We start from the raw sequence: 55,543 nt of genomic DNA, 5'->3' as shown, positions 1-55,543 counted from the left end.
CTCATGCACGGCGACGTCAGCGCCGCCCAGATCAAGGCCGCGTACCAGAAGGCTCTCGCCGCGCGCACGAACGAGAAGGATCGGGCGGAGCTCGAAGCGGCGACGCGACGCATCCTGGGCGCGTACGGAGACTCGTGGGAGCGGCTTGCCGAGGCGTGGACGATCCAGAACTGGCGGCGCGAGTACGCGCGCGAACTCCACCGGAAAACGTGGCTCAACCGTCTGTCTCCAGAGGAGCAGGAGGCGGAGTTGCGCGCCCTGATCGCTGAACATCCACTCCTGGCGCGGGAGATCCTGGGCGAGCGTGACGCCGGGAGGCCGCCGCGATAGTCGGCCCGCCCTCTGCTGGGTCATAGCGTGCGGGGGGCGGGCGTTCAACCCCGGCCTCCACACGTCACTCGCCCGGCGGCCGGGATCGCCTCACACCGCACAGGCTGGAGGGCTGAAGCGGGTTGTGAGGCACGTGGCCCCGTCTCCCCTCCCCTCAGGAGGGCCACAGGAGACGGGGCCGCTTCATGCTCAGCGCGGGCCGCCGAACCGGGCGCGGATCTCGCCCGCTCGTCCGCAGCTCGGGCACGGCCGGTACCGCCACGGCAACAACACCGAGCGCAGGACGCCGCGACCGTGGCAGCGGCGGCACTTGGTGAGCGGGTGGCGTGCGCTGCTCACGGACAGGACGAAGAACGCCGCGGCGATGAGCGCGAGGATCATCAAGATCTGTTCCACGGTGGTGCTCCTTTCGAGGTAGCGGCATGACGGCGAGGTAGCGGCACCGCTACCGGCCGCGCTACCTGGTTGACGTGCGGAAACAGTCGAAGGTCGCGGGTAGCGGCGGCATGCCGGAACCCGCCTGGAGGCCCTGTGCGAGGGCGTCGAGGGTGAGCGGACGCCGCTACCCACGGGTGATCTCCCGTCTGTCCAGTAGCGCCTCGATCTCGGCGAGCTTGCAGCCCTTCAGCACCTTGCCGTCGACCTTGATGTCCTCGGACGGAACGTCGAGGCCGCGCAGCAGCGCCGAGATCGACTCTGCGGTGACGCCCTCGTACAGCTCGGGGAGCTGCTCGGCGAGGAGTTCGGCCAGGCGCTGCCACTGCACTCCGGGACGCCCTGCCGGCCATACGCGGGTGACGTCCACGAGCACGTCCAGGCGCGGTGTTTCGGCCCCGTCCGAGCCGATGACCTTTCCGCCTCGTAGGTAGGCGGCGCGGGCGAGGATTTTCGCGGCTTCCTGCTGGGTGGGGAACTGGGAGCGCACGGCGGTGGGGGCGGCGAGGCCGGTCACCATGGCCCACCCGGCGTCCAGGCCCGGCCGGTAGGAGGTGGCGGAGATGCCCGCCCGGTAGGCGCCGGTGCCGAGGATCATGTCGTTGGCGATGTGGTCCTGTACGGCCAGGCAGGCGCGCATGGTGACGCACCGGGTGATGTTCGGCGGGACGCTCTTCTTGTCGGGGATCTGGGTGGCCAGGATGACGATCAGGCCGAGGGCCCGGCCTCGTTTGATGAGCCGCTCGGCCGCCGCGGCGACCTCGGGGTTGACGAGCAGCTCGTGCGCCTCGTCGATGAGGATCACGACGGGGTGGAGGCCGACGCCGGCGGCGGCAAGCTCCGGGGTGACCTTGCCCTCGGGCGCGCGGCCTTCGGCCCGGAACTTCCTGATCCTCTTGCCGCGCCGCTCGGCCTCGGCCAGCCCCCACGCGATGATCCGGGCGCCGCCGTCGAGCGCTTCGTCGTCGACCCCGCAGTAGTACTCCGAGCAGAGTCCGTGCTCGTCGAAGTCGCCGAAGTCCGCGGTGCCCTTGAACTCGGCGATCTTGAACTCGACCGTGGGATCGAGCGCGGCGACCAGAGCGAGCGCCCGCGCGAAGTACGACTTGCCCGAGCCGGGTACGCCGCCGATCAGCCAGTTGCGGGCGAACAGCTCGGTGGCGACCGGCCGCTGCCGTTGGTCGGACCCGAAGTCCGCGGCCTCGAACACCGACGTGCGCGCGTTGTCGGCGGTCAGCGACCACTTCGGCTGACGCATCTTCGAGGCGGGCAGGTATCCCACCCACAGGTCCAGTTGCCCCTCGTGGTCCGGGCCGACGCTGGGCCACACCTGGTCCTGAGGCAGCCGCAGCGCGCTGGACAGCGCCCTCCGGGCCTCGCACACCTTCACCGCCTCGACGCCGGGCGGCAGGTTAACCCGGGCGAGCTGGCCGGGACCGTCGCGGTGGATGGAGAACGGGAACGTGATCTTGGCCGGGTCCTTGATCCCCGAGATGCCGATCGAGCACAGCGCCTCACGCACCATCTCCGCGGTCAGCTTCCGGAACCGAGTGATCACCACCGCGGGGCCGACGATCGGCCGGTCCGCGGGCGTGCCCGCCTGACCGAGCGCGAGCGTCACCCCGCCGCCTACCACCTGTAGCCACGGCGACGGCAGCGCGAGCAGCGCCCCAGCGGCCAGGCCGAGCGTGGCCGCGCTCCCGGCCAAGAACACCGGCAGCCGCCTGCGGACGTGCTCGTCGCGCATCTTGGCCAGGGTGACGTAGGCGTCCACGTCGCCCTTGACGGCCTGCTGCTTGCGCAGCGGCTTCTGCTCGGCGTCCGACATCCACCGCCACGACCCGCGCACGAGGATCCACAGCCCGCGCGGCGCCCACCACAGCGTCTTGGCGGCGTACTTCGGGCCGCGGACGGCGTGGTAGGTGCTGGTGTAGGCGATGTGGCCTGCCCACCAGCGGGCGGCGGCCTCGAAGTCGCGGCGGCTTCGCAGCCAGGCGGGCAGGATCGGGCGGCGCTTGTCCTGGCCGCGCCCGGTGATGGTGGCATAGACGGTGGCGGGCTCGTCCTCGTCGTCGGGGAGGTCTACCGGCTGGTCGGTGACGATCTCGGTGGGCTCGGTGACCACCTCCGCGTCGTACTCGCGGAGGTCGACCTCGTCGCTCGGGTTCTCCTCAGTCACGGTGCCGCCCCCTACTTGGAGGAGGCCAGCAGACGGCCGAGGTACGCCTGAACGGTGCGCGCCCGGTCCGTACCTATGGCCATCTCGTTCTTGATCGTCCGGACGCTCGGGACGTCGCCCCCGACGAGCGCGGGCAGGAACCTCGACAGCGCTACAGGGCCGAGCGGGTCGTCCCGGTCGGGGTCCGGACCGGGCTGTACCTGGCCGCTGAACGCGGGCTGGGTCACAAGTTGACCTACCGTCAGGTCACCGGCGGCGTCGATGTCGCTGACCTGTGCAGGTACGTCATCGAAGGGGTCAGGTACAGCAGGCTCGGGCAAGCCTTCCGAGTCCATCACTTCGGGAGATGCCGAAGTGATCGCGGGGGTCTCGGTGACCCTCTCGGCCTCAACCGTGGCAGTCTCGGCCACAGTTGCAGGTACAGCCGGAGCCGTAGCCAGCGCGGCGGTCGCGAACGCCGGGGACTCGCGCAGCAGCTCGTGCAGAGCGGCCAGCGCCATCACGTCCATGACGATGCTGAAGAACACCGCGGGCTCGTGGATAGGTACGGCCGGGATCGGGTCAGGTACGGCATGCAACAGCAGGTCGTAGATCCCCAGAAACGACAGGCCGAGCCCGCCGAGCACCAGGGCGAAAGTGAGCACGCGGCGGAATGGTCCCACCTTCTCCTGGCGGAGCGCCCGGAGCGCGACCGCGTGGGACTGCATCGCGGCCAGCGCGACCGGGGCGACGCCGTACAGGACCGCGAGCGGCTTGGGCAGGCTGGTGACCGTCCAGGCGTGCCAGGTGTTCATGCTCATCGACACCAGCGCCGACAGCACCAGCACGCCGATGGCCCAGATACGGCCCGGAGGGCTCGGAACGTCCCCATCCACAACGACGGGCGGGACGGGCTGGTGTTCACGACCGGAACGGCGTGAGAACCTCTTGAACACAGTCGATCTCCTCTGTGCAGGGGATTCGGTTGGAGGTCCCCGGCCGGCGGTGAGGTCGCCAGGCCGGGGACCGGCTTACGGGGTGCGGGGGCCGTACAGGAACCCGTAGACGGCCTGGCGGAGGTCCACGAGGTCGTGGCCGCCCAGCTTCGGGTAACCCGCCTGCTCGAGCACCGCGACCAGATCAGCCAGCAGCCCGATGGTGAACCGAGAGTCGTCCTCGGCCTTGGGCAACGGGTAGATGCGGGCGGTCACCGGCTGGCGCCCAAGCTGACGCCCGCCCGGTACAGCTCCATCGCGATAGCGGACGTCTCGCGCACGTCGATCGCGGCGAGGAACTCCGACCAGTCGGCGGCAGCCTGCGGGCTGATGTCGTGCTCGCGGATCCGCCCGTTGACCGGGTAGATCATGCGCAGCCACGCCTGGGCGGGCTCGTCGCCGGGCTGCTCGTTGAGGTAGGCGACGAGCGACAGACCGGTGAACTGGGCGACCACGCCGCGGTGGCTGCCCTCCCGGCAGGAGGCGGTGTGGTCGGCGGTGCACCATGCGATCCAGCAGTTCACAGCTCCGTCACCCCGCTCACCCTTCCGGCGCCCTCGGCGAGCAACTTCGCGAACTCGCGCAGACCGCGCCGGTCGTTGAGGCCGGGCCCCTCGAACAGGCCGATGACGGTCGAGATGCCGCCCGCGACGTCGTTGGACACGTCGATGTAGGCGGTGACGCCGTCGCCGGGGAACAACACCCGGATGACGGGCGGCGTGGTGTCGTCGGGGGCGTACAGGTTGACCTCGACCACGAGGTTCGGGTCGTCGAGGACCTCGATGAGGTTGATGTTCGCGAGGTGGGTGCCGCCGGGCTGCTCGTGGGTGTAAGAGCACCAGTCGTAGACGGTGCACCTCGGCGTGGTCGGCTGTAGGTTGCTGGACACGATCTCTCCCTGGTGTTGTCAGGTGATGAGGTCCCAGGCCCTCGGCCGGTGTTGGAGCACCGGTCGAGGGCCGTTCCGCTATTTCGTGCCGCCCTCGCGAGCGGTGTGGATGATGTCGAGAATGTGCCGGGCGACCTGCTCGGCCTCGGCGAGGGTCATCTGTAGCGACCATTTGTCGTTGGCGTTGTCGGAGAGGCTGACGCGCGGTTCAGCCTCTCGGTAGTGCTGGACCAACACCAGCGATGCCGAGTGCGCCATGTGGCCGGGCTCGTTGGGAGAGCCGCAGTCCTCGTACTGCATGGTGTGCGCAGGCGTACTGCGGTAGGCGCTCCAGTGGACTCGGTCGTCTGGGTGGTCGGCACCGTGATGGTCCTCGATGCACCAGGCCGGGCAGGCCGTCAGCCAGGCGGGCGAGTCGGCGGCCCGCTCGCGCTGGAATGCGTGCATGTCGCACTCGACGACGGGGGTGTTTCCGATCTTCCCTACCGGCTTCAGCGGGTAGTCGCTGCCGCCGCACACGATGCAGGCGCGGCTGTTGCGCTGTGCCATGGTGAGGCTGCGCAGGAGAGCGGGCAGATCGATGGATGGCTGCGCCGTCTCGGCGTCGGCGCAGTCGTTGGTGCTGTTGGCCTCGTCGTTGAGGGTCGTAGGGTGGGTCACTGGATCTCTTTCCTTGCAGGTTCGGGATTCCAGGGCCCGTCCCGGTGCTGCGAACACCGGGCGGGCCTTCTTGCGTAGTGGACCGTTGTTCAAATGGAGAACTTGCTTGGCTAAGTATGTTCACACTAGCGGGGTGGACACAAGAGTCTTTGAGAACTTTCTTGGCCAACGAGTTTGTGCAACCATGAGTGCATGACGACCGACGAGGAGCGCCTCCGGCGCATCCGCGCCCTGCGGACCGAGCTCGACGCCAAGCGTGCCGAGCTCTTCGCCGAGATCCATGACGCCTTCCACGAGAACCGCGGACTGCCGCAAGTGCGCGGCTGGCTCGCCAAGGTCGCCAAGGCGTCCGACTACACGCGCGAGTACGTGGCCCAGATCCGCGACGGCAAGGTGAAAGCCGACATCCCGAAGTCCTGAGCGCCAGTGAGTTAGTTAGTAAGTCGCGTGAGCCGGCCAACTCCCCCGCGGACTCATCGATGCGAGGGGCGAGCGCACAGACGGGCTCAAGAGATCCTGAACTCGCCGACCGAGCGTCCGGCCCAGAGGGCACGCCCTGGGCCGTCTGTGGGCCGTTTGAGAGCCGTCTAAGGCCAATCTCAACCAACGCCAGCAAACGTCATACTCCCAGGTAGGCGTAGGTGGCAGGCCGATAGCGCCAGGTCGGAAAGCCCCAGGATGGTGAACAGCAACTACCCGTGGCCGGACGCCCGCATCACGGTCAGCCTGTTCCCCGCGAGCCTGCCCAAACGAGGCAGCCAGTTCGATCTGGCGATCGCGGTGGCGATCCTGGGAGCGGCGGGCGTGGTGCCCGCCGAGCGCCTGGCGTCGTTCTCCTTCCTCGGCGAACTGGGCCTCGACGGCAGGCTGCGCCCGGTCCGCGGCATCCTGCCGTCCGTCCTGAGCACGGCGAAGGAGGGCGACGTCACGGTCGTGGTCGTCCCCACCGCCAACGCCGCCGAGGCAGCCCTCGTCCCCGACGTGAAGGTGGTCCCGGTCCGCGACCTCCGCCAGCTCGCCGAGTGGCTACGCAGAGGCGACGACCCCCCGGAGCCTCCCACCCCAGAACCCCCACCCCCCACCACAACCTCCGAGGTACGCCCCAGCGTCGACCTGGCCGATGTCGTGGGCCAGCCGCTGGGCAGGCGGGCCCTGGAGGTGTGCGCGGCAGGCGGCCACAACCTCTGGCTGCTGGGCCCGCCGGGCACCGGCAAGACCCTGCTGGCCGAACGCCTGCCCACTCTGCTGCCCGACCTGCCCCTGGACCACGCCCTGGAGGTGACCGCCATCCACTCGGTGGCCGGAGTCCTGCCACCCGACAGCCCCATGATGAGCAGGCCGCCGTTCGTGGCCCCGCACCACACGGCCACACCCGCGGCCATAGTCGGCGGCGGCAGCACGATCATCCGCCCAGGCGCCGCCTCCCTGGCCCACAGAGGCGTCCTGTTCCTCGACGAGGCCCCCGAGTTCCAGCGCTACGTCCTGGACTCCCTCCGCCAGCCCCTGGAGTCCGGCTACGTCACGGTCTCCAGAGCCGCAGGCTCGGTGACCTTCCCCGCCCGCTTCATGCTTGTCCTGGCCGCCAACCCCTGCCCCTGCGCACAACCGCAGGAAGGCGACCAGACATGCCGCTGCACCCCCGTGGTGAAACGCCGCTACCTGGGCAAACTGTCCGGCCCGCTGCTCGACCGCATCGACATGAAGGTCACGGTTGCCCGCTCCTCACGCAGAGAACTGATGGCCGACCGCCACTTCGTCGAGACAAGCGAGGTAGTGGCCGCCCGGGTGAAGGCGGCCAGGGCCAGAACCGCAAGTCGCCTGTCCGGCACCCCGTGGCGCACGAACGCCGAAGTCCCCTCCCCCGCCCTCCACACCGACTACCGCCCCGCCGCCGACGCCATGAAGCCCCTGACGGTCAGCCTCGACACCGGCACCCTGAGCACCCGGGGCCTGGACCGCATCATCCGAGTCGCCTGGACCCTGACGGACCTGGCTGGAAAGGAACGCCCCGAGGTGGAAGAGGTCTCGACAGCGCTCGCCCTGTGGCTGGGGGTGGGCTGATGCCAAGAAACGACGACCTGCTGGCGACGGCAGCCCTCATGCGAGCCGCGGACGCCGGCGACAAGCTCATGGGCCGCCTGGTAGCCCACTTCGGCCCCGTGGAAACCCTCCGCCTGATCCAAACCCACGCCACCTCCACCCCCACCCCAACCAACACCCCACCCACCACCCCCACCCCATCCACCTCACCAACGCACACCCCGCCCATCACCCCCACCCCATCCACCCGTCTCACCACACCCACCTGTCCCATCCACACCCCCTCCGCCTCACCCACCCACACCCCGCCCGTTCCACCCACCCACACGCCGCCCGTCTCCCCCTCTCACACGCCGCCCGTCTCCTCCACCCACACTCCGTCCACCACTCCCGCCCTGCCCGCCACTCCCTCGCTTTCCCCACTACTCCCGTCCCCGTCCGCATCCCCGACGGCGTCCTCCATGGCCACTTCCCGGGCGGCCTCCCCGCGCCCCGCCACCTCTGCCGCCAACGCTTGGACGGCAGCACTCCAACAAGTGACGCTGCCCTCGACCGCGCTCCACCGGGCCACGCGGCTCCCGACCACGCTCCGCCAGACGCCGTCGCCCCCAGCCACGCTCGACGAGGCCACGCCACCCCCATCCGCGCCTCACCATGCGACGCCGTCCCCATCCGCACTCCACGAGGCGACGCTGCCCCTGGCCTCGCTGCCCCCTGCCGCGCTCCAGCACGGTGCGTTGCCCCCGGCCGCACCGCTCCAACTCGCGGCTTCCGATACCGGGTCTTGCGCCGTGCCGTCACAGGCCGCTTCCGACGAGCCAGCCAGTCACCACCCGGGGTCTTGCTTCCGGGGCTTGCCTGAGGTGGCAGGCCCCCAGGATGTCCTGACCGGACGCATCCTCCAGGCCGGAGAGCAGGCCACCGCCTATCCCGGCGAGTGGGTACAACTCGCGAACGAGCAGCCAAACCACCCAGACGACCCCCAGTGCTGCTGCCCAGCCGGGAACGGCCAGCGAGACCAGCACCCCGGAGCCAGCGCCTCAGCCAGAGACGGCGCCGTGGCCGGAGGCGGTGCCACGACCAGGGCCAGTGCCACAGCCGGAGACGGCGCCGCAGACTGGGGAAGCGCTGCGACCGAAGACGGTCCCACAGCCTGGGGCAGCACCGCAGCCGGAGACAGTGCCACAGACTGGGGCAGCACCGCAGCCGGAGACAGTCCCGCAGACTGGGGCAGCGCCGCAGCCGGAGACAGTCCCGCAGACTGGGGCAGCGCCGTGGCCGGAGACGGTCTCGCGGCCGGAGACCTGACGGCGGCGGATGCTCAGGAGGCCAGGCTCAGGCGGCGGTTGCGGGCGTGGCAGGCGCGGCTGGAGGCCGCCGACCCGGAGGCGGACCTGGCGGCAGGAGAGCGGGCCGGCGCCCGACTGATCATTCCCGGCACCCCGGAATGGCCCACCCAGCTCGACCAACTCGGCACGAGCCGCCCCCTCGGCCTCTGGGTGAGCGGCACCGCCGACCTCCGCTACTCCTGCCTGCGTTCGGTGTCCATCGTGGGCGCCCGGGCAGCCACGCCGTACGGGATGCACGTGGCGGCTGAGTTCGCCGCGGGCATGGCCGAGTCCGGCTGGACGGTCATCTCCGGCGGCGCACTGGGCATCGACGGCGCGGCGCACCGAGGAGCCCTCGCCGCCGGAGGCACCACGATCGCCATCCTGGCCTGCGGAGTGGACATCTCCTACCCGAGCAGCCATCACGACCTGTTCACGCAGATCCGCGCGGACGGGGCGATCATCAGCGAATGCCCACCCGGAGTACACCCCACCCGAGCCCGCTTCCTGATCAGAAACCGCCTCATCGCCGCCCTTTCCCGCGGAACCCTGGTGGTGGAGGCGGCCCTGCGCAGCGGCGCGGCGAACACCGCGACCCACGCCCTGAACCTCTCCCGCCACCTGGCCGTGGTCCCAGGCCCGGTAACGTCGGAAATGTCCGCAGGCTGCCACCGCCTGCTCCGCGACCGCAAGGCCGTCTGCGTGACCACGCCCGCCGAACTCATCGACCTGGTCGGCATGATCGGCGACGACCTGGCCCCAACCCCCCGTGGCCCCGTGGTGCCTCACGACGCGCTCTCAGAGACAGCCAGAAGCGTGCTGGACGCGGTACCCGGCAGAGGTGGTGCGGGAACCGCCACCATCGCGGTAGCCGCGGGCACAGACCTCTCCACGACCCTGAGCGCGCTGGGCAGCCTGGCCGCAGCCGGCTACGTCCTCCGCACCCCAAAGGGCTGGCGCCTGAAACCGGGCGCCTTCACCCACCCCTAACCCACCCAACCCCCACCCCCCACGCCCTGCCCCCACCCAACCTCGCCGCGCCTTGGGCCACCAAGCCCATCCGCCCCGCCACCTCGGCCAAGCCCAAAACCCTGGGTCGCGGAGAGCCCCCGACTCCCGCCGACCGGGATACCTCAGCACACCCGGTCGGGCGGGCAAGCTCGCTGCCCCCTGACCGGACAAGGACCACCCGCCCCGTCAGGGAGCAGAGATCGGAACCTCCCATCCGGGTGCCCAAGGCGCGCGGGCACGCGGTCAGGGGCACAAGGGCGGGGGCATGCGAGTGTGGGCATGCGTGTGGGCACAACATGCGCATAGCGCCCTGGTAAGCGCAGACCCTGAAGGCGCGGCAGCCTGGGAAGGCGCGTGGCTACGGCGGCGGGCCCGGGAGCGTAAACGGGCCCGGGAGCGTAAACAGACGCGGGGGCGTAAACAGACGCGGGGGCGTAAACAGGCCTGGGAAGCGTAGCGGTGCGGGTTGGGGCGGTGGGGGGGAGGGTGGGCACGGTGGGTGGGGCCTCCGGGTTGTGTGGGCTCCAGAGGCCAACCGGAAAACGCGGCACCCCTACTTGGAGAAGCCCTCCTTGGGCATCTCGAGGTCGGCCTTGGCCAGTTCTTCGACGTTCACGTCCTTGAACGTCACCACCCGTACGTTCTTGACGAACCGTGCAGGCCGATACATGTCCCAAACCCACGCATCCTGCATCTTCACATCGAAGAACACATCGCCGTTCCCCGCCGTCTTCACGTCGAGATCCACCGAGTTCGTGAGGTAGAAGCGCCGCTCCGTCTCCACGACGTAGGTGAACAGGCCCACGACATCCCGGTACTCGCGGTAAAGCTGCAGCTCCATCTCGGTTTCGTACTTTTCGAGATCTTCTGCGCTCATCGCGTCCCTCCTGTAGTTCCGAGGTCAGGCAACCCCGGCCCCCATTTCATTGTCACCCATCTCCCTTGCCACATTGACGAAGGAGAACCGGTGATGCGAGCACGGACCGTGAGCTTCCAGTGCCCGCCGGTGCCGAGCGGTCGTGTACCCCTTGTGCTCGGCGAAGCCGTAGGCGGGAAACTCCGTGTCCAGCGAGACCATCATCCGGTCTCGCGTCACTTTCGCCACGATGGAGGCCGCCGCCACGCATGCGGCGACCTGGTCCCCCTTCCATACCGCCAGGGACGGCGCCGGCAGGCCCGGCACGGGAAAGCCGTCGGTCAGGATGTACTCCGGGTCTGTCGTCAACTGCGCCACCGCCCGCCGCATTCCCGCCACGTTGCACCGGTGCAGCCCGCGCGCGTCGATCTCCTGCGGCGGGATGACGACCACTCCCACGTCGGCGCTCTTGGTCACCAGGGTGTAGAGGCGCTCGCGGGTGGCGGCCGTCAGGAGTTTCGAGTCCCCCAGACCCGGAATCTCCTTGCGCAGGATCACCGCCGCGACCACCAGCGGTCCGGCACAGGCGCCGCGGCCGGCCTCGTCCACCCCTGCGATCGGGGTGAGCCCGCGGCGGGCGAGCGCTCTCTCGTAGGCGTAAAGCCCGGAATCGCGCCGGACAACGCTCGGTCGGGGGCGGAACGCAACTGTCATGACAGACGCAGCGTACGCCCCAATAGCCGCAAACGGCGACCGGAAAGAGCGGTTACTTCACCTTGTCGAAGGTCTCCGGTTTCTGGAAGATCTCGCCTCTGCCGAGCGGCCAGTAGCGCAGGAACGCCGTGCCGACCACGTCCTCCTCGGAGATCCACCCCGCGGCCCCCGCCTGCTTGACGTGGTCACGCGAGTCCTGCGACATGGAACGGTGGTCGCCCATGAGGAACAGCTTGCCCGCCGGAACCGTGTACTTGAAGTCGTCGCCCGACGGCTCGTCGTCCGGGAACAGGTAGGACTTCTCCTCCAGCGCGACGCCGTTCACCGTGACCCTGCGCTTGGAGTCGCAGCAGGCCACCTTGTCGCCGCCGACGCCGATGACGCGCTTGATGGTGTCCTGTCCGTCCCAGCCCTTGAAGACCACGATGTCGCCCCGCTCCGGCTTGCCGGCGAGCTTGTTGACGAAGACCCGGTCGTTGATCTGGAGGGTGTTCTCCATCGACTCGGAGGGGATGTAGAAGGACCCGACCACGAACGCCTGCAGCAGCAGCGCGATGCCGACGCCCAGGACCAGCAGGAGCACCGTCTCGCGGAAGCCGCCCTTTTTCTTCTGCCCGGCGGGTTCCGCCTTCTTGGTGACGGCCATCAACGCTTCCTCCTCAGCACCCACCGCCGGCGCACCAGCACCAGCGGCACCGCGAACGCGAACCCCGCGACCAGCGGTATCCCCCCGGCCATGGCCTGCAGCGCCGGCTGCGCGAACGTCTCGGGGATCGGCAGCGTCGCCGCCCGCGAGAATGGCCAGACGATGACGAACGCCCGCCCGATGACCTGGCTCTCCGGGATCGAACCGCCGCCCGGATCGCCCTGGTGGGCACGCGAGTCGAGCGAGACCACGCGGTGGTCGCCCATCACCCACAGCCGCCCCTCGGGCACGGTGATCTCGAACGGCTCCCGCGAAGGCACATTGCCCGGATACAGGTAGCCTTCCTCGTCGATCGCCACCCCGTTGACCGTGATCCGGCCCTTGGCGTCGCAGCACTTCACCTTGTCGCCGCCGACGCCGATGACCCGCTTGATGTAGTCCTTCTCACCGGGCACGACGCCGAAGGCGGTGCCGACCCAGCGGAAGAAGGCCGCGATCGGGTTCGACGGCTCCTCCATCACGAACTCGCCGTCCCAGGAGTCGACCCCCGAGAAGACCACGACGTCACCGCGCTCGATGTCGCGCGTGTGGTAGACCAGCTTGTTGACCAGGACCCTGTCGTTCTTGAGCAGGGTGTTCTCCATCGACTCAGACGGAATGTAGAACGCCTGGATCACGAACGTCTTGATGATCAAGGCCAGTACGAGGGCCACGACGACCAGGACGGGAAGTTCTTTCCAGAACGACCCTTTCTTGTCCTTCTTTTTGGGGTCCTTGGCCTTCTGAGTCTCTTCGGCGACCACGTCCACCTCGTCCTTGACAGGGCGGCGCGCTGCGCCGTTCTCCTGGCTCTCGCTAGTCATCGCTGACGAGCCTAGATGATGCATCGGCTCGACAAGCCCCGACCGACGGTACACCCGCCCGCGAGTCGCTCCATATAAAGAAAAGCCCGGTACGGCCAAGCGGTACCGGGCTTTTGGGTCGCGCCTTACTTGGCGGGCGCGCTCTCGCGCTTCTCGCGGATGCGGGCGGCCTTGCCGCGCAGGTCACGCATGTAGTAGAGCTTGGCGCGGCGGACGTCACCGCGGGTGACCAGCACGACCTTCTCGATGACCGGGCTGTGCACCGGGAAGGTGCGCTCGACGCCGACGCCGTAGCTCACCTTGCGGACGGTGAAGGTCTCGCGGGCGCCGGCGCCCTGGCGGCGCAGCACGAAGCCCTTGAAGACCTGGATACGCGACCGGTTGCCTTCGACGACTCGCACGTGAACCTCGAGCGTGTCACCGGGACGGAAGTCCGGCACGTCGCTGCGCAGGGTCGCTTTCTCGAGCTCCTGGATCTTCGTGTGCATGAGAGCTGTTTCCTCAAAGTCTTCGCGAGCACGCGGAGGTCCACCCGGCCGCGGCTCGCGGTGGACACGCCTGCTTCCATGGTGAGCCCGGGCGTCCCCCGGGCACGGCGAACCAACCACGTGACGGGTTGGCAGCGCTTCAGTTTGCCACATGTTCGCGGATGAAGCGAAACGACCCCGGCAACAGCTCAGGGGAACGGCAGGGCCACAAGGATGCCCGAAGGGACCAAGGGCAAAGCCCACGTTCAGAGGCCGGGGGCGCGCCCGAGGGGGCACAGGTGCGAAGGCGTGAGCCGGGGCCTGGGGGTGATCGGGGACCAGGAAGGGGGCAGGGCGGGAGCGGGAGAAGGCGGCAGGGCGGACGAGGAGGAGGCAGGACAAGAAGGGCGCAGGGCGGGGAGGACGCGCGCGGGGAGACGTGAGCGGGGGCCGGGAGGAGGGGGTGGGTGGGGTTGAGGTTAGGGGGTGGGTGGGGGGTGGAGGTGGTCGAGGAGGGCGCGGTCGTGCTTGTCCAGGGTTTCGGGGTCGAGGTTGGCCACCAGTTCGGGGCGGTTCGCGAGGGTACGGCGCAGCGCCTCGTCCCGGCGCCACCTGGCCACCTTCCCGTGATGCCCGCTGAGCAGCACAGGCGGGACCTCGTGCCCCCGCCACACAGGCGGCTTGGTGTAGACCGGCCCCTCCAGCAGGTTCCGCATGGAACCGGGAGCGAAGGAGTCGTCCGCCACCGAGCAGGCGTTGCCCAGCACCCCGGGCAGCAACCGGCCGATCGCCTCCACCATCACCAGTACGGCGACCTCGCCACCGGCCAGCACATAGTCGCCGATGCTCACCTCGTCCACCCGCAGGCGCGAGCCGTACTCGGTCATGACGCGGGAGTCGATGCCCTCGTAGCGCCCGCAGCAGAACAGCAGCCACTCCTCGCGCGCCAGTTCCTGCGCGAGCTCCTGCGTGAACGGCCGCCCGCTCGGCGTCGGCACGATCATGCGGGGCGCGCCGTCGCCGATCACGGTGTCGATCGCCTCGCCCCACACCTCGGGCTTCATCACCATGCCGGGGCCGCCGCCGTAGGGGGTGTCGTCGACGGTCTTGTGCACGTCGTGGGCCCAGTCGCGGAGCTGGTGGAGGCGGACGTCAAGGGTGCCGCGCTCGCGGGCCTTGCCGATCAGGGAGACGTCGAGCGGGGCGAAGTACTCGGGGAAGATCGAGAGGATGTCGAGGCGCGGCATGTCAGAGCAACCCCTCGGGCGGGTCGACGACGAGCCTGCCGCCGGCCACGTCGACCTCGGGCACCAGCGCCTTCACGAACGGGATCAGGGCGTCGTCCTGGCCGCCGCCGCGGCGTACGACGAGGAGGTCCTGGCCGTGGTGGAGCACGTCGGTCACCTCGCCCACGGCCTCGCCCGCGACGGTCACGACGGCGAGCCCGATGAGCTGGTGGTCGTGGAACTCGTCGGGGTCCTCGGAGGGCGCCACGTCGGCGGAGTCGATGACGAGCATGGTGCCGCGCAGTTCCTCGGCCGCGTCGCGCCCGGCGACGCCCTCGAAGCGCAGCAGCAGCACGTCCTTGTTCCAGCGGCGGCTCTCGACCACCAGCGGGCCGCGCGCGGCCGGGTCGGTGACCAGCGCGGTGCCGGGGGCGAAGCGCAGCTCGGGATCGTCGGTGCGCACCTCCACGGTGACGTCGCCGCGGACGCCGTGCGGACGCCCGATCCGCCCCACAACCAGCTGCACGATCTTTCCTTCTCTCCCTGTACGGCGAAGCGCCCCCACCGGAGAACCGATGAGGGCGCGGTTGAACCAGCGGGCTAACGGACCGCTTCGTTCAGGTCGAGCAGATCGACCCGGACGTACTTTCCGTCAGCCAGTGCGTTCACGACGGTGCGCAGCGCCTTGGCTGTGCGTCCGCCGCGGCCGATGACCTTGCCGAGGTCGTCGGGGTGCACCCGGACCTCGAGAACGCGCCCGCTGCGAATGCGGCGTGCGCGGACCCGGACGTCGTCAGGATGTTCGACGATGCCCTTAACGAGGTGCTCGAGAGCCTCCTCGAGCACGTCAGCCCTCGCCCTCGGTGGGGGTCTCGGCCGGCGTCTCGGCGGGGGCCTCGGCGGCCGGAGCCTCGTCCTTCTTCTTCGCCTTCTTCGGCGTGGTGCCGGAGCTGCCGGTGTCGCCACCGGACAGGGCCTCCTTGGCGGCGGCCTCGTAGACCGCGTGGCGGTCGGCGGGGGCCTCGGCCACCTTCAGCGGGGCCGGCGCGGCCTCGCCCTTGAACTTCTGCCAGTCACCGGTGAGCTTGAGCAGCTTGAGCACGGGCTCGGTCGGCTGCGCGCCCACACCCAGCCAGTAGGCGGCGCGCTCGGCGTCGATCTGGATGAGCGAAGGGTCTTCCTTCGGGTGGTACAGGCCGATCTCTTCGATCGCCCGGCCGTCACGCTTGGTGCGGCTGTCGGCGACGACGACGCGGTACTGCGGGTTGCGGATCATGCCGAGCCGCTTGAGCTTGATCTTGACTGCCACGGGTGTGGTCTCTCCTGCAATCGAGCGTGGGTGAACGGTTTGCCATCGAGTGGGGCACGATGGCGGGCCGCTCGAGGGACAGGCGTGTCCGGCGGGAGGTGAGAGGGCACCCGCCTGGTCACGGTGTTCCAACATGCCATTGTGCCAGACCGCGGGTACTGACAGCGACATGGCACGGGGGTGCGGCCGCGTGCCGTACCCCCGCGGAGAGCTACTTCTTGTCGTCGCCCGGGAGCTGGAACTTCGACGGGTCGAAGCCGGGCGGGAGCTGCAGGCCGGGCGGGAGCTTGGGAGCTCCGCCGCCGCCGAGGTTGCCGAGCAGGCCGCCCTTCTTGGGGGGCGCCGCGCCGTCCTCGGGCGAGGGGGCGGGCTTGCCCAGCGCCGCCTTGCGCGGGTCGCCGCTGACCCTGCGGCCCTTCTTGTTCTTCTTCTGCTGCTTGGCCGCCTTGTTCCTGCCGCCTGGCATGCCGGGGATGCCCATGCCGCCGGCCATCCGCTTCATCATCTTCTGGGCCTCGTAGAAGCGGGTGACGAGGTTGCTGACCGCGGTGACCGTCACGCCGGAGCCGGCGGCGATGCGGGCGCGGCGCGAGCCGTTGATGATCTTCGGGTCGCTGCGCTCGCCCGGGGTCATCGAGCGGATGATCGCGGCGATGCGGTCGAGGTCGCGGTCGTCGATCGAGTCGAGCTGGTCACGCATCTGCCCCATGCCGGGCATCATGCCGAGCAGGTTCTTGATGGGGCCCATCTTCTGGACCATCATCATCTGCTCGAGGAAGTCCTCCAGCGTGAAGTTCTCGCCCGAGGTGAGCTTGCCCGCCATCTTGGCGGCCTGCTCCTCGTCGAACGTCTTCTGCGCCTGCTCGATCAGGGTGAGGATGTCACCCATGTCGAGGATGCGGGAGGCCATCCGGTCGGGGTGGAAGGCGTCGAAGTCTTCCAGCTTCTCGCCCGTGGAGGCGAACATGATCGGCCGGCCGGTGATGTGCCGCACCGACAGGGCGGCGCCGCCGCGGGCGTCGCCGTCGAGCTTGGTCAGGACCACGCCGTCGAAGCCGACGCCCTCCATGAACGCCTGCGCGGTGGTCACCGCGTCCTGGCCGATCATGGCGTCGACCACGAAGAGGACCTCGTCGGGCGAGACCGCGTCGCGGATGTCGGCGGCCTGCTTCATCATCTCCTGGTCGATGCCCAGGCGGCCGGCGGTGTCGATGAGGACCACGTCGTGCTGCCGCTGGCGGGCCACCTCGATCGACTGCCTGGCGACCTCGATCGGGTCGCCGACGCCGTTGCCCGGCTCGGGAGCGTAGGTGACGACGCCCGCGCGCTCGCCCATGACCTGGAGCTGGTTGACCGCGTTGGGACGCTGAAGGTCCGCGGCGACCAGCATCGGCGCGTGGCCCTGCTCGCGCAGCCAGCGGGCCAGCTTGCCGGCCAGCGTCGTCTTGCCCGCGCCCTGGAGGCCGGCCAGCATGATGACCGTCGGCGGCGTCTTGGCGAGGCGGAGCCTGCGGGTCTCGCCGCCGAGGATGGCGATGAGCTCCTCGTTGACGATCTTGACGACCTGCTGGGCGGGGTTGAGCGCCTGGGAGACCTCCGCGCCGCGGGCACGCTCCTTGACCTGGGCGACGAACGCCTTGACCACCGGCAGCGCGACATCGGCCTCGAGCAGCGCGATGCGGATCTCGCGGGTGGTCGCGTCGATGTCGGCGTCGGACAGCCGACCCTTGGAACGGAGGGAGGAGAAGACCGATGTCAGCCGGTCGGAAAGCGTCTCGAACACGTGGTTGGCCAGTCCTCGATGCGGTTATGCGTGGTCTGGACCCAGCCTAGTCGCTCCTTCAGCCATTCCAGCCGGGCACGGCCATGCGTACCGTCAGGGCGTGCTCGACCAGGTGGATGAGCGCGCTCTTGACCGAGTCCTTGGACCGCGCGTCCAGGCGCACCAGCGGGATGTGCGGCGCCAGCGTGAGGGCGTCGCGCACCTCGCTGTCGCTGTGGGGGTACTGGCCGTCCCAGCCGTTGACGCCCACGACGAACGGCAGTTGCGCCTCTTCGAAGTAGTCGATCGCCGGGAAACTGTCGGCCAGGCGCCGCGTGTCGACCAGGACGACCGCGCCGATGGCGCCGCGTACCAGGTCGTCCCACATGAACCAGAACCGGTGCTGGCCCGGCGTGCCGAACAGGTAGAGGATGAGGTCCCGGTCCAGCGACACGCGGCCGAAGTCCATGGCCACGGTCGTGGTGGACTTCAGTGGTGTCATCCCGAGGTCGTCGATCCCCGCCGAGGCGTCTGTCATGACCGCCTCCGTGGTCAGCGGCATGATCTCCGACACCGCGCCGACGAACGTCGTCTTACCGACACCGAAGCCTCCGGCCACCACGATCTTCGTCGAGGTGAGGCCGGGGCTAGAGCCTGCGAAGTCCACTGAGCACCCTTTCGAGCAAAGACACGTCCGGCCTTCCTGCTTCCAGCGCTGGCTGGTGCACGCGGACCAGACCTTCTGCCGCCATGTCGGCGATCAGCACCCGCACCACGCCGAGCGGTATCCGCAGGAGCGCGGAGACCTCGGCGACCGAGCGCACCTGGCGGCACAACTGGGAGATCGCCTGGTACTCGGGGGTGATGTGCGAGAACTCCCGGTGTTCCGCCGTGGCGGAGGACACCAGCGCCTCCATGGCGAGCTTGACCCGCGGCGCCGTACGCCCGCCCGTCACCGCGTACGGGCGCACCGGCGAGGCGGGGTCGTTGTGGGGCGGCGGCGGGGGTTCCCAGCCACCGCCGCTGTTCCAACCAGGATGACTGTTCACGAGGCGTACACCTCGCAGCTATGGTCACTCACGGTGATCACCGGGTCTGGCTGGCGCGCAGTTCGGCGCGTACCGCTGGGGTCAGCACCTGCCCGGCACGGTCCACCATCAGGGTCATCTGGTAGGCGACCAGCCCCATGTCGCAGTCGGGGGCGGCCAGGACCGCGAGGCACGAGCCATCGCTGATCGACATGATCAGCATGAGACCGCGTTCCATCTCCACGATGGTCTGGTTGACCACCCCGCCCTCGAAGACCCGGGCGGCGCCCTGGGTCAGGCTGATCAGCCCGGAGGCGATCGCGGCCAGTTGGTCGGCCCTGTCCGTCGGGAAGCCGGCGGAGGCCGCGAGCGGTAACCCATCGGAAGAGACCACAACAGCATGGGCGACCCCGGGAACGGTGCTGACGAAATCGGTGATCAGCCAGTCGACCCCGCGCGCCGCGTGGCTCAGGTCGTTCATTCGCCCTCCTCCCTGCTATCAACGTGCTTCGAGCCAGGGGGATACGCCCTGCCTTCGCTGATGTCATCACGTGCTGCTCGGAAGCCCTGCTGGAAACTGCTCAGCCGGCTGCGCACCCGGTCGGGCGAGACGTGGCGTACCGGCGCCACGCCCTTGGGCGCGCTGGCGGTGTCGGCCGAGCCCGGCACCAGGTTGGCCTTGGGGACGCGCTTCGGCAGCCCGGCCGCCGTTGGCGCGTCTCGCACCGGCTCGCGTACGGCTTCCGCCGCGCTCCAGCCCGCGTCGGCCTTGGTGGAGCCCCAGTTGCCGCCGCCGTTGTCGTTGTGCTCGAACCAGGCGGACTCGACCGAGGCGAAGATCGGCAGGAACTCGTCGCCCTGGTTGACCGCCGGGATGGGTCCCGTGGCGGCCGACTCGGTCTCGGGGAAGTCGTAGCGGTTCGGCGGACGCTGCGACTGCTGCTGCTCGCGGTTGAACGACCAGGTGGACACCTCCTCGGAGGGAGGCGCGGGCTGGCGCTTGGGCAGCGGGGGCTCGTTGCCCCAGCCGCCGTTGTTGCGGGAGGGCACCCACACGTCCGAGGTGTCGGGTCCGCCGCCGCGCGGGTCGGAGGGCCAGCCGCCGTTGCCGGCTCCGCTGGGCACGCCGCCGCCGCTGGGCACGCCGCCACCGTGCACTCCACCACCGTGTACGCCACCGCCGCCGGCGGGGACGCCGCCCTCGGAGGGCCACTGGGGCATCGACGGCCACGAGCCGCCGGACGGGTTCGACGGGAAGGACGGGTGGCCGGAGGGCATCTGCTGCCCCCACTGCATGGGCTGGCCGTTGAACGGCTCCACCACGGGCGCGTGCGGGGGCGGCGCGCCGATCGGGCCCGGACCTCCGCTGCCGGCGCCGGCCATGGCGGCGGCCTGGGCGCCGAGCAGCGCCTCCGGCAGCAGGACCATGGCGGTCAGCCCGCCGGAGCCGTGGGGACGCAGTTGCACGCGGATGCCGTGGCGGTGGGCCAGGCGGGCGACCACGAACAGGCCCATGCGGCGCGAGACGGAGACGTCGACCGTGGGCGCGTCAGTGAGGCGGTCGTTGGCCTGGGCCAGTTCGTCGCCGGTCATGCCGATGCCGGAGTCGGTGATCGACAGCATGACGCCACCGCCGTCGATGCGGCTGCCCGAGACGGTGACGCGGGTCTCGCGGGGCGAGAACGACAGGGCGTTCTCGACCAGCTCGGCCAGCAGGTGGATGACGTCGTTGACGGCCTGTCCGGCGACGGAGACGCCGTCGGGCACCTGGAGGACGACGCGCTCGTAGTTCTCGACCTCCGACAGGGAGGCGCGGGCGACGTCGACCAGCTTGACCGGCTGGCTCCAGCGGCGCGGCGGGTCCTGCCCGGCGAGGACCAGGAGGTTCTCGCTGTTGCGGCGCATGCGGGTGGCGAGGTGGTCGAGCTTGAACAGGTTGGCCAGCCGGCTCTCGTCCTGCTCGCCCTGCTCCAGGCCGTCGATGAGGGTGATCTGGCGCTCGACGAGGGTCTGGGAGCGGCGCGAGAGGTTGACGAACATGGCGTTGACGTTGCTCCGGAGCCTGGACTCCTCGCCGGCCAGCCGTACCGCCTCGCGGTGGACCTCGTCGAAGGCGCGGGCGACCTCACCGATCTCGTCCTCGGACACGACGCCGATGGGCGGCACGTCCGGCGTGCTGGCGTCGACGGTCTCGCGCATGGTGCGCACGGTGTCGGGCAGGCGCTGGCCGGCGATCTGCAGGGCCTCGCTGCGCAGCCTGCGCAGCGGGCTGACCAGCGAGCGCGCCATCAGGGTGGTGACGATCAGGACCAGGATCAGCAGGAGGCCGGAGCCGACGGCGGCGAACAGCGCGGAGGTCTGGGCGGAGTCCTTGAGCCCGCGGCTCTGCACGTTGATCGACTGCGACAGCCGCTTCTCCACGGTGCGCATGCCGTCGATGGCGCCGGTGATCGACTCGAACCAGCGGTCGGCGTCGGCGCGGGTCCTGGACTCGAGGTCGATGGGGCTGCCTTCCGCGGCCTGCGACAGCGCGCGCAGGCGGAACAGCGCCGCGCGGTCGACGTCGGCGCCGGTGACGGTGTCCTCGTAGAACTGCAGCTCGTCGATGGAGGCGATCGAGCGGAAGGCCGAGGTCTCGCTCTCCTGCTGGGCGCGGGCGCCGGTGAAGGCTTCCTGCTCGCCGGTCTGGAACCTGGTGGTCGTGGCGGCGGCGGCCAGCAGTCCGCGCTGCTGGGAGGCGGCGTCCTTGGCGCGGGTCAGGGCGCTGAAGGCCCGGACGCTGTTGCTCAGGGTCTCGTCGACGTCGCCCTGGCCGATCTCGTCGTGGAACTTCTGGAGCACGTCGATGATCTGGGAGTACTTGCGCATCGTGGGCAGCGCGGGCAGTTGCGACTTGATGACCGTGTCGCGGGCGAAGGCGATCTCTTCAAGGCGGCCCTGCATCTGCTGGACCATGAGGCGCACGCTCTCGCCGTGCGCGTCGGAGATGACCGACGCTCTCTGCCGGAACTTGCCCACGGCCACGTCAACGGGGCTGAACGTGCTGCGTAAGTCCGCTTCGGCCGGCTTGCGGCGACCGGCGGCGACGTACAGGACGGCGCGGTCACGTTCCAGTGCGAGCTCGTGGGCGAGCTCGGTGATGGAATCCCCCAATTCCGCCTTTTCCAGGACACGCTGATATGCGTTGGCCCGGCCGATGGAGTCCACGATCTGCAGGCCGCCGATCCACACACCGACGGCGGTCGGGACGGCGATGAGCGCGATGAGACGCCATCGCACTCGCCAGTTGCGGAGTCGGAACCTACCGCCACCGGCTTTGGAGTGTGCCTGCGTGGGCACCGGACTCTGCGTGCCACGCTGGTTCGCGCCGGATCGTTTCCTCACGTGACTGGCACTTCCTCGCGGGATCCACGGGGTGGTGAGGGATAGACGGGACAACCCTCGGAACAAGGAGCTATTTGAGCACATCCTCCTAACTCAGGCCAACACTCCGGTCTCACCGAACTCATCAAGCATTGCAAATCACCCACTCCCTGCCATATCACATCTTCATTATCACCTCAAAGATCATTATTTCGGACATACGGCCCAGCCTTCGATATTTCGGACAACACAAATCGGATGATTTCATGGCAATTGCGACCGAGGCTCCGGTACGATCTCCGCCTGTTCGCACGGCTCCCACCTGTCGCTCGGGACGCGCGCGGAACCCTTGCACCACCCCGTCAAGGAGACTCATGACTTTCGGGCCTACCCTCCGCGTGTCCGTAATAGGGCTCGTCGTGGCCGTTTCCCTTGCCGCCTGCAGCAGCGGGTCAGGCTCATCCTCAGGTTCCGCCGCTGGTGGGGGCCTTGAGAAGACGACGATCACGATCGGGGTCTCCCCGGTTCCGTCGTCAGCGCCGGTTTACATCGCCGACACCCGGGGCTTCTTCAAGGAAGAGGGCCTCACCGTCAAGATGGAGGTCATCCAGGCGCCACAGGCGGTCATGCCCAAGATCGCCAACGGCAGCATGGACATCTTCAAGGGCAGTTACGTATCGTTCCTAAACCTTCAGGACAGTGGTCAGAAGATCAAGATCCTGTCCGATACCCTCCAGGGCGCGCCCGGCATCGCCGCGGTGGTCGTCCCGAAGGAGTCCAAGCTGCAGAGCGCCAAGGATCTCAAGGGCAAGACCATCGGCGTCAACTCCCTCAAGAACCTCGGCGAGCTCTCCGTCAGCGCACACCTGCAGATCAACGAGCTGAGCCCGCAGGACGTCAAGTTCACCCCGATCGACTTCCAGGCGCAGATCGCCGCGCTGAAGACCGGCACCGTGGACGCCGCCTGGCTGGTGGAGCCGTTCCTGTCGGCCGCGCAGCAGGGTGGCGCGCGCGTGCTGCTCGACACCAACACCGGCCCCACCGAGTCGCTGCCGATCGACGGCTGGGGCAGCACCGACGCGTGGGTGGCCAAGCACCCCAAGACCGCCGCCGCCTTCCAGCGCGCCGTCTCCAAGGCGCAGCGCCTGGCCGCGACCGACCGTTCCGCCCTGGCCGAGGTGGTCCCGAAGTACACGCAGATCCCCAAGGAAGCGGTCATGACCATGGCCATGGGGACCTTCCCGACCTCGCTCAACGCGACGCGCATCCAGCGCGTGGCCGACCTCATGCACGAGTTCGGCTATCTGAAGAGCAAGATTGATGTCCCCACCATGGTCTTCAACGGACCCGAGCAGTAGCAGGAGCCGAAACATGAGATTAACGCGGGTCGTCACCGTCGCCTGCGCGACCGTTCTCGCCCTGGCCGCGTGCGGCGGCGGGCAGGAGGCGCCGAAGGCGCAGGGCTCGGCCCCGGCCGGCGGGCTGGAGAAGAGCACGATCACCGTCGGTGTGGTGCCCGTGCCCTCCTCCTCCCCGCTGTACATCGCCGAGAAGCGCGGCTTCTTCAAGGCGGAGGGCCTGACCGTCAAGACGGAGATCATCCAGGCTCCGCAGGCGGTCATGCCGAAGATCCTCAACGGCAGCATGGACGCCTTCCTCACCAGCTACGTCTCGCTGATGGCGATCCAGGACTCCGGCGCGGCCAAGCTCAAGCTGTTCCAGCACGTCCAGACCGGCGCCCCCGGCATCGCGGGCGTCGTGGTGCCCAAGGACTCGCCGATCAAGTCGGCGGGCGACCTCAAGGGCAAGACCGTCGCGGTCAACGTGCTGAAGGCGCTGGGCCAGACCGCCACCAACGCCCACCTCCAGGCGGCCGGACTGAAGCCGGAAGAGGTGAAGTTCGTCGCGATCCAGTTCGCCGACCAGCTCGCCGCCCTGGCCTCCAAGAAGGTCGACGCCGCCTGGCTGGTCGAGCCGTTCCTGTCGGCCGCGATCAAGGAGGGCGCGACCCAGATCATCGACACCACCAGCGGCCCGACCGCGGGCATCCCGATCGACGGCTGGGGCGTGTCGGAGAAGTGGCTGACCGACAACCCGAAGACGGCCGCGGCCTTCCACCGCGCGCTGGCCAAGGCGCAGAAGATCGCCGGTGAGGACCGCAACGCCATCAACGAGGTGGTCCCGACCTACACGCAGATCCCCGCGCCGGCGGTCGCCGCGATGAAGCTCGGCAGCTTCGGCATGGAGCCGGACATGGCGGCGTTCCAGAAGCTCGCCGACCTGCTCCACGGTTACGGCTATCTCAAGGCGAAGATGGACGTCTCGACACTCATCCCCGCCAAGGTCGAATGAGCACTCTCCGCGACAGACGAGGAATCCTGGGCGCAGCCGGCGTCCTGGGGTTCCTCGTTCTCGTAGAGGCCCTGGGACGTCTCGGGGTCATCGACCCCGAGATCATCCCGCTCGTCTCGACCGTGCTGGTCACCACCGTCGAGGTCGCCTTCGACGGCGCGTTCCTGGCCGACGTCGGCAACACGCTGCTGGCCTGCCTCATCGGACTGGTGATCGCGGTCGCCACCGCGGTGCCCGCCGGGCTGCTGCTCGGCACCGTGCCCGTCGTGGAGCGCTCCGTGCGCCCCCTGGTGGAGTTTCTGCGGCCCATCCCCTCGGTCTCGCTGATCCCGCTGGCGATGTTCCTGTTCCCCCAGAGCCAGGACGCCAAGATCGCGCTGATCGTCTACACCTGCGCGTGGCCGCTGCTCATCAACACGATGTACGGCCTCAGCGACGTGGACCCCCAGGCCAAGCAGACCCTGCGCAGCTTCGGGTTCGGCGGCATGTCGGTCGTGCTGCGGGTCAGCCTGCCCAGCGCGGCGCCGTTCATCTTCACCGGCATCCGCATCGCCCTGTCGGTCACGCTGATCGTCGGGGTGAGCGTGGAGCTCATCGCCGGTGGCGGCGGCGGGATCGGCAACTTCCTCTCGCTGGCCAGCGGCGCCAACCGCATCGACAGGATGCTGGCGGGCACGATCTGGGCGGGCCTGATCGGGCTGACCGCCAACGCGCTGTTCATGGCCGGTGAGCGACGGCTGTTCCACTGGCACCAGGGATCGACGTCATGATCATTCGCAGGCTCGCGTGGTACTGGCTGCTCCCCGTCGCCGTCCTCGCCTGGGAGCTGTTCACCCGCCAGGCCGAGGCCACCTACTTCCCGCCGCCGAGCGTCATCGTGGTCCGGCTGCACGAGATGTGGTTCTCCGGACCGCTGTCGCGGGTCTTCCTCACCGACGAGGCGATCGCCGACCTCGTCCCGAGCCTGTCGCGGCTGCTGCTCGGGTGGGCGATGGCCGCGGCGGCGGGCGTGGCGCTCGGCGTCCTGCTGGGCCGCTCGCGCTGGCTGTCCGCGCTGGCCGACCCGCTGATCCACTTCGGCCGTTCCGTGCCGCCCTCGACGCTCCTGCCGATCTTCCTGATCCTCTTCAAGATCGGTACGCCGATGCAGCTCGCCTCGATCGTCTACGGCGTCGTCTGGCCGGTGCTGATCAACGCCGCGGACGGGGCGCGTTTCGTGGACAAGCAGTACGTGGAGACCGGGGAGGTCTTCCGGCTGAGCAGGACGCAGCGGGTGTTCCGCATCATCCTGCCCGCTGCGGCGCCGAAGATCTTCGCCGGGCTGCGGCTGAGCGTCTCGCTGGCGCTCATCATGATGGTCGTCTCCGAACTGGTCGGCAGCAGCGAGGGCATCGGGCACCGCATGCTGGAGGCGCAGAGCGAGTTCGACATCCCGGCCATGTGGGCGGGCATCGTGCTGCTGGGCGTGCTCGGGATCCTGCTCAACGCCGTGTTCATCGGGGTGGAGCGGCTGGTGCTGGGCTGGCATCGGGCCAGCCGCGTCGGGACGCGCTGAGGCCGTAGCAGAAGTCGCCCCCTCCCCGTCCGGCACGGGCAGGGGGCGACCGCGCGTCAGCCGTACATGCGCTCGATGATCTCTTTCTGACGGGCCACGAACCAGGCGCGGCCTGGCTCGGCGCCGGTCAGGCCGTCGGGGCGCTCCACGTCGTGGCGGGCGTACTCCTCGGCCCACAGGGCCGGCTTCACCCGCGAGAGCAGGTTGGTCATGCCGGGCCGGGTGCGGAAGCGGCGCAGGCCGTCGAGGTCGAGCTCGGCGGTGGCGATCATCGACTCCCCCGGACCGGCGACGGCCAGCACGCGGCCCTCGAAGTCGAGCACCTCCGAGCCGCCGTTGGTGGAGTCGCCTGGGATGGAGATGCCGCTCAGGCCGCCGCTGTTGGCCGAGACCAGGTAGGCCATGTTCTCGATGGCGCGGGCCCGGCGGCCGATCGCCTTGGGCGTCAGCGCCGGAGCGGAGGCCTCGGAGGTCGGATGACAGAAGACCTCGGCGCCGCGCAGCGCCAGCGACCTGGCCAGCTCCGGGTAGAGGATCTCCTCCGAGGCCAGCGCGGCCAGGTTGCCGATCTCGGTCCTGGCCACCGGCAGCACCGCGTCCATGCCGTAGACGTCGAGATAGCGCTCCCACACGTCGTAGGGGCTGGGCGAGTACATGGAGTGGAGCCTGCGGTAGCGCAGCACGGTCTCGCCCTGCGGGGAGAGGATCACGCACGCCTGGAAGAACAGCTCGGGGAAGTGCTCGTCGCTCTCGTAGGCGTTGACGCACAGGTAGACGCCGTGGCGGCCGGCGATCTCGGCCAGCTCCTTGTACTCCTCGCCGTCGGGGGCCAGCGCCGCCTTGTCCCGCCAGGCGGCGACGCTCTCGCCGATGGGGAAGCCGGTCAGCACGTACTCGGGCAGCACGACCAGCCGCAGGTCGGGACCGATCCAGGCCTTGGAGCCGCCGAGGCCGGAGTCCACGCGGGCGATCGCCGCCCTGATCTCCGAACGCGGGTCGGCGAGGCCGGTGACCGCCCGCGTCTCCAGCTGCAGGGCGAGCGCCCGGTAGGCGGTCACCGGTGCCACCACGGCTGGGCCGCGGCCGAGCGGCCGACCAGGTGGGCGCGGCGGCGGACGAAGCGGTTGATCGAGCCCTTGCCCATGCGCGAGCCGCCGAGGCCGGAGAGCTTGAAGGAGTTCTTCTCCCCCTCGTGGACCAGCGCCGTCAGCGAGGCGTCGTTGACGCTGACCGCGCCCGCCTCCAGCCGCCGCGCCAGCGCGCGCGCCTCCTCCTCGGTCGCGGCGAACACCGCGGCCGACAGCCCGTACGCGCTGTCGTTGGCCAGCCGGACCGCCTCGTCGGGCCCGTCCACGGCCATCACCGGCAGGACCGGCCCGAACGTCTCCTCGGTCATGAGCGCCATCGAGTGGTCGACGCCCGACACCACGGTCGGCCGGCACCACAGCCCGCCGCCGTGGTGCTCGATCTCGCCGCCGGTGTGCACGACGGCGCCGCGCTCGACCGCGTCGGCGAGGTGGCGCGCGACCACGTCCGCCTGGCCGGCCGCGATGATCGGTCCGATCGGGCCGCCCTCGCAGGTCAGCGCCACCTTGGCCGCCTTGTCGGCGAGCAGCGCGAGGAACTCGTCGTGTACGGCCCGCTCCACGTAGACCCGCTCGATCGACTGGCAGGCCTGCCCGGCGTTGGCGGTGCCGCCCCACAGGACGGCGGCGGCGGCCCGGTCGAGGTCGCTGCCGGCCAGCACGATGGCCGGGTCCTTCCCGCCGAGCTCCAGGAAGGCGGGGATGAACGCCTTGGCCGCGGCCTCGGCCACCTTGCGCCCGGTGGGCACGCTGCCGGTGAACACGACCGCGTCGACCAGGCCGATCAGCTCGGCCCCGGTCTCCCCCGCACCTTCGACGAGCCGCAGCGGCAGCTCCTCGGGCACGAGCTTCATGAGCGGCTCGATGAACCTGGGCGTGACCTCGCTGGGCTTGACCAGCACCGCGCAGCCCGCGGCCAGCGCCGGGATCGCGTCGATGAGGCCGAGCAGCAGCGGGAAGTTCCACGGGCTGATCACCCCGACCAGCTCGTACGGCACCGCCTCGCCCCCGACCACGATGCCGGGCAGGCCGGCGGGCTCGTCCTCCGGCGGGGCGAGGAGGGCGGGGGCCTGCCGTACCCACCGCTCGATCATGCCCGCCACGATCTGCCGCTCCAGCACGGACTCGCCGGTGCGGCCGGTGTCGGCCACGAGCGCGGCGAGCAGTTCCTCGTCGGCGGCCAGCGCGGCCCCGAAGCGGGTGAGCACGGCCCCTCGGTCCGCCTCGCGCCAGGCGGTCGCCGCCGCGCGCAGCTCACCGGCCGTGGCCGAGAGCCGCGCGGGCGACGGTGGTGCGAGCAGGCGGTCGGTTTCCCCGGTGAGCGGGTTCCTGACCTGCGTCATGGTTACCTTCCGTTGGTGGTGCACCACTGGGCCCAGGTGGTGGCACCCCGGCCCAGTTGCTTGTTGTAGAACGACGTCCAGGAGTTCTCGCTGGCGCCGGGGTCGGTGGGAGCGGCCTGGTAGAGCGGGTACTGCAGGTCGATCCTGGCACGGAGCCACGGCTCGACCTCGGCGTAGGAGTTGAGCGCCCAGCTTCGGGCGTGGTAGGTGAGCTGGCCCTGGACGCTCTCCTCCGGCAGGCACATGAACGGCGCCCACGGGCTGGTGCGACTCCAGCTGATCTTGGTCTTCATGGCGCCCGTCGGGACGGTGCCGTCCACGGTGCGCGCGGCACGCTCACGGTCGTCGACGTAGAAGTCGAACAGCTCCATCGCGCTGTAGTGGCCGTTCTTGAGGCCGAAGCGCTCGCCGAGCGTGGTGCCGAAGTTGGTGTTGACCGGGATGTCGCTGTTCCACACCGTCTCCTCGTGCCGCTGCTGCAGCGGCGGGCCGACGTAGGAGGGGGTGACGTTGAACGGGCCGAAGGCCACCCGGTCGTTGTTGATCGGGACGACCGGGTAGATCTTGCCGTCGACGGGGTTGGTCCACTCGGTGAGGATCTGCGTCGGGTTGGCGGGGCTGGTGTAGAAGACGATCTCGCGGGAGAGCTGGTGGATCTGCGTGGTGCCGGGCACGCGGTAGAGCCGCCGGATGTTGTAGCCCTCGATGTTGAACAGCTTCTGGCCGTGACGGATCTTGGGGTCGAGGGCGTTGCCCTCCACGTTGGCGTAGACGGAGCCGGAGATGCGGAAGACCATGTCCTGCCCGTCGGGGCGGCCCATCGACTGCAGTTGGAGCTGTCCCGCGTCGTCGGTGACGGTCCGGTAGATGGGTCCGGGCGCCCACGGGTCGTCGATGTCGGCGGCGCCGGAGGAGGCGGCCGCGCCCGGCGCGAGACCGGTCAGCAAGAGGGCGGATAAGGCGGTGGCGAAGGACAGACCACGGCGCTTCAACATCGTGTCTCCGAAGGTCGGGCGGCTGTAGCGGGGGAAATACGATCATCAACGGAGAGACTCTGTCAACGCGGGTGTCGACTCGGTCAAAACCCCTGGCCGCCCGCCGATCGGGGCGGCCCGGGGCGTGGGGTCAGGCGACCCTTCGCTCGTCGATCAGCGTGCGCTTGACGCAGACGCCGCCCTTGACCCACTGCCACACGCGGCTCTTGCTCTTGCCGTCGTCGCTGAGCACGATCAGCTCGAACAGCCGCAGGTCCTCCTCGGCGGCCTTGTAGATCCAGCTCAGGTAGATCGTGGACTCGTCCAGCTCCCAGAACTCGCCCTTGATCCGCTCGGTGTCGAAGCCGCAGCGCCCGTTGCCCAGGTAGGTGCCGGGGAACTGCAGCTCCTCGGTCCTGCCGTCGTCCCAGGTGTAGCGGTTGACCTGGTGGTAGGTCACGTCGTCCACGATGGTGCAGGTCAGGTGGGAGCGGTGGCGGTCGATCAGGTTGCCGTCCGCGTCAAGGTGCGTATACGTGCCCTCCCACTCGCCCTCGTGGCGGGCGAGCAGCGGCATGTCATCACGAAGCCCCATAGGAACACCTCTTGCAGGATTGGTCATGGTTTGCGGCCGACGCCGGCGACCGCCAGTTTCAGCACCGGATGGCTCTCCTGGAAGGTCTGGTCCGGGTCGGGACGCCAGTCAGGCACGCCTACCAGCCCCGGATCGACCATTTCAAGGCCCGCGAAGAAGCGGGCGATCTCATCCATGGTGCGGTATCGGGTGTTCCTCGCCTCCAGCAGCGAGCGGCTCTGCTCGTCGCCCCTGTTCAGGAGGTGGTGGATGAAGACGTAGCTGCCCGAGGGAAGGGCGGCGACGAGCTCCTTCGTGAGGTGCCAGGGGTCCTCCTCGTCCTGGACGTGGTGGAGGATCCCACAGAGGATCAGGCCGACCGGGCGCTTGAGGTCGATGTGCGCGGTCAGCTCGCGATCGCCCAGCAACGCGGCGGGCTCACGCAGGTCCGCGTGTACGGCAAGCGTATTGACATTCCTGGCCAGGAGTGCTCGCGCATGCACCAGGACGTGGGGATCGTTGTCCACGTAGGCCACGCGCACCGAGGGATCCACCGAGTGCGCCACCTGATGCACGTTTTCGGCTGTCGGTAACCCCGTGCCGATGTCGATCAGTTGACGGAGCCCGATCTCTCCGACCAGAAACCTGACGACCCTGCCCAGCACCGCGCGCTGCGCGCGGACCCCGATCTCGACACCGGGCATGAGCGCGCGGATGCGCTCACCCTCGGCCCGGTCGACACCGAAGTTGTCCTTGCCCCCGAGCAGGTAGTCGTACACACGAGCAGGGCTGGCCTCCGACAGATTCAGTCCGTAGGGAGCCTCACCATCGACGTCTGCCACGACACCCCTTACACCCAAACCTATGATCGCCCTCTGAGCCTATCCGGAAAGCCACCCAGCCATCCACACGACAAATCCACATAAATGCACATAAAACCGGACAAAGCACGCGGTATTATTTAAATCCGACGGTCAAAAGGCTAAAACTGACATATCCACTATATCTCCTTTAAATCTCTTCTCGTGCGTTACAGTGCGTGTCATCGTCGCTCACACCCCCTGGTACATAAGGAGACACGGCATGCGGTTACGTGCCCTGGGGCGCACCGCCCTGATCGGCCTGGCGACAACCCTGGTGATTGCGGGGTGTTCTGGATCTGGGACGGAAAACAAACCGGGGGGTACGACCAACGCCGCGGGTCTCGAGAAGACCTCGTTGCTCATCGGCCAGTACCCCGGAGCGGACTCCGCGCCCCTGTTCATCGCCATGGAACGCGGCTTCTTCGAGCAGGAGGGACTCCAGGTCAAGCAGGAGCCCATCCAGGCCCCGCAGGCCGTCTTGCCCAAGCTCAGCAACGGCCAGATGGACGTCGTCCTTGGCAGCTACGCCACCATCCTGACCATTCAGGAAGGCGGCCTGGAGAAGTTCAAGTACATCGCCGACTCCTATCAGGGAGCGACGGGCGCGTTCGGTGTGATGGTCGCGAAGAATTCACCGGTCAAGAAAATCTCCGATCTCAAGGGTAAGAAGATCGGCGTCAACGCCCTCAAGGGACTCGGCGTCCTCACCATGAACCCGCACCTGAAGATCAACGGCGTGGACCCGCAGAAGGACGTCCAATACGTCGAGATCCCGACCACCAACTGGCTGTCGGCGCTGGAGAAGGGCGACGCGGACGCGGTCTGGATGACCGACCCGTACGTCAGCGAGGCGGAGAGCAAGCTCGGCGCCACGATGCTGATCGACACGATGTCCGGACCCACCGAGAGCCTGCCCATCACCGGCTGGGCCGCCACCGAGAAGTGGATCAGCCAGAACCCCAAGACCATGGCCGCCTTCCAGCGCGCCATGGCCAAGGCGCAGAACGTCGCCGCCACCGACCGCGACGCGGTGACCGCGATCCTGCCCACGTTCACCAAGATTCCCAAGGAGACGGCCGCGACGATCAACCTTGGAAACTACCCGACCACGCTGAACGCCCAGCGCATCCAACGCGTCGCCGACCTGATGGCCGAGTACGGCTTCCTGAAGGCGAAGATGGACGTGAGCACGATGATCGTCAATCCCCAAGGATGACCGCAGCGATCGACGGAACGCGGCGCGAGCGCACCCCGCTCGCCCGCGTCTCCTTAGCGAAGATCACCCGCCACGTCGTCGGCGTGGCGGCTTTTCTGCTTCTGTGGGAGATCGTCGGCCGCTCGGGGCTCTTCGCCTGGCTGCCGAACGCCTCCGACTCGCTGCTCAGGTTCGGAACGCTGGCCGCCGACCCCGTCTTCCTCGGCGACCTGGCCGCCACGCTGACCGCCGCGGTCGTCGGGCTCGGGCTCGCGGTGCTGCTGGCCGTACCCGTGGGGCTGCTGCTCGGAACGGTGCCGATCGTGGAGGAGACCACGCGCGCCATCGTGGAGTTCCTGCGGCCGATCCCGTCGGTCGCGCTGATCCCGCTGGCCCTGTTCTTCTTCACGCCGGAGATCAACGCCAAGATCGCCCTGATCGTCTACGCGGCGTCCTGGCCCATCCTCATCAACACCCTGTACGGCGTGCGCGACGTCGACCCGGTCGCCGCCGAGACCCTGCGCTCCTTCGGTTTCGGCGCGGGCGCGGTGGTGTGGCGGGTGGCGCTGCCGAGCGCGGCGCCGTTCATCTTCACCGGTGTACGGCTCGGCGCCTCCGTCACCCTCATCCTCGCCATCAGCGTGGAGTACTTCGTCGGCGGCGCCAGCGGCGTGGGCAGGTTCCTCATCGAGGCCAGCACCGGCATCGGCGAGTCGGCCATGATCGACGTGATCGCGACGCTGATCTGGGCCGGGCTGGTCGGCCTGGTCGTCAACGCGGTGCTGCTGCGCGCCGAGCGGCGCCTGTTCAGGTGGCGGGACGCATGATCAAGACTCTCGTCAAACGGCTCTGGCTGGTCCCCGTCGTACTCGCCGCTCTGGAAGTCGCCGCGCTCTCGGTCGCCAGCCCGTACTTCCCCTCGCCGTCGCGTGTCCTGACGCGGCTGTATGAGATGTTCGCCGTCGAGGAGGCGATCGGGCACGTCTGGCCGAGCCTGGCCAGGGTGGTCGGCGCCTGGGCCGTGGCGGTGCTGGTCGGGGTCATGCTCGGCGTGGCGCTCGGCCGGGCCCAGTGGCTGGCCGACTACATCGACCCGCTCGTGGAGTTCGGCAGGGCGGTACCGCCGCCCGCGATGCTCCCGGTCTTCCTGGTGCTGTTCAGCATGGGCACCGAGGTACAGGTGGCCACGATCGTCTTCGGCATCATCTGGCCGATCCTGCTCAACTCCATCGACGGCGCCCGCCACGTGGAACGCATGCAGATCGAGACCGCCACCGTCTTCGGCATCCCCGCCCACCTGCGGGTCTTCCGCATCATCCTGCCCGCCGCGTCCCCCAAGATCTTCGCCGGGCTGCGGCTGAGCGTCTCGCTGGCGCTCATCCTCATGGTCGTCTCCGAGCTCAAAGGCAGCACGGAGGGCATCGGCTACCTGCTCAGCCTCGCCTCGAACAATGCCGACATGCCCGCCCTGTGGGCCGGCGTCGTGCTCCTCGGCGTACTGGGCTTCCTTCTCAACTCCCTGTTCCTCATGGGCGAGCGCCGCGCCCTCGCCTGGCACCACAACCGGAGGCGGTCATGACTGACCTGCTGATCAAGAATGTGCTGGTCGTCACCCATGAACGTGACGAGCCGGTCGAGGCGGACATCGCGATAACCGACGGCCGCATCACCGAGGTCGCCCGCGGTCTGCCGCCGGGCGACGACGTCATCGACGGGTGCGGCAAGCTGGCCTTCCCCGGCGTCGTCGACGCCCACCAGCACTGGGGCATCTACAACCCGCTCCAGGAGGACGCCTCGACCGAGAGCCGGGCCGCCGCCCAGGGCGGCGTCACCACCGCGCTCACCTACATGCGCACCGGCCAGTACTACCTCAACCGTGGCGGCCCCTACGCCGACTTCTTCCCCGAGGTGCTCTCCCGCGCGGAGGGCCGCGCCTACATCGACTACGGCTTCCACCTGGCGCCCATGTCGAGCACCCACATCGCCGAACTGCCCGAGCTGATCGAGAAGCACGGCGTGCCCAGCTTCAAGATCTTCATGTTCTACGGCGGGCACGGCCTGCACGGCCGATCCAACGACCAGAGCCGCTTCCTCATGCTGCCCGACGGCGAGCGCTACGACTACGCCCACTTCGAGTTCGTCATGCGCGGCGTCCAGGCGGCCCGCGAGCGCTTCCCCGACCTGGCCGACGAGATCTCGCTGTCGCTGCACTGCGAGACCGCCGAGATCATGACCGCCTACACCAAGCTCGTCGAGGAGGCCGGCGAGCTGAGCGGCCTGGCCGCCTACAGCGCCTCGCGCCCGCCGCACTCCGAGGGCCTGGCCGTCTTCATCGCCTCCTACCTGGCCCACGAGACCGGTCTCGCCAACATCAACCTGCTGCACCTGTCCTCGCGCAAGGCGCTGGACGCCGCGGTGCGGATGGCCGCCGTCTTCCCGCACATCGACTTCCGCCGTGAGGTCACCATCGGGCACCTGCTCGCCTCGGTCGAGACCGCCGACGGGCTGGGCGGCAAGGTCAACCCGCCGATCCGGCCGCGCGAGGACGTCGAGGCGCTGTGGGAGTACGTGCTCGACGGCACCGTCGACTGGGTGGTCAGCGACCACGCCTGCTGCCGCGAGGAACTCAAGTACGGCGAGCCGCGTGACGACGTGTTCGTGGCCAAGGCGGGCTTCGGGGGCGCGGAGTACCTGCTGCCGGGGCTCGTGTCCGAGGGACGGCGGCGCGGCCTGCCGTACGGGAGGATCGCGGCGCTCACCTCCTGGAACCCCGCGCGACGCTACGGCCTGCGCACCAAGGGCACGATCGCGCCCGGGTACGACGCGGACGTGGCGCTGGTGGACCCGGACCAGACCTGGACGGTGCACGCGGCCGACTCGGAGTCCACGCAGGAGTACACGCCGTTCGAGGGCTTCGAGCTGACCGCCCGGGTGACCGACACGTTCGTGCGCGGCCACCACGTGCTGGACGCGGGTAAGATCGTCGGCCGTCCGCTCGGCTCCTACGTCGCGAGGCCCGGTGTTCACTGAACGCGAGCTCCACTATCTGAAAGACCACACGATCGGCCGGCTGGCCAGCGCGAGCGCCGATGGCCGCCCGCACGTGGTGCCGGTGCGCTTCCGGCTGGCCGACGGCGGGCGTTCCCTGGAGATCGGCGCCCGCGACCTGCCCGTGCGCGGGCAGCGGCGCGCCTACCGCGACAACGCCGCGGAGAACCCGGAACTGGCGATGGTCGTGGACGACTACGACGAGCAGGGCGCGCCACGCGGCCTGCTCATCCGCGGCACCGCCAAGCTCCACGACATGGGCGGCGAGCGAGTGGTACGCGGCGGCGGGCCGGAATGGCTGGAACTGCTCCCGTCCTCGATCTCCTCGTGGGGCATCGAGTCAGCCGGCTACGCCCCCGCCATCCGCCGCGCCTTCTAGCCGCCCTGCCAGCCGAGCAGGCGGCGTTCGATCAGGACGAACAGCGCGTTCACCAGGTAGCCGAGCAGGCCGAGGAGTGCGATGGCGGCCCATACGCCCGGGGTGTCGAATCCTCGCTGGGCCTGGAGCAACTGGTAGCCGATGCCGTCGGTGCCGCCGAACAGCTCGGAGATCACCATCATGATCAGTGCCAGTGAAAGGCTCAGCCGCAGGCCGGCCAGGATCTTGGGCGCGGCGGCTGGGATGATCACCCTTCCGAGCTGCTGGGGGCGGGACAGTCCGAACACCCGGGCTGTCTCGATCTGCAGGGCCTCGACGGAGCGGGCGCCTTCGATGGAGTTCAGCAGCACCGGCCAGATCACGCCGAACACGATCCCGGCCAGTTGCGTGGCCAGGCCGCCCTGGAGGAGCGCGAGGAAGAAGGGCAGCAGGAGCGGCGGCGGTATGGAACGGCCGAACTGGATCAGCGGCCCGGCGTAGTCCTGGGCTCGGCGGGAACGTCCGATCAGCACGCCCGCGAGCACGCCCGCCGCGGCGGCCAGCACCCACCCGGAGAACATGCGGGCCAGGCTCGGCAGCAGGTTGGCCACCGCCTCGTCGGTCAGGAACAGCTGGGACGGCGGGCCGGAGAACCACAGTTCCCGCATCCGGCCGGCGATCGCGGTCGGCGGCGGGAAGTCGGTGTCGTCCTTCAGCCGCGTGAGCACCTCCCACCCGGCCAGCATCGCGGGCACGAACCACAGCCTGTTCAGCACGTTCACCCTGCCGCTCCCCGGCGTGCCTCGTGCCAGCGGAAGAGCCGGCGCTCGGCCGCCACCAGCAGCGAGTTGGCCAGCAGGCCGGCCGCGCCGGCCCACAACGTGGCGGCCAGCATCAGGTCGGTACGGTTGCCGCTGCCCGCCTGGATGACGAAGACGCCGATGCCGGCGCTGCCTCCGGCCAGCAGTTCGGCGCTGACCGCGAGGATGAGGCCCACGCCCGCGGCGATGCGGACGCCGGTCGCCACGAACGGGGCGGCGCTGGGCAGGCTGACCCGCCACAGCACCGCCAGAGGACCGAACCCGAAGCTGCGCAGGGAGTCCTTGGCCAGGGGGTCGACCTCGCGCATGCCGTACAGGGTGTTGATGAGGACGGGCCACACGGCCGCGTACACGATCACCGACGCCTTCATCGCGACGTCGGCGGGGATGAGCAGGATCGCCAGCGGGATGATCGCCACCGACGGGATGGGACGCATGAACTCCAGCAGCGGGCGGGTCGCCCGTTCGGCGGCGGGCAGCGCGCCGAGCGCCACGCCCGCGGGCACCGCGACGGCGACGGCGGCCAGCAGGCCGAGGGCCCAGTTGAGCAGCGTGGCGGCGACGCCCGTCAGGAAGGCGGGGTCGGCCAGGAGCAGCGCGGCCTGCGTCAGCACCGCGGAGGGCGGCGGGAAGACCACGCCCTCGGCCAGCCAGAAGCGCACGACCAGCTCGGCCACGAGCAGGAACGCGGCCACGCCCGCCGCGCCCCGCAGCGCACGCGCGCTCATCCGGCGTTGCTGACCAGGAGCGTCTTCACGTCCAGGGGCTCCTTGAGGTACCCGAACCGGAGCATCAGATCGGCCACCCGCTGCAGCCGCGCCGCGTCGAGGTCGGTCGGGAAGCTGCCGAGCGTGATCTTCGTGACCGCGGCCTTGTCGATCTTCGAGTAGGTGGGGATGACCGCCTCGACCTCCTTGCGGTCACCGGCGGCGAGCTTCTGCGCCTTGCCGATCGCGCGCTGGAAGGCGGCGAGCGTCTTGGGGTTCTCGGTGACCCATTCGGCGGTGGCCATCCAGGCGGCGATCGGCAGGTCCGCCGTCGGCCCCGTCATGGTGTCGGCCAGTACGCGCAGGCCCGGCTGCGCCTGCGTGGCGGTGATGAACGGCTCGGTCAGCCACGCGGCGTCGCCCTGACCGGTGGCCAGCGCGTTGCCCATGTCGGGGAAGGGCTTCTCGACGAACTTCACCTCGCCCGGCGCCACGCCCGCGCTCTGGAGCGTCGAGGTGACGGCCAGCGTGCCGATGTTGTTGAGCGTGTTGACCAGGACGGTCCTGCCCTTGAGGTCGGCGACCGAGCGGATCGGGGAGTCCTTGGTGACCATGAGGTCGAAGGTGTTGGGGGCGGCGCGGTAGAGGTCGCCGACGACCTTCACTTTCTCGCCCTTGCTGGCGGCGAGGAACGTGGAGACGTAGTTGGTGTGGGAGATGTCGAGGGCGCCGCTCTTGATCTGCGGCAGCGCGACGGCGCCGCCCTGGATCGTGATCGGCTCGACGGTGAGGCCCTCCTGCTTGAAGTAGCCCTTGGACTGGGCGATGTAGAGTGCGGCCGCGTCGGGGATGGGCAGCGCGCCCACCTTGATGACGGGCTTCTCCAGCCCGCCGGTGGAGGGCTGCTCGGAGCCGCCGCAGGCGGCCAGGGCCAGGGTGGCGGCGAGTAGGAGGGCGGGGATCGTGCGTCTCATGGTCTGCGCTCCGGGGGGTGGGGAGGGCCTGCCGCAAGAGACGATATTTCATGACCCGCCGCTTTTCTGAGAGCTTTTCGGCGCGTGAAATCCCGAATCCGGACTTAAAGGCACAAAGCAGCGTGCATTCTGGTCATTGCCAGCTATGGCCTCACAATTCGGGCCTCCGATAGAGTCAGAGGGTCACTCGCGCCCCTCAAGGAATCCAGCCTTGCTCGAGATATCCAACCTCAGCCACACCTACGGCAGCGGACCCACCGCCCACCACGCCATCGAAGGCCTCACGCTGAGCGTGGCCGACGGCGAACTGCTGTGCATCGTCGGCCCCTCGGGCGCCGGCAAGTCCACCCTGCTGCGCAGCATCGCCGGCCTCATCACGCCGACCGGCGGCGAGATCAAGGTCGACGGGCAGGTGGTCACGCACACACCCGACAACCTGGCCGTCGTGTTCCAGGACTACAGCCGGTCGTTGTTCCCGTGGATGTCGGTGGCCGACAACGTCGCCCTGCCGCTGCGGCGCAAGAACATGGACAAGAAGGCCCGCAGGGACGCCGCGCAAGAGGCGCTGGAGTCGGTCGGGCTGGGGGACGCGGGCAAGAAGTACCCGTTCCAGTTGTCGGGCGGCATGCAGCAGCGGGTGGCCATCGCGCGCGCCCTGGCGTACCGGCCGACGCTGATGCTCATGGACGAGCCGTTCGGCTCGGTGGACGCCCAGACGCGCGAGGACCTCGAGGACCTGGTTCTGCAGGTGCGCGGACATCACCAGATGACGATCGTGCTCATCACGCACGACATCGACGAGAGCGTGTATGTGGGCGACCGGGTGGTCGTGCTCTCCAAGGCTCCGGCCAACGTGGTCGGCGACCTGCCCGTCGACCTGCCGTCCCCCCGCGACCAGATCACCACCCGCGAGCACCCGGACTTCGTGCACCTGCGCGCCGAGGTCGGCCGTCTGGTCCGCGGCCTGGACTCCAAAACCCCCGCGTAGAGGTCCTCTTCGTCGCTTGCCGTCCTTTTCTCCGTTACGGCGGGCCGCCCCACCCCACCCGCCGCACGTGGTGCCGACCTTCCAGGGGAACGCTCCTCCGCCTCCCCGGCAGACCGCCGCCACGTGCGCACGTCCACCGGCTAGCGGGAAAACCACCGCTTGCCCCGCTACCACCCCGCGCCGCGGGTATGTCCCCGTTCCACGGCAGCATGCTCGTGCTCGTCGGGCCGGCTTCTCCAGCCCTTTGCGCACCGGGGTTGTGGGCCTGAGGGGTTTCGACGGGTGGGGTGGTTGGCCGGGCGGGTGCTCGGCCAACCCTTTGGTCAGGCTGGGGCGATCTGGCGGGTCAGGGCGTGTTCGACCAGCGTGATCAGGGTGGCCTTGACCGACTCCCTGTTGCGGGCGTCCAGGCGGACGATCGGGGTGCCGTCGCCGACCGTCAGGGCCTCGCGGAGTTCCTGCTCGTCGTGCAGGAAGGCGCCGTCCCAGCCGTTGACGCCCACCACGAACGGCAGCTTGGCCTCTTCGAAGTAGTCGATCGCCGGGAAACTGTCGGCCAGGCGCCGCGTGTCGACCAGGACGACCGCGCCGATGGCGCCGCGTACCAGGTCGTCCCACATGAACCAGAAGCGGTGCTGGCCAGGGGTTCCGAACAGGTACAGGATCAGGTCCCGGTCGAGCGAGACCCTGCCGAAGTCCATCGCCACCGTGGTCGTGGTCTTGTTGGGGGTGAGCGACACGTCGTCGACGCCTGCCGACGCGTCGGTCATGACGGCCTCCGTGGTGAGCGGCAGGATCTCAGAGACCGCTCCCACGAACGTCGTCTTGCCCACGCCGAAGCCTCCGGCCACGACGATCTTCGTCGAGGTGAGGCCGGCGCTAGAGCCTGCGAAGTCCACTGAGTACCCTTTCGAGCAAGTTGAGGTCCGGCTTTCCCGCGTCCAGCGCAGGCTGGTGCACGCGGATCAGGCCTTCCGACGCCATGTCGGCGATCAGCACCCGGACCACCCCGAGAGGCTGCCGTAAAAGGGCGGAGATCTCCGCAACCGACCGAACATTTCGCGTTAGCTGGATGATCGCCTGATACTCCGGACTCAAGAGGGAAATATCTTGGTATTCCGACGTCACGGAGGAAACCAGCGCCTCCATGGCGAACTTCATCCGCGGAGCGGTCCGCCCCCCGGTCACGGCATAGGGCCGCACCAGAGAGCTCGGCTTCTGCGGACGGGGCGCCGACGGATGCGGCGGAGTGCTATCACCAGCCCAACCCTGACCTGACACCATGATCTCCTGTCACCGCCCGGCTAGCGGGGGCGGGCCGCCTGCAGCTCCGCCCGTACGGCGGGCGTCAGCACCTGGCCGGCCCGCTCGACGAGGAGCGTCATCTGGTAGGCCACCAGGCCCATGTCGCAGTCGGGCGAGGCGAGCACCGCCAGACACGATCCATCACTGATCGACATGATCATCAAAAGGCCGCGCTGCATCTCGATCACCGTCTGGGTGACCATACCGCCCTCGAACACGCGTGCCGCGCCCTGGGTCAGGCTGATCACACCGGAGGCGACCGCGGCGAGCTGGTCGGCCCGGTCCTTGGGGAACCCCTCGGAGAAGGCCAGCGGCAGACCGTCCGACGACACGACGACGGTGTGCGCGACACCGGGCACGTTGTTGACGAAGTCGGTGATCAGCCAGCTGATGCCACGCGCTCCCTGGCTCAGTTCTCTCATTCCTTCTCCTTCAGATCCTCACGGCCCTGCCGTACACCCTGCTGGAAGCTGGAGAGCCTGCTGCGCAGGCGCTCGGGTGAGATCGGCGGCGCCGGTGACGTCACTTGGGGCTCGGCGGAGGCCGCCGTGCCCGGCACGAGGTTGGCCTTGGGTACGCGGCGCGGCAGGCCGGAGGCGGTGGTACCACCCCTGGCAGGCTCGGCGGCGGCCTGCGCGGCCTGGAAGCCGCTGTCGGCAGGCGAGGACCAGGAGGCGCCGGCGCCGGACTGCCCGGGCCTGCGCTGCGGCAGACCGGACCTGCTCACACCCCCGGGCCCACCCGAACCAGCACCACCGGAACCGGGACCGCTGAGGCCGCCGTGGCCTGAGCCAGGACCGCCAAAGCCGGAGCCAGGGCCGCCAGAGCCAGAGCCGCCGGGGCCCGTGTGGCCGGAGCCGGGGGCACCCGCGCCCGCGTAACCGGGGCCCGCGTTGCCGCCCTGGTCGGCGTTGCCGGGGGCGCCGTGGCCGGAGCCCGGGGCGCCGGAGCCCGTGTAGTCGGCGCCGGGATGGTCGGTGCCCGGGTAACCGGCACCGGGGTGGTCGGTGTTCGGGTAGCCGGCCGCGTAGCCGGTCTGGCCCGCGTCGCCGTGGCCGCCGGCGCCCGCGCCCGCGAAGCCGCCCTGACCGCCCGGACCACCCGGACCGCCGGGACCGCCCGGACCACCCTGACTACCGGGACCGCCCTGGCCGTAGCCGGCGGGAGGGGGCCCGTCGGCGGAGACGACCGGGTGGGGCATGGTCGGGGGCGAGTCGGCCTCGAAGGAGTCGTAGCCGGGGCCATAGGACGGGCTGACCGCGCCGAAAGCCCCGGTGCCCGGCCCGGAGAAGCCGTCGGCGGCGGGAGCGCCGCCGAACCCCTGCCCCACCGGTCCGAACGCGCCGGTCGAGGGACCGGGCAGCTCGGGCTCGGCGGGCGGCTGCTTGAGCGGGTCCGGCTCGGGCCGGCGGAACCAGTCGGAGCCCACCGACGAGAAGATCGGCAGGAAGTCCTCGCCCTCGGAGTCCATGGGCGAGCTGTCGACCGCGGGCAGCGGCCCGGTGAGGTCCTGCGAGGCGTAGTCGGTGTTGTAGGGCGTGAACAGCCCGTTGGCCGAGCCGTTCCCGTTGGAGGAGGGGGGCGAGGAGGCGACCGACGGCCAGTTGGAGTCCTCGCCGAAGGACGGCCACTGCCGCTGGTCGTCGTCACGGCCGCGGGGCGGCTCCTCGGCGAAGGACGGCCACCGCTGCTCGACCTCCAGCGGGGGCGGCTCCTCCGCGAAGGAGGGCCAGCGCTGCTCGACGTCGAGCGGCGGTGGCTGCTCGGCGAACGACGGCCAGCTCGCCTCGGCGGAGGGCTGGTCGCCGAAGGACGCGGGCCCGGTGAACGACGCGGGCTGCTGCTCACCGAAAGACTCACCGAAAGACTCACCGAGAGGCTCGCCGAAGGACTCACCGAACGCCGCGGGCGCCTGCTCCCCCGGCGCGTCGGCCGGGGACTGCTCGTCGCCGTAGGGGTTCCAGCCGCCCTTGTCCGGCACCGGCATCGAGCCGGGCCACTGCGTGTCGGCCAGCGACTCGTGGTCGCGTACCTCGGGAGTGTCGGGGTTGGCCGCGTACGGCGGCGCGCCCAGCATGGCCGGGTCGAAGGTGGTGAAGCTGTCGTACTGCCCGCGCTGCTGCGGCACCATGCCGTTGGCCGCGGCGATGAGCATGTCGGGCAGCATGACCAGCGCGCTGAGCCCGCCGGTCTCCCGCATGCGGAGCTGGACCCGGATGCCGTGGCGCAGGGCCAGGCGGCCGACCACGAACAGGCCCATGCGCCGGGAGACGGACACGTCCACGACGGGCGGGTTGGCCAGGCGCCAGTTGGCCTCGGCCAGTTCCTCGGCGCTCATGCCGATGCCGAGGTCGCTGATGGTGACGACGAAGCCGCCGTCGGCGGGCGCGCTGGTGACGCTGACCCGGCTCTCGCGCGGCGAGAAGGAGATCGCGTTCTCGATCAGCTCGGCGAGCAGGTGGACGGCGTCGGTGACGGCGGGGCCGACGACCTGGATGTCGGACGGGATCTGGATCTGGACCCGCTCGTAGTTCTCGACCTCCGACAGCGAGGCGCGGGCGATGTCCACCAGCGGGACGGGCTCGCTCCACTTGCGCGCGGCCTCCTGGCCGGCGAGGACCAGGAGGTTCTCGCTGTTGCGGCGCATGCGGGTGGCCAGGTGGTCGAGGCGGAAGAGGTTGGCGAGCCGGTTCTCGTCCTCCTCGCCCTGCTCCAGGCCCTCGATGAGCTGGAGCTGACGTTCGACGAGCGTCTGCGAGCGGCGCGAGAGGTTGACGAACATGGAGTTGACGTTGGCGCGCAGCTTGGCCTCGTCGCCGGCCAGCCGGATGGCCTCGCGGTGGACCTCGTCGAAGGCCCGGGCGACTTCCCCGATCTCGTCGCGGGTGTTGACGCCGACGGAGGGCACCTCTGGCGTGGCGGCGCCGTCCCCGGACTCGCGCAGCACGCGGACGGTCTCCGGCAGCCTGGTCGTGGCGACCTGGAGAGCCTCGGCGCGCAGCCGCCGCAGCGGGCGGACCAGCGAACCGGCCACGCGGGTGGTGATCACCAGGACGAGGAGCAGCAGCACGAGGATGAGCGCGCCGGAGATGATGGCGTTGCGCTGCTCGGTGTCGCTCAGCTCGCGGGTCTTGGTCACGACGGCCGTGGCGAGCCCGTCCTCCACCTTGCGCATGGCGTTGACGGCCAGCGTGGTGCTGTCGTACCAGAACAGCAGCTCACCGCGCGGGGTGGCGGTGATGTCGAGGTCGCGGATCTCCTTGTACTCGCGCAACTGGGCCAGGGCGCGCTGGCGCATGGCGTCGGCGCGGTCGATGGCGGGGCCCTTGACCGTGTCGTTGTACAGGGCGGTGTACTTGCCCTGGGCCTCCTGCTCGAAGGTGGCCAGCTCGGCCTGCTGGGCGTTCCAGGAGCCGAGGAAGTCGGACAGGTCGTCGTAGTCCAGCTTCCGTTCGACCAGCGCGACGACCAGGATGACCTGCTGGCGCGAGACCTCCTCCTTGGCGCGCTGGAGGGCGCCGAGGGCGGCCACGTCCTTCAGCAGGACGTCGTCGTCACCCACCTGGCCGAGCTCGTCCTGGAGGTTCTCCAGGACGTCGATCATCGTCGAGTAGGTGCGGATCGCGGCTCGGGGCGGAACGCTGTCGCCCAGGATCGACTCGCGCAGCCCGTCGAGACCGGTGAGCCAGCGGCGCATGTTCTCGACTTCCTGCCGCACGCGCGGGGAGTGCGCGTCGTCGATCGCGGCGGTGCTGTCGAGCACCTTGGTCTTGGCGCCGTCCACGACGGCGCGCTGCGTGCGCAGTTGCGCCATGCGGCTGGTACGCCGCTGGTCGGCGATGTACCAGGCGGTGAGGGCGCGCTCCTTGCCCATCTCGTGGGAGAGCGCGCCGATCCGCTGGACCAGTTCGGCCACCTGGGTGAGCCGCCGGTACTCGGCGCTGGTGCCGATCGCGTCGGCAAGCTGGATACCTGCGAGGAGCACACCGACGATGGTGGGGATGAGGATCAGGGCCACCAACCTGGAGCGCACACGCCAGTTAGCCAGCCGGAACCGTCCGCCTGTGTACTCCCCTGGCGTCGCGTGCCTGGGGTTTTCCGTCCTCACTGACTCTCGCTACCTCTCGCGCTACGTGCTCGAAAAATCTGACACGCGTGCGGCGCATGGGATTCCGCGGGCGTGGGTAATTGGAACACAACCCGTACCAGATCGGCCAACCGTGCATTTCCCATCAAACGCGACCAAACGTGTCATTTCGGTCGGTTTCGCCTTCAGCTTTCAGGCCGGCCGGAAGGAGTCCCGCTCGGCCGGGGCAGCGTGTTTGATCATCAGGTGACGGGTCACCGAGTACTCCTGAACGGCCTCCTGGCTCATGTCCTTGCCGAATCCGCTGCCCTTGACGCCGCCGTGCGGGGCCTCGCTGGCGATGGGAAGATGGTCGTTCACCCAGGTCACACCCACATCGAGGCGGTGGGAGACCCTCATGGCCCGCGCCACGTCCCGCGACCAGACCGATGAGGCCAGGCCGTAGCGGGTGTCGTTGGCCAGCCGTACGGCCTCGTCCTCGTCGTCGAACGGAAGCACGACAAGGACCGGACCGAAAAGTTCACCTTGCACGATTTCGCTGTCTTGCGCCGCACCGGCGACAAGAGTGGGCGGGTAGTAGAAGCCCGGTCCGTCGAACGGCGTGCCACCGTGCACCACCTGAGCGCCCGAGCGGGAGACGAAGCCGTGCACCCGCTCGCGGTGGGCCGCCGAGACCAGCGGCCCGATGTCCGTGGCCGCGTCCCAGGGGTCGCCTACGGTGATCTTGGCCAGCGTGGCGCGCAGAGCCTCGACCGTGTCGTCGTAGACCGTCCTGGCGACGTAGACGCGCGTGGCGGCGGTGCAGTCCTGTCCGGTGTTGTAGGTGGCGCCCATGGCCACGCCGCGCGCCGCCTCCTCCAGGTCGGCGTCCTCGAACACCAGCGCCGGCGCCTTGCCGCCGAGCTCCAGGTGGACCCGCTTGAGCGTGCGCGCCGCGCCGGTCATGACCGCGCGGCCGGTCTCGGTGGAGCCGGTCACGCTGACCATGTCCACGCCCGGGTCGGTCACCAGCGCCTCGCCCACGGCCCCGTCGCCGAGCACCACCTGGACGAGCCCCTCCGGCGCCCCGGCCCGCGCGAACAGCTCGGCCAGCCGCAGCGTCGAGCGCGGGGTCTGCGGCGCGGGCTTGATGACGACCGCGTTTCCAGCCGCGACCGCAGGCCCCACCTTCCAGACGGCCATGATGAACGGAAAGTTCCACGGCGCGATCGACCCGACCACCCCGACGGGCCGGCGCAGCAGCACCGAGGTGTAGCCGGCGCTCAGCACCCCGGCGCCGGTGCCGTCCAGCGAGCGGGCCGCGCCGGCGAAGAAGCGCAGGTTGTCGACAGCGAAGGGCAGCTCGCCGTCGCGGAAGACCGCGGCCGGCTTGCCCGTCTCCTCGACCTCCAGCCTGGTCAGCTCCTCGGCGTCGGCCTCCACGAGGTCGGCCAGGCGCAGCAGCAGCCGCGCCCGCTCGGCGGGGGTGGTCCGCGACCACTCCTCGAAGGCCCGCCGGGCCTTCCGTACGGCTACCGCCACCTCCCCCACCGGAGTGTCGGGAACGTCGGCGAAGGGCTGCCCGGTGGCCGGGTTGATCAGTTGGCGCATGGGGTTCTTTCCTTGGATGACCCGGTACGGCCCGGCGGCGCGAGCCGTACCGGCTGACTACTTCAGGCCGAGCTGCTCGATGAGGTCGGCGGCCTTGCGCAGGCCGTCGCGCTGGCGGATCTCCTCGCCGGTCGCGGCCAGCTCGGCGCGCAGCTCCGTGTCGCCGAGCAGGCGCTCCAGGGCGCCCTTCAGCTCCTCGTCGGTGAAGGTGTAGGTGGACAGGCGCACGCCGTAGCCGAGCTCGTCCACGCGCTGGGCGTTGTCGTACTGGTCCCAGAACAGCGGCAGCAGGATCATCGGCTTGCCGAAGTGCAGGGCCTCGACGGTGGTGTTGTTGCCGCCGTGGGTGATCACCAGGTCGCAGAGCGGGATGATCTTCGTCTGGGGCAGGAACTCCGCGCCGTACATGTTGTCGGCCAGCTTGATCTCGTCGTGCAGCGGACCCTTGGAGACGATGAACTGGTGGCGCGTGGTGGCCAGCACGTCGATCACCCGCTGCATGAGCTCCACGTCGGAGGAGCCGAGCGAGCCCAGCGAGAAGTAGACCAGCGAGCCGTCGTTCCGCTCGAAGGGCAGCTCGAAGTCCTGCTCCGTCTCCCGCACCGAGGAGTCGAGCCGGTGCCACGTCGGACCCAGCGGGCGGGCGTTGGTGTAGTCGAGCACCTCGGGGTACACGTAGAGGTTCAGGTCGCCCTCGTGGATGAAGTCGAGGTCGGGCAGCGGGCTCGTGCCCTGCTCGACGCACCAGGCGTTGAAGGCGGTCCAGATCTCGCGGTGGGTGCGCTCGTACTCGGCGCGGAAGGCGTCCCACTCGGAGCGGTCGTCGGCGGGCAGGCCGGAGAAGACGGGCGCGACGTTCTCGCCGCGTACCTCCAGCGGGTTGCACGACACGATCCGCACGAACTTCTTGCCCGCGGTCAGCAGCGCCGGGAACGTGATCACGTTGTCCTCGACGACGACGTCGGGGTTCACGCGCTCGATGATGGCCTTGAGCTGCGGCTCGCAGTACTTCACGCCGTCGATCAGGGAGTCCCAGATCGGCTTGGTGACGGTCTCGAGCTGCTCCAGCGTGGTCTTGCGGTACTCCGGCGCGGTCTCGCGGATGAAGTCCTTCCAGAACTGGCCGGGGTCCTGCTCCTCGGCGTCGTCGGCCGGGGGCGCCAGGTCGACCAGGTCTTCCTCGAAGCCGAGCGCTTCGAGCTTGCCCTTCCACGACGCCTCGGCCGCGAAGACGACCCGGTGGCCGCGGCGGCGCAGGATGTCGCCGATGCCGATGCTGTTGTTCGTCGGCCCGTACGCGCTCTCGGGCATGAACAGGATGGTGAGAGCCATGTGGTCACTCCGGGGGGAAACGTCAATCTGAACGGGACTTCAAATGCTGATCTAGCGTAAAGGTCAACTTCGCGGCACTATAGTGACGGATTTGCTGAACAGTGGTGCATCGGGGGTGGGCGTGGCCCAGCGCAAGAGTCGCACGGATCGCCGGATCGACCTGATCGAGGCGGCGCGCCGGGCCATCATCCGGCATGGCGTCGACGGAGTGCAGCTCTCGCACGTGGCCGAGGAGGCCGGTCTGACCTCCGGCGCCGTGCTCTACCACTACCCCGACCTCAACGAGCTGCTCGTCGAGGCCCAGCACGCGGGCATGGAGCGCTTCTACGAGCAACGCCTGCGGCAGATCGCCGCCGTCACCGACCCGGTGAAGAAGCTCGTCATGACGATCCGCTCCGGGCTGCCGACCGGGCCGCTCGACCCCGACGTGCGCCTGCTCAACGAGCTGGGCGGGGCCGCCGGCCGCAACCGCATGTACGGCGTGCTGCTGACCTCGCTCTACGACCGCCAGGTGTCGATGTACCAGTCGATCCTGGACACCGGGGCCGCGCTCGGCGTGTTCAAGCTGAGCGCGGACGCGCTGACGATCTCGCGCAACCTGGTCGCCCTGGAGGACGCCTACGGCTACCGCATCACCGCCAGGCACCCCGTGATCGGCCCCGCGGAGGCGGTGGAGCTGATCCTCTCCTACGCCCGCGCGGCGACCGGCAACGACCTCGTTCACTGAGCCACCGGGAGCAGGACCGCGTCCCGCTCCCCCCACTGCAGGGCCACCTCGGCGCCCGGCTGGACCGCGCTGGCGCCCTGCACGGCCACGAGCACGGGCTTGGCCTGGCCCGGCACCTCGACGGAGATGTGCGAGACGCCGCCGTAGAAGCTGACGTCCAGCACGGTGCCGGTCAGCCCGCCCTCTCCCGCCGTCTCGCACAGCCCCACCTTCTCCGGGCGTACGGCCAGCAGCGCCGCGGCCCCCTCGGGCACCTCCTCGACGGCCGTGCCGCGCAGGGTGCCGAAGTGCTCCGTGCTCAGGGTGCCGCCGGGGCCGGCCGTACCGGAGAAGAGGTTGTTGGCGCCGACGAAGTCGGCGACGAAGCGGGACCGGGGCCGCTCGTAGAGCTCGACGGGGCGGTCCACCTGGCGCACGCGGCCGGAGTCGAAGACCGCGATGCGGTCGGCCAGCGACATGGCCTCCTCCTGGTCGTGGGTGACGACCACGAAGGTGATGCCGACCTCGTGCTGGAGCCGCTTGAGTTCGAGCTGCATGTCGGCGCGGACCTTCTTGTCCAGCGCAGAAAGCGGCTCGTCGAGCAGGAGCAGCCGGGGACGCTTGACGATGGCCCTGGCCAGGGCGACGCGCTGGCGCTGGCCGCCGGACAGTTGCTGCGGCTTCCTGCTCGCCTGGGCGGACAGGCCGACGGTCTCCAGCACCTCGCCGACGCGCTTCTTGACCTCTGTGCGGGCCAGCTTCTCGCGCTCCAGGCCGTAGGCGACGTTCTTGGCGACGCTCATGTGCGGGAACAGCGCGTACGACTGGAACATGAGGTTGATCGGCCGCTTGTTGGGCGCGAGCGAGAGCAGGTCGGCGCCGTCGAGCGAGACGGAGCCGCGGTCGGGCGTCTCGAAGCCGGCCAGGATGCGCAGCAGCGTCGTCTTGCCGCAGCCCGAGGGGCCGAGCAGCGCGAAGAACTCGCCCTGCCCGATCTCCAGCGAGACCCCGTCGAGCGCGGTGACCTCGCCGAAGCTGCGAGTGATGCCGTCAATCTTGAGCACGGGACTCCCCGATCTTGGTCAGCCGCTGCCCCGCGATCACCGCGGTGAAGCTCACCAGCAGGAGGATCGAGGCCAGCGCGTTGATCTCCGGGGTCACCCCGAATCGGATCATTGAGTAGATGACGATCGGCAGCGTCGGGTCGGCGTTGCCGATCGTGAAGAAGGCGATGACGAACTCGTCGAGCGAGAGCGTGAAGGCGAGCATGGCGCCGGCGACGATGCCCGGCGCCAGTTGCGGCAGCGTCACCCTCACGAACGTGGCCACCGGGCCCGCGCCCAGGTCGCGGCTGGCCTCCTCCAGCGAGACGTCGGCCCCGCTGAGACGGGTACGCACCACCGCGGCCACGAACGCCATCGAGAAGACCGCGTGCGACAGGATCACCGAGTGCAGGCCGAGCGACTGCTTGATCGTCACGAAGAACAGCAGCAGGCCGATCGCGAGCACCAGGTCGGGCAGGACGGCGGGCATCAGGGCCACCGCGTCCAGGAGCTTGGAGCGCGTGTAGCGGGCCAGGCCGACGGCGAGCAGGGTGCCGAGCACGGTGGCGATCGCGGTCGAGCCGAGCGCCACGATCAGCGTGTTGACCAGGCCCTTGATGACCCGCTCGTCGCCGGCCAGCTCGCCGTACCACTTGAGGCTGAAACCCTCGAAGGTGTACGCGGACTCGCCGGAGTTGAACGACATGACGACCAGGACGGCGATCGGCAGGTAGAGGAAGACGATCGTCGCCCAGAACGGGACGTGCAGCAGCCTGGCCCTACGCACGGCGGGCCGCCCAGGACTGGATCATCAGCAGCACGATGAGCACCGCGATCAGGGCGAGCGCCAGCGTCGAGCCGAACGGCCAGTCGCGCGCCTTGAGGAACTCGGTGCGGATCAGGTTGCCCACCATGATCGACTTACCGCCGCCCAGCATCTCGGGGATGACGAAGTTGCCGAAGCTCGGCACGAACACGAACAGGCAGCCGGTCAGCACGCCGGGCACCGTCAGCGGCAGCGTCACCTTGCGGAAGGTCGTGAAGGCGGAGGCGCCCAGGTTGGCCGAGGCTTCACGCAACTGCGGGTCGAGCTTCTCGATCGTCGCGTACAGCGGCAGCACCATCAGCGGCAGGTAGGAGTACAGCAGGCCGACGATGACCGCGCCGTCCTTGTAGAGCAGCTCCATCTGGGTGCCGAGCACCGAGTTCACGATGCCGGGGCCGCTGAGGAGCATGATCCAGGCGTAGACCCGGATGATGAAGTTCGTCCAGAACGGCAGCACGATCGCCACCAGCGCGATCGTCTTCCAGTTGCGGGGAAGCTGGGCGATGAAGTACGCCGTGGGGTAGCCGACCAGCAGCGCGATCAACGTGGTGATCGCGGCGATCTTGAGCGAGTCGCCCAGCACGCCGAGGTAGAGCGGGTCGATCAGCCGGGAGAAGTTCTCGGTGGTGAACTCGTAGACGATGCCGCCGAACCGGCCGCGCTTGAAGACCGTGAAGCTGAGCACCAGCGCGAGCGGCACCAGCAGCAGGACGATCAGGTAGGCCAGCCCCGGCGACAAAAAGGAAAAAGCCGCTAGCCGGCGCCCCCTGACGGAGGACGCCGGCCGGGCCTTGGTCTGGCTCTTCACCGCCTACTTCGCCGTGACCTCGGACGACAGGCGGGTGTACTTCGTGGACGCCTCACCCAGGTCGCGGATGGACTCGCCGTTGAGCAGCTCGGCGGGCTTGATGCCCAGCAGCGAGCCCTCGGGCACCTTCACCTGGTCCATGGCGGCCTTGTTCGGAACCTTGTAGTTGATGTTCTCGGCGGCCCAGCCGTGGATCTTCGGGTCCAGGATGTAGTTGATCAGGGCGTGCGCGGCCTCCTTGTTCTTGGAGGACTTCATGATCACCATGGTGTCCACCCAGAGGTCGCTGCCCTCCTTCGGGACCACGAACTTGATGTTCTTCTTGGCGTCGGTGGTCGGGCACCAGCCGTCCCACGCCTCGACCATCACGGCCTCGCCGGACTTGAGCTTGTCGCCGAAGGTGGTGTCGTCGTAGCCGAGCAACTGCGGCTTGGCGGCCGTCAGCAGCTCCTTGGCCTTGGCGATCTCGTCGTCCTTGTCGGTGTTGACCGAGAAGCCGAGCGCCTTGAGGGCCGGAAGGGCCAGCCAGCGCTCGGTGGTCATCATCGTGACCTTCTTCTGCGCCCAGGCCGGCGGCTTGAGGATGTCGTTCCAACTGGTGGGCTCGGCCTTCACCAGGTCGGAGCGGTAGCAGATGCCCGTGGTTCCCCAGGTGTAGGGCACGGAGTACTTGTTGCCCTTGTCGTAGGAGAGCTGGGTGGCCTCGGGGTAGAGGTTGCTCAGGTTCGGGATCAGCTCGGGGTGGATGGGCTCCAGCAGCCCCTGCTCCCACAGCGCCTGCGCGTACTGGCCGGACACGAACGCGACGTCGATGCCGCTGTCGGCGCTCGCCGTCAGCTTGGCGATCGCCTCCTCGTTGGTGGCGTGCAGGTTGATCTTGACGTTGGAGACCTTAAGGTCCTGCTTGACCTTGTCGGGGAGCTCCTTGGGCGTGTAACCGTCCCACACCGTGACCTGGAGCGACTGCTTGGACAGGTCGGCGTTGGCGTTGAGCTGGGCCGCGGTGGCGCTGGGCGCGGCCTGGGCGCCGGTGCTGGTCGACTCACCACCACCGCCGCACGCTGCGGCGGCGAGCGCGAGGCCGGCAACCGCGACGGCGGCCGGAAGACGACGGGTGAACCGGGTACGGAACACGGTCGCTACTCCTTCAGGATTTCGGGGAAGAGGTCGCGCAACCATCCAGGCACGCCAGACCAGGAGAGGAGTGTTGCAGTAGAAATCAACATGAGCAAGACTTTTCCGGACATTGCCACCTGGAAGTTTGGTCAGCCTGTTGAACTCGGATTCAATATGGGAGCGATTGCTCTCTGTGGGTGAGAATCCCCTTACCGAACGGGACCGCGGGGTCACCGCCGCGCTCCTCGCCGCGCTGGCGTCGGAACCGCCGGCGCCGTTCGCCGCGCGCCGCTTCCAGCCGCTCCCCACTCTGTCGTACGGCCAAGCTGATCAGGGCACCGGGGTGCCGGTAGAGCGGGGTTTCGGCGAGCACGTGGACATGACCAACCACTCGGTCGTCGTGGCCGAATCGGTGGTCGTCAAGTGGCTCACGCCGCCCGTTCCGCTCCCCCACCCGACGCCCGAGATCTTCGCGCACCTCGTTGACGCCGGCTTCAACGAAACAGCTCCTCCTTACGCGGCTCTGACACGCTCCGACGGCAAGTCGGAGCTCCTGCTCGCCCTGGTCACGGGCTACCTTCCCGAGGCCAGGGACGGCTGGGAGTGGTGCGTGGACGCCTGCGCGTCAGCCGACACCACCTTCGCGACACCCCTGGGTCACCTGACCGCCAACCTCCACACCGCCCTCGCCACCCTCCCTGCTCCCGGCCCCCTCGATGCTGAGGCGGGGCTGCTCGGGCGGGCGATGGGCGCTTTGGAAGAGGCGCTGTCCTTGACCGACGGCGAGGACGGCGCATGGCTGGCCACGAAAGCCGAACGGATGCGCGCCGAGCTGACCCCGCTCGGCGCCATGGCCTCGGGACCACGGATCAGGATCCACGGCGACCTGCACGTGGGCCAGATCCTGCGCTGGCGCGACGGCTACGCGGTCATCGACTTCGACGGCAACCCGACGGTGACGGAGGCGGCGCCGTACCAGCCACCGGCGAGGGACGTCGCGCAACTCACCACGAGCCTGCAGCACGTCGCCCAGGTGGCGATCAAGCGCCGCGGCACCGCTCCCACCGCGGCCGCGGACTGGGTACGGCGGGCCGGGCACGACCTGCTCACCGCCTACACGAGCACCTGCGACCTGCTGGACGAGAGCCTGATCAGGCCGTTCGAGGTCGAGCAGGAGTGCCGCGAGCTGATCTACGCCGCCCGCCACCTGCCCCGCTGGCGCTACGCCCCGATGGGCGTCCTGCGCACCTGGTACGAAGAGAAAGACGAGGACCCCGCGTGAACCCCGAGTTGTTCCTGGCCGACCTGGAAGCCAAGCCGGAGGCGCTGGCCAAGCTGGCCGAGTCGCTGTCGGAGGACCCGTTCGCGGCGCTGCCCGGCGAGGTCGAGCGTGTCGTGTTCCTGGGCATGGGCAGCTCCCGCTACGCCGCCGGCGTGGCCGCGCTGCGGCTGCGGGCGGCCGGGGTGAACGCGGTGGCCGAGTACGCCTCCGCCCGCGCCTCCTACCCGGCGGCGCACGGCACGCTCGTGGTGCCGATCTCGGCCACCGGAGGCAGCAGGGAGACCCTGGACGCCGTCGCACGCTACCGAGGCGGCCAGGCGTTCGTGGCAGCCCTCACCAACGACCCGGCCTCAGCGGTGGCCGAGTCCGCCGACGCGGTGGTGGACATGCGGGCAGGCGAGGAACTGGGCGGAGTGGCCTGCCGTACCTTCCAGCACACACTCGCGCTCCTGCTCGCCCTGGAGTCGCGGCTGACCAGCGGTCACCGGAGCGTGGCCGGACTGGTCTGGCAGGCAGCCGAGGCCACAGCCGACCTCCTGGACCGGCGCGACGAGTGGCTCCCAGACGCCATCGACCTCCTGGACGGCCCGAACGGCGTCTACACGATCGCCCCCGCCGAACACCTGTCCTCGGCCGAGCAGTCGGCGCTGATGTTCCGCGAGGGCCCGCGCCGCCCGGCCGACGCCTGCGAGACCGGCGACTGGTCACACGTGGACGTGTACCTGACCAAGACCCTCGACTACCGCGCCATCCTCTTCCCGGGCTCCGCCTACGACCAGCAGGCGATGGAATGGGTGGACCAGCGAGGCTCCACGGTTCTGGCGGTAGGCGCCGACCTCCCGGGCGCCGCGGCCACGATCCGCTACACCCACGACACCGACCCGGACGTGGCACTCCTGACAGAAACCCTGGTAGCCGAACTCATCGCCGCCCACTGGTGGACCACCCCCCGCTGACCACCGCCCCACTCCCCGAAGCACCGCGCATCCTCACCGGCGGAGACCCCCTGGAGGCACGACAGCGGAGACCCGCTCACCCGTCCGGACGAGCAGACCAGCGGACGGCGTTCATCCGCCCCGGCGCCAGAAACCCGGATCCCGGTAGCGCCACCAGTACAGGACGGTGCGGTCCTCTGGCCAGGGAGCGTCCTGCCTGCCTCGGCGCTCGAACTGATCATGCGCCGGGTCGATCGGCCGCCAGCTCGGATCCAGGCTTTCACCGTCCTCAGCAGGACGGACGTTGGGGACGAACCTCTCCTCACACGCAGCGAACCGGGTGAAGTTCGCCTGTGCCTCGATCAAGGACGGCTTGTTGGCACCGCCCAGCCAGTCCGGCCACCGGATCTGAAGGACGTCGTCCTCCCAGAAACACACCGGACAGATCTCATGGGAACCGGGAGGACCATCCATGGTCAGGTGACCGCAGCAGACACAGGGATAGATCAGCTCCACACGATCATCCTTCCCCAGCGAGCTTGACGTCGGGACCTGCACCCCTCGTTTCTGACACAGTCGTGAGCGTGCCGTTGGACGAGTTGCCGAGCTGGCTGGCGGTTTGGTGTCGTGAGCATCTGGACGGCGAACCCGCCGAGGTGCTGTTCCGGTCCCAGCAGGTCTCGATGGTGTTCGGGCTGCGGTTGGCCGGTGGTCGGGACGTGGTGGTCAAGGCGCGTGCCGACGACGGGCGGGCGGTGTCGTGTGTGGCCGCGCAGGCTCGGCTGGCCGAGCGCGGGTTTCCGTGTGCGCGGCCGCTGACGCCGGTGGTCCGTGTCGGTGCGCTGGCTGTGCATGCTGAGGAGTTCCGGGCCGGCGGTGAGGTGCTGCGTGGCTCCTCGCCGGGCGTGGCCGTGCGGTGCGCGGAGGTGTTCGCCCGGCTGATGGGCGAACTCGCCCGTGTGATCGTTACGCCGCCGTTGCCGAATCCGCCCTGGGTCCGCTGGGACGAGACCGGGTCCGAGACGTGGCCGTCGATCCAATTTCTTGACGATCTGGATCAGAGTGTCGTGTCCGGGCACATTGTCGAGGCGGCTGAGCGGGCCCGGTGGCGGCTCCTGGCCGACGGTCTGCCGTGCGTTCTGGGCCATGCCGATTTCGAGGCGCAGAACCTGCGGTGGCGGGAGCGGCAGGTGTGGACGGTGCACGACTGGGACAGCCTCGCGTGGCAACCGGAGGCGGCGCTGGTGGGAGCGGCCAGCGGGGCGTTCGCCAGTTCAGGGCCGCCGACACTGGCGCCGGTCGAGAGCTCCGAGGCTTTCCTGGCGGCCTATCAGGACTTCCGGGAGCGCGTGTTCACGCCTATGGAGATGGAGGTCGCGTGGGCGGCGAGCGTGTGGATGGCTGCGTACAACGCCCGGGAGATGGCGCTGTGCGGCGGCTCGCCGGCGGGCAGCCACGCGCTGCGGGCCCAGGCAGCCGAACGGCTCCGCCTGGCCAACGCCTAGATCGTTGATGTGAAATATCAGTGGTCGTAGGCGGTCAGTGACCGTTTCACGGATGCGTCGGTGTTCCAGTTGTGCCAGATAGCGGCGTTAA

58 protein-coding genes (1 of these 58 cut by a window edge) are annotated in these 55,543 nt (G+C 69.4%); 18 read left to right on the top strand and 40 right to left on the bottom strand.

The annotated features are described in order from the left end of the window. Positions 1 to 330 carry the 3' portion of a hypothetical protein gene (locus ACIBEJ_RS48560; protein ID WP_397189821.1) on the top strand. It extends 33 nt beyond the left edge of the window, so only the last 330 of its 363 coding nucleotides appear in the window; the start codon falls outside the window, past its left edge; the stop codon is at positions 328 to 330. 189 nt (positions 331 to 519) lie between these two features. Here the strand turns inward: ACIBEJ_RS48560 and ACIBEJ_RS48555 are convergent, their stop codons facing one another. The 7 genes from ACIBEJ_RS48555 to ACIBEJ_RS48525 all read right to left on the bottom strand — a co-directional run bounded on the left by ACIBEJ_RS48555 (position 520) and on the right by ACIBEJ_RS48525 (position 5,467). Further along, on the bottom strand, positions 520 to 726 hold the full coding sequence (locus ACIBEJ_RS48555) for a hypothetical protein (RefSeq protein ID WP_397189820.1): 207 nt from the start codon (positions 724 to 726) through the stop codon (positions 520 to 522). A gap of 166 nt (positions 727 to 892) precedes the next feature. Further along, positions 893 to 2,944: a hypothetical protein gene (locus ACIBEJ_RS48550; RefSeq protein ID WP_397189819.1), complete on the bottom strand. Its 2,052-nt coding sequence runs from the start codon at positions 2,942 to 2,944 to the stop codon at positions 893 to 895. A gap of 11 nt (positions 2,945 to 2,955) precedes the next feature. Continuing rightward, positions 2,956 to 3,879: a hypothetical protein gene (locus tag ACIBEJ_RS48545; RefSeq protein WP_397189818.1), complete on the bottom strand. Its 924-nt coding sequence runs from the start codon at positions 3,877 to 3,879 to the stop codon at positions 2,956 to 2,958. A gap of 75 nt (positions 3,880 to 3,954) precedes the next feature. Next, entirely contained in the window at positions 3,955 to 4,134 is a 180-nt protein-coding gene (locus tag ACIBEJ_RS48540; protein WP_397189817.1) for a hypothetical protein, read from the bottom strand. Next, a complete protein-coding gene (locus ACIBEJ_RS48535; RefSeq protein ID WP_397189816.1) occupies positions 4,131 to 4,442 on the bottom strand; it encodes a hypothetical protein in 312 nt (103 codons plus the stop codon). Before ACIBEJ_RS48535 ends, ACIBEJ_RS48540 begins: the two co-directional genes overlap by 4 nt. Further along, the gene (locus ACIBEJ_RS48530; RefSeq protein WP_397189815.1) at positions 4,439 to 4,807 is read right to left on the bottom strand and encodes a hypothetical protein; all 369 of its coding nucleotides are present in this window, start codon (positions 4,805 to 4,807) and stop codon (positions 4,439 to 4,441) included. The genes ACIBEJ_RS48535 and ACIBEJ_RS48530 overlap by 4 nt, the downstream gene beginning before the upstream one ends. 78 nt (positions 4,808 to 4,885) lie before the next feature. Continuing rightward, positions 4,886 to 5,467: a DUF6907 domain-containing protein gene (locus tag ACIBEJ_RS48525; protein ID WP_397189814.1), complete on the bottom strand. Its 582-nt coding sequence runs from the start codon at positions 5,465 to 5,467 to the stop codon at positions 4,886 to 4,888. A 192-nt stretch (positions 5,468 to 5,659) separates the two neighbouring features. On the opposite strand from ACIBEJ_RS48525, the gene ACIBEJ_RS48520 reads away from it, so the two are divergent. The 3 genes from ACIBEJ_RS48520 to dprA all read left to right on the top strand — a co-directional run bounded on the left by ACIBEJ_RS48520 (position 5,660) and on the right by dprA (position 9,825). Further along, positions 5,660 to 5,887 carry a hypothetical protein gene (locus ACIBEJ_RS48520; RefSeq protein WP_397189813.1) on the top strand — a complete coding sequence of 76 codons (228 nt, stop codon included), beginning with the start codon at positions 5,660 to 5,662 and terminating at the stop codon, positions 5,885 to 5,887. A 258-nt stretch (positions 5,888 to 6,145) separates the two neighbouring features. Beyond that, the gene (locus ACIBEJ_RS48515; RefSeq protein ID WP_397189812.1) at positions 6,146 to 7,528 is read left to right on the top strand and encodes a YifB family Mg chelatase-like AAA ATPase; all 1,383 of its coding nucleotides are present in this window, start codon (positions 6,146 to 6,148) and stop codon (positions 7,526 to 7,528) included. Between the two features lie 1,253 nt (positions 7,529 to 8,781). Continuing rightward, complete coding sequence (gene dprA / locus ACIBEJ_RS48510) at positions 8,782 to 9,825, top strand: DNA-processing protein DprA (RefSeq protein WP_397189811.1); 1,044 nt, start codon at positions 8,782 to 8,784, stop codon at positions 9,823 to 9,825. A gap of 574 nt (positions 9,826 to 10,399) precedes the next feature. On the opposite strand, the gene ACIBEJ_RS48505 is transcribed toward dprA, so the two are convergent. The 14 genes from ACIBEJ_RS48505 to ACIBEJ_RS48440 form a co-directional block, all read right to left on the bottom strand. Continuing rightward, complete coding sequence (locus ACIBEJ_RS48505) at positions 10,400 to 10,723, bottom strand: DUF2469 domain-containing protein (RefSeq protein WP_184965553.1); 324 nt, start codon at positions 10,721 to 10,723, stop codon at positions 10,400 to 10,402. 24 nt (positions 10,724 to 10,747) lie between these two features. Continuing rightward, on the bottom strand, positions 10,748 to 11,416 hold the full coding sequence (locus tag ACIBEJ_RS48500) for a ribonuclease HII (RefSeq protein ID WP_397189810.1): 669 nt from the start codon (positions 11,414 to 11,416) through the stop codon (positions 10,748 to 10,750). 52 nt (positions 11,417 to 11,468) lie between these two features. After that, positions 11,469 to 12,062, bottom strand: coding sequence for a signal peptidase I (lepB, locus tag ACIBEJ_RS48495; protein ID WP_397189809.1), 594 nt, complete (start codon positions 12,060 to 12,062; stop codon positions 11,469 to 11,471). Further along, a complete protein-coding gene (lepB, locus tag ACIBEJ_RS48490; protein ID WP_397189808.1) occupies positions 12,062 to 12,925 on the bottom strand; it encodes a signal peptidase I in 864 nt (287 codons plus the stop codon). The genes lepB (ACIBEJ_RS48495) and lepB (ACIBEJ_RS48490) overlap by 1 nt, the downstream gene beginning before the upstream one ends. Before the next feature lie 125 nt (positions 12,926 to 13,050). Further along, a complete protein-coding gene (rplS, locus tag ACIBEJ_RS48485) occupies positions 13,051 to 13,413 on the bottom strand; it encodes a 50S ribosomal protein L19 (RefSeq protein WP_397189807.1) in 363 nt (120 codons plus the stop codon). Positions 13,414 to 13,871: 458 nt separating this feature from the next. Continuing rightward, positions 13,872 to 14,639 carry a tRNA (guanosine(37)-N1)-methyltransferase TrmD gene (gene trmD / locus ACIBEJ_RS48480; protein WP_397189806.1) on the bottom strand — a complete coding sequence of 256 codons (768 nt, stop codon included), beginning with the start codon at positions 14,637 to 14,639 and terminating at the stop codon, positions 13,872 to 13,874. A gap of 1 nt (position 14,640) precedes the next feature. Continuing rightward, positions 14,641 to 15,144, bottom strand: a complete 504-nt coding sequence (gene rimM, locus ACIBEJ_RS48475; RefSeq protein ID WP_397189805.1) for a ribosome maturation factor RimM — start codon at positions 15,142 to 15,144, stop codon at positions 14,641 to 14,643. Between the two features lie 74 nt (positions 15,145 to 15,218). Beyond that, positions 15,219 to 15,464 carry an RNA-binding protein gene (locus tag ACIBEJ_RS48470; protein WP_397189804.1) on the bottom strand — a complete coding sequence of 82 codons (246 nt, stop codon included), beginning with the start codon at positions 15,462 to 15,464 and terminating at the stop codon, positions 15,219 to 15,221. A 1-nt stretch (position 15,465) separates the two neighbouring features. After that, positions 15,466 to 15,927: a 30S ribosomal protein S16 gene (gene rpsP, locus ACIBEJ_RS48465; protein ID WP_397189803.1), complete on the bottom strand. Its 462-nt coding sequence runs from the start codon at positions 15,925 to 15,927 to the stop codon at positions 15,466 to 15,468. Between the two features lie 211 nt (positions 15,928 to 16,138). Beyond that, on the bottom strand, positions 16,139 to 17,710 hold the full coding sequence (gene ffh / locus ACIBEJ_RS48460) for a signal recognition particle protein (protein ID WP_397189802.1): 1,572 nt from the start codon (positions 17,708 to 17,710) through the stop codon (positions 16,139 to 16,141). Between the two features lie 58 nt (positions 17,711 to 17,768). Continuing rightward, positions 17,769 to 18,356, bottom strand: a complete 588-nt coding sequence (locus ACIBEJ_RS48455; RefSeq protein WP_397189801.1) for a GTP-binding protein — start codon at positions 18,354 to 18,356, stop codon at positions 17,769 to 17,771. Continuing rightward, the gene (locus ACIBEJ_RS48450) at positions 18,337 to 18,738 is read right to left on the bottom strand and encodes a DUF742 domain-containing protein (protein ID WP_397189800.1); all 402 of its coding nucleotides are present in this window, start codon (positions 18,736 to 18,738) and stop codon (positions 18,337 to 18,339) included. The genes ACIBEJ_RS48455 and ACIBEJ_RS48450 overlap by 20 nt, the downstream gene beginning before the upstream one ends. A 37-nt stretch (positions 18,739 to 18,775) precedes the next feature. Further along, positions 18,776 to 19,198, bottom strand: coding sequence for a roadblock/LC7 domain-containing protein (locus ACIBEJ_RS48445; protein ID WP_184965570.1), 423 nt, complete (start codon positions 19,196 to 19,198; stop codon positions 18,776 to 18,778). Further along, positions 19,195 to 21,996 carry a nitrate- and nitrite sensing domain-containing protein gene (locus ACIBEJ_RS48440; RefSeq protein ID WP_397189799.1) on the bottom strand — a complete coding sequence of 934 codons (2,802 nt, stop codon included), beginning with the start codon at positions 21,994 to 21,996 and terminating at the stop codon, positions 19,195 to 19,197. Before ACIBEJ_RS48440 ends, ACIBEJ_RS48445 begins: the two co-directional genes overlap by 4 nt. Positions 21,997 to 22,346: 350 nt before the next feature. Between ACIBEJ_RS48440 and ACIBEJ_RS48435 the strand changes: the two genes are divergently transcribed. Genes ACIBEJ_RS48435 through ACIBEJ_RS48420 form a run of 4 tightly spaced genes read left to right on the top strand, consistent with a single transcriptional unit; the run spans position 22,347 to position 25,987 of the window. Continuing rightward, positions 22,347 to 23,438: an ABC transporter substrate-binding protein gene (locus tag ACIBEJ_RS48435; RefSeq protein ID WP_397189798.1), complete on the top strand. Its 1,092-nt coding sequence runs from the start codon at positions 22,347 to 22,349 to the stop codon at positions 23,436 to 23,438. 13 nt (positions 23,439 to 23,451) lie between these two features. Next, positions 23,452 to 24,432, top strand: a complete 981-nt coding sequence (locus tag ACIBEJ_RS48430; protein ID WP_397189797.1) for an ABC transporter substrate-binding protein — start codon at positions 23,452 to 23,454, stop codon at positions 24,430 to 24,432. Further along, positions 24,429 to 25,202 (top strand): ABC transporter permease, encoded by a 774-nt coding sequence (locus ACIBEJ_RS48425; RefSeq protein ID WP_397189796.1) that lies wholly within the window; start codon positions 24,429 to 24,431, stop codon positions 25,200 to 25,202. The genes ACIBEJ_RS48430 and ACIBEJ_RS48425 overlap by 4 nt, the downstream gene beginning before the upstream one ends. After that, a complete protein-coding gene (locus ACIBEJ_RS48420; protein ID WP_397189795.1) occupies positions 25,199 to 25,987 on the top strand; it encodes an ABC transporter permease in 789 nt (262 codons plus the stop codon). Before ACIBEJ_RS48425 ends, ACIBEJ_RS48420 begins: the two co-directional genes overlap by 4 nt. 56 nt (positions 25,988 to 26,043) lie before the next feature. On the opposite strand, the gene ACIBEJ_RS48415 is transcribed toward ACIBEJ_RS48420, so the two are convergent. The 5 genes from ACIBEJ_RS48415 to ACIBEJ_RS48395 form a co-directional block, all read right to left on the bottom strand. Then, entirely contained in the window at positions 26,044 to 27,045 is a 1,002-nt protein-coding gene (locus ACIBEJ_RS48415; RefSeq protein WP_397189794.1) for a nitrilase-related carbon-nitrogen hydrolase, read from the bottom strand. Continuing rightward, the gene (locus tag ACIBEJ_RS48410) at positions 27,042 to 28,415 is read right to left on the bottom strand and encodes an aldehyde dehydrogenase family protein (RefSeq protein WP_397189793.1); all 1,374 of its coding nucleotides are present in this window, start codon (positions 28,413 to 28,415) and stop codon (positions 27,042 to 27,044) included. Before ACIBEJ_RS48410 ends, ACIBEJ_RS48415 begins: the two co-directional genes overlap by 4 nt. Before the next feature lie 2 nt (positions 28,416 to 28,417). Beyond that, on the bottom strand, positions 28,418 to 29,410 hold the full coding sequence (locus ACIBEJ_RS48405) for a DUF1838 family protein (RefSeq protein WP_397189792.1): 993 nt from the start codon (positions 29,408 to 29,410) through the stop codon (positions 28,418 to 28,420). A 130-nt stretch (positions 29,411 to 29,540) separates the two neighbouring features. Next, positions 29,541 to 29,984, bottom strand: coding sequence for a DUF3598 family protein (locus tag ACIBEJ_RS48400; protein WP_397189791.1), 444 nt, complete (start codon positions 29,982 to 29,984; stop codon positions 29,541 to 29,543). 23 nt (positions 29,985 to 30,007) lie between these two features. Next, positions 30,008 to 30,805 carry an SAM-dependent methyltransferase gene (locus tag ACIBEJ_RS48395; protein WP_397189790.1) on the bottom strand — a complete coding sequence of 266 codons (798 nt, stop codon included), beginning with the start codon at positions 30,803 to 30,805 and terminating at the stop codon, positions 30,008 to 30,010. A 241-nt stretch (positions 30,806 to 31,046) separates the two neighbouring features. Here ACIBEJ_RS48395 and ACIBEJ_RS48390 point away from each other — a divergent pair, with 241 nt between their 5' ends. The 5 genes from ACIBEJ_RS48390 to ACIBEJ_RS48370 are packed head-to-tail and all read left to right on the top strand — an operon-like array spanning position 31,047 to position 35,448. Then, entirely contained in the window at positions 31,047 to 32,042 is a 996-nt protein-coding gene (locus ACIBEJ_RS48390) for an ABC transporter substrate-binding protein (RefSeq protein ID WP_397189789.1), read from the top strand. Further along, on the top strand, positions 32,039 to 32,848 hold the full coding sequence (locus tag ACIBEJ_RS48385) for an ABC transporter permease (RefSeq protein ID WP_397189788.1): 810 nt from the start codon (positions 32,039 to 32,041) through the stop codon (positions 32,846 to 32,848). Before ACIBEJ_RS48390 ends, ACIBEJ_RS48385 begins: the two co-directional genes overlap by 4 nt. Then, positions 32,845 to 33,600, top strand: a complete 756-nt coding sequence (locus ACIBEJ_RS48380) for an ABC transporter permease (protein ID WP_397189787.1) — start codon at positions 32,845 to 32,847, stop codon at positions 33,598 to 33,600. The genes ACIBEJ_RS48385 and ACIBEJ_RS48380 overlap by 4 nt, the downstream gene beginning before the upstream one ends. Then, the gene (locus ACIBEJ_RS48375) at positions 33,597 to 35,051 is read left to right on the top strand and encodes a dihydroorotase family protein (protein ID WP_397189786.1); all 1,455 of its coding nucleotides are present in this window, start codon (positions 33,597 to 33,599) and stop codon (positions 35,049 to 35,051) included. The genes ACIBEJ_RS48380 and ACIBEJ_RS48375 overlap by 4 nt, the downstream gene beginning before the upstream one ends. Beyond that, on the top strand, positions 35,041 to 35,448 hold the full coding sequence (locus ACIBEJ_RS48370) for a pyridoxamine 5'-phosphate oxidase family protein (RefSeq protein WP_397189785.1): 408 nt from the start codon (positions 35,041 to 35,043) through the stop codon (positions 35,446 to 35,448). The genes ACIBEJ_RS48375 and ACIBEJ_RS48370 overlap by 11 nt, the downstream gene beginning before the upstream one ends. Here ACIBEJ_RS48370 and ACIBEJ_RS48365 read toward each other — a convergent pair. Genes ACIBEJ_RS48365 through ACIBEJ_RS48355 form a run of 3 tightly spaced genes read right to left on the bottom strand, consistent with a single transcriptional unit; the run spans position 35,445 to position 37,929 of the window. Continuing rightward, on the bottom strand, positions 35,445 to 36,209 hold the full coding sequence (locus ACIBEJ_RS48365; RefSeq protein WP_397189784.1) for an ABC transporter permease: 765 nt from the start codon (positions 36,207 to 36,209) through the stop codon (positions 35,445 to 35,447). The two genes, ACIBEJ_RS48370 and ACIBEJ_RS48365, sit on opposite strands and share 4 nt — an antisense overlap. Next, complete coding sequence (locus ACIBEJ_RS48360; protein ID WP_397189783.1) at positions 36,206 to 36,976, bottom strand: ABC transporter permease; 771 nt, start codon at positions 36,974 to 36,976, stop codon at positions 36,206 to 36,208. The genes ACIBEJ_RS48365 and ACIBEJ_RS48360 overlap by 4 nt, the downstream gene beginning before the upstream one ends. Then, positions 36,973 to 37,929 (bottom strand): ABC transporter substrate-binding protein, encoded by a 957-nt coding sequence (locus ACIBEJ_RS48355; protein WP_397189782.1) that lies wholly within the window; start codon positions 37,927 to 37,929, stop codon positions 36,973 to 36,975. The genes ACIBEJ_RS48360 and ACIBEJ_RS48355 overlap by 4 nt, the downstream gene beginning before the upstream one ends. Before the next feature lie 211 nt (positions 37,930 to 38,140). Between ACIBEJ_RS48355 and ACIBEJ_RS48350 the strand changes: the two genes are divergently transcribed. Continuing rightward, positions 38,141 to 38,917: an ABC transporter ATP-binding protein gene (locus ACIBEJ_RS48350; protein WP_397189781.1), complete on the top strand. Its 777-nt coding sequence runs from the start codon at positions 38,141 to 38,143 to the stop codon at positions 38,915 to 38,917. A 323-nt stretch (positions 38,918 to 39,240) separates the two neighbouring features. On the opposite strand, the gene ACIBEJ_RS48345 is transcribed toward ACIBEJ_RS48350, so the two are convergent. The 6 genes from ACIBEJ_RS48345 to ACIBEJ_RS48320 form a co-directional block, all read right to left on the bottom strand. Beyond that, a complete protein-coding gene (locus tag ACIBEJ_RS48345; RefSeq protein WP_397189780.1) occupies positions 39,241 to 39,816 on the bottom strand; it encodes a GTP-binding protein in 576 nt (191 codons plus the stop codon). Continuing rightward, complete coding sequence (locus tag ACIBEJ_RS48340; RefSeq protein ID WP_214641576.1) at positions 39,797 to 40,201, bottom strand: DUF742 domain-containing protein; 405 nt, start codon at positions 40,199 to 40,201, stop codon at positions 39,797 to 39,799. The genes ACIBEJ_RS48345 and ACIBEJ_RS48340 overlap by 20 nt, the downstream gene beginning before the upstream one ends. A gap of 20 nt (positions 40,202 to 40,221) precedes the next feature. Further along, complete coding sequence (locus ACIBEJ_RS48335) at positions 40,222 to 40,644, bottom strand: roadblock/LC7 domain-containing protein (RefSeq protein WP_157250067.1); 423 nt, start codon at positions 40,642 to 40,644, stop codon at positions 40,222 to 40,224. After that, positions 40,641 to 44,207 (bottom strand): nitrate- and nitrite sensing domain-containing protein, encoded by a 3,567-nt coding sequence (locus tag ACIBEJ_RS48330; protein WP_397189779.1) that lies wholly within the window; start codon positions 44,205 to 44,207, stop codon positions 40,641 to 40,643. Before ACIBEJ_RS48330 ends, ACIBEJ_RS48335 begins: the two co-directional genes overlap by 4 nt. A gap of 294 nt (positions 44,208 to 44,501) precedes the next feature. Further along, on the bottom strand, positions 44,502 to 45,917 hold the full coding sequence (locus ACIBEJ_RS48325) for an aminobutyraldehyde dehydrogenase (RefSeq protein ID WP_397189961.1): 1,416 nt from the start codon (positions 45,915 to 45,917) through the stop codon (positions 44,502 to 44,504). A 39-nt stretch (positions 45,918 to 45,956) separates the two neighbouring features. Beyond that, positions 45,957 to 47,231 (bottom strand): glycosyltransferase, encoded by a 1,275-nt coding sequence (locus ACIBEJ_RS48320; protein ID WP_397189778.1) that lies wholly within the window; start codon positions 47,229 to 47,231, stop codon positions 45,957 to 45,959. A gap of 91 nt (positions 47,232 to 47,322) precedes the next feature. Between ACIBEJ_RS48320 and ACIBEJ_RS48315 the strand changes: the two genes are divergently transcribed. After that, entirely contained in the window at positions 47,323 to 47,958 is a 636-nt protein-coding gene (locus tag ACIBEJ_RS48315) for a TetR/AcrR family transcriptional regulator (RefSeq protein WP_397189777.1), read from the top strand. On the opposite strand, the gene ACIBEJ_RS48310 is transcribed toward ACIBEJ_RS48315, so the two are convergent. The 4 genes from ACIBEJ_RS48310 to ACIBEJ_RS48295 all read right to left on the bottom strand — a co-directional run bounded on the left by ACIBEJ_RS48310 (position 47,952) and on the right by ACIBEJ_RS48295 (position 51,748). Then, entirely contained in the window at positions 47,952 to 49,001 is a 1,050-nt protein-coding gene (locus ACIBEJ_RS48310) for an ABC transporter ATP-binding protein (RefSeq protein WP_397189776.1), read from the bottom strand. The genes ACIBEJ_RS48315 and ACIBEJ_RS48310 overlap by 7 nt on opposite strands. Then, the gene (locus tag ACIBEJ_RS48305) at positions 48,988 to 49,767 is read right to left on the bottom strand and encodes an ABC transporter permease (RefSeq protein WP_397189775.1); all 780 of its coding nucleotides are present in this window, start codon (positions 49,765 to 49,767) and stop codon (positions 48,988 to 48,990) included. The genes ACIBEJ_RS48310 and ACIBEJ_RS48305 overlap by 14 nt, the downstream gene beginning before the upstream one ends. After that, positions 49,760 to 50,545 carry an ABC transporter permease gene (locus ACIBEJ_RS48300; RefSeq protein WP_397189774.1) on the bottom strand — a complete coding sequence of 262 codons (786 nt, stop codon included), beginning with the start codon at positions 50,543 to 50,545 and terminating at the stop codon, positions 49,760 to 49,762. The genes ACIBEJ_RS48305 and ACIBEJ_RS48300 overlap by 8 nt, the downstream gene beginning before the upstream one ends. A gap of 72 nt (positions 50,546 to 50,617) precedes the next feature. Beyond that, positions 50,618 to 51,748: a spermidine/putrescine ABC transporter substrate-binding protein gene (locus tag ACIBEJ_RS48295; RefSeq protein ID WP_397189773.1), complete on the bottom strand. Its 1,131-nt coding sequence runs from the start codon at positions 51,746 to 51,748 to the stop codon at positions 50,618 to 50,620. Positions 51,749 to 51,923: 175 nt separating this feature from the next. On the opposite strand from ACIBEJ_RS48295, the gene ACIBEJ_RS48290 reads away from it, so the two are divergent. Together ACIBEJ_RS48290 and ACIBEJ_RS48285 are read left to right on the top strand one after the other, a co-directional pair. Then, complete coding sequence (locus tag ACIBEJ_RS48290) at positions 51,924 to 53,012, top strand: phosphotransferase (RefSeq protein ID WP_397189772.1); 1,089 nt, start codon at positions 51,924 to 51,926, stop codon at positions 53,010 to 53,012. Then, complete coding sequence (locus ACIBEJ_RS48285) at positions 53,009 to 53,968, top strand: SIS domain-containing protein (protein WP_397189771.1); 960 nt, start codon at positions 53,009 to 53,011, stop codon at positions 53,966 to 53,968. Before ACIBEJ_RS48290 ends, ACIBEJ_RS48285 begins: the two co-directional genes overlap by 4 nt. A gap of 111 nt (positions 53,969 to 54,079) precedes the next feature. On the opposite strand, the gene ACIBEJ_RS48280 is transcribed toward ACIBEJ_RS48285, so the two are convergent. Next, positions 54,080 to 54,463, bottom strand: a complete 384-nt coding sequence (locus ACIBEJ_RS48280) for a CPCC family cysteine-rich protein (RefSeq protein ID WP_397189770.1) — start codon at positions 54,461 to 54,463, stop codon at positions 54,080 to 54,082. 68 nt (positions 54,464 to 54,531) lie between these two features. Here ACIBEJ_RS48280 and ACIBEJ_RS48275 point away from each other — a divergent pair, with 68 nt between their 5' ends. Beyond that, positions 54,532 to 55,452, top strand: coding sequence for a hypothetical protein (locus ACIBEJ_RS48275; RefSeq protein WP_397189769.1), 921 nt, complete (start codon positions 54,532 to 54,534; stop codon positions 55,450 to 55,452). The last annotated feature ends 91 nt before the right edge of the window (positions 55,453 to 55,543 follow it).

The organism is Nonomuraea sp. NPDC050790 (genome assembly GCF_044456745.1).
Lineage (GTDB): Bacteria > Actinomycetota > Actinomycetes > Streptosporangiales > Streptosporangiaceae > Nonomuraea.
This window is presented reverse-complemented; position numbering and strand designations above follow the sequence as displayed.

Excerpts from the sequence above, each read along its gene's own strand:
- ACIBEJ_RS48505 (WP_184965553.1), bottom strand. The coding sequence starts at position 10,723 with ATGAGCGCAGAAGATCTCGAAAAGTACGAAACCGAGATGGAGCTGCAG.
- lepB (WP_397189808.1), bottom strand. The coding sequence starts at position 12,925 with ATGACTAGCGAGAGCCAGGAGAACGGCGCAGCGCGCCGCCCTGTCAAG.
- ACIBEJ_RS48375 (WP_397189786.1), top strand. The coding sequence starts at position 33,597 with ATGACTGACCTGCTGATCAAGAATGTGCTGGTCGTCACCCATGAACGT.
- ACIBEJ_RS48385 (WP_397189788.1), top strand. The coding sequence starts at position 32,039 with ATGACCGCAGCGATCGACGGAACGCGGCGCGAGCGCACCCCGCTCGCC.
- ACIBEJ_RS48520 (WP_397189813.1), top strand. The coding sequence starts at position 5,660 with ATGACGACCGACGAGGAGCGCCTCCGGCGCATCCGCGCCCTGCGGACC.
- ACIBEJ_RS48360 (WP_397189783.1), bottom strand. The coding sequence starts at position 36,976 with ATGAGCGCGCGTGCGCTGCGGGGCGCGGCGGGCGTGGCCGCGTTCCTG.
- ACIBEJ_RS48320 (WP_397189778.1), bottom strand. The coding sequence starts at position 47,231 with ATGGCTCTCACCATCCTGTTCATGCCCGAGAGCGCGTACGGGCCGACG.
- rplS (WP_397189807.1), bottom strand. The coding sequence starts at position 13,413 with ATGCACACGAAGATCCAGGAGCTCGAGAAAGCGACCCTGCGCAGCGAC.
- ACIBEJ_RS48405 (WP_397189792.1), bottom strand. The coding sequence starts at position 29,410 with ATGTTGAAGCGCCGTGGTCTGTCCTTCGCCACCGCCTTATCCGCCCTC.
- ACIBEJ_RS48515 (WP_397189812.1), top strand. The coding sequence starts at position 6,146 with ATGGTGAACAGCAACTACCCGTGGCCGGACGCCCGCATCACGGTCAGC.
- ACIBEJ_RS48380 (WP_397189787.1), top strand. The coding sequence starts at position 32,845 with ATGATCAAGACTCTCGTCAAACGGCTCTGGCTGGTCCCCGTCGTACTC.
- ACIBEJ_RS48355 (WP_397189782.1), bottom strand. The coding sequence starts at position 37,929 with ATGAGACGCACGATCCCCGCCCTCCTACTCGCCGCCACCCTGGCCCTG.
- ACIBEJ_RS48425 (WP_397189796.1), top strand. The coding sequence starts at position 24,429 with ATGAGCACTCTCCGCGACAGACGAGGAATCCTGGGCGCAGCCGGCGTC.
- ACIBEJ_RS48410 (WP_397189793.1), bottom strand. The coding sequence starts at position 28,415 with ATGACGCAGGTCAGGAACCCGCTCACCGGGGAAACCGACCGCCTGCTC.
- ACIBEJ_RS48340 (WP_214641576.1), bottom strand. The coding sequence starts at position 40,201 with ATGGTGTCAGGTCAGGGTTGGGCTGGTGATAGCACTCCGCCGCATCCG.
- ACIBEJ_RS48430 (WP_397189797.1), top strand. The coding sequence starts at position 23,452 with ATGAGATTAACGCGGGTCGTCACCGTCGCCTGCGCGACCGTTCTCGCC.
- ACIBEJ_RS48420 (WP_397189795.1), top strand. The coding sequence starts at position 25,199 with ATGATCATTCGCAGGCTCGCGTGGTACTGGCTGCTCCCCGTCGCCGTC.
- ACIBEJ_RS48500 (WP_397189810.1), bottom strand. The coding sequence starts at position 11,416 with ATGACAGTTGCGTTCCGCCCCCGACCGAGCGTTGTCCGGCGCGATTCC.
- ACIBEJ_RS48390 (WP_397189789.1), top strand. The coding sequence starts at position 31,047 with ATGCGGTTACGTGCCCTGGGGCGCACCGCCCTGATCGGCCTGGCGACA.
- ACIBEJ_RS48400 (WP_397189791.1), bottom strand. The coding sequence starts at position 29,984 with ATGGGGCTTCGTGATGACATGCCGCTGCTCGCCCGCCACGAGGGCGAG.
- ACIBEJ_RS48335 (WP_157250067.1), bottom strand. The coding sequence starts at position 40,644 with ATGAGAGAACTGAGCCAGGGAGCGCGTGGCATCAGCTGGCTGATCACC.
- lepB (WP_397189809.1), bottom strand. The coding sequence starts at position 12,062 with ATGGCCGTCACCAAGAAGGCGGAACCCGCCGGGCAGAAGAAAAAGGGC.
- ACIBEJ_RS48445 (WP_184965570.1), bottom strand. The coding sequence starts at position 19,198 with ATGAACGACCTGAGCCACGCGGCGCGCGGGGTCGACTGGCTGATCACC.
- trmD (WP_397189806.1), bottom strand. The coding sequence starts at position 14,639 with ATGCCGCGCCTCGACATCCTCTCGATCTTCCCCGAGTACTTCGCCCCG.
- ACIBEJ_RS48435 (WP_397189798.1), top strand. The coding sequence starts at position 22,347 with ATGGCAATTGCGACCGAGGCTCCGGTACGATCTCCGCCTGTTCGCACG.